At 74.3% G+C, this 50,375-nt stretch carries 43 protein-coding genes and 1 pseudogene; 18 read left to right on the top strand and 26 right to left on the bottom strand.

Features of this window, described 5'->3' with window-relative positions; translation table 11 throughout:
* The first annotated feature begins 50 nt into the window (after positions 1-50).
* Positions 51-440, top strand: coding sequence for an aldo/keto reductase (locus IE294_RS25095; protein WP_189889737.1), 390 nt, complete (start codon positions 51-53; stop codon positions 438-440).
* Positions 441-570: 130 nt separating this feature from the next.
* Positions 571-1,461, top strand: a complete 891-nt coding sequence (locus tag IE294_RS25090) for an aldo/keto reductase (protein ID WP_189889717.1) — start codon at positions 571-573, stop codon at positions 1,459-1,461.
* A gap of 41 nt (positions 1,462-1,502) precedes the next feature.
* Here the strand turns inward: IE294_RS25090 and IE294_RS25085 are convergent, their stop codons facing one another.
* Genes IE294_RS25085 through IE294_RS25070 form a run of 4 tightly spaced genes read right to left on the bottom strand, consistent with a single transcriptional unit; the run spans position 1,503 to position 4,408 of the window.
* The gene (locus IE294_RS25085; RefSeq protein ID WP_189889715.1) at positions 1,503-1,916 is read right to left on the bottom strand and encodes a hypothetical protein; all 414 of its coding nucleotides are present in this window, start codon (positions 1,914-1,916) and stop codon (positions 1,503-1,505) included.
* A 23-nt stretch (positions 1,917-1,939) separates the two neighbouring features.
* Positions 1,940-2,419 (bottom strand): protease inhibitor I42 family protein, encoded by a 480-nt coding sequence (locus IE294_RS25080; protein ID WP_189889713.1) that lies wholly within the window; start codon positions 2,417-2,419, stop codon positions 1,940-1,942.
* Positions 2,420-2,441: 22 nt separating this feature from the next.
* The gene (locus tag IE294_RS25075) at positions 2,442-4,025 is read right to left on the bottom strand and encodes a peptidoglycan-binding protein (protein WP_189889711.1); all 1,584 of its coding nucleotides are present in this window, start codon (positions 4,023-4,025) and stop codon (positions 2,442-2,444) included.
* Between the two features lie 11 nt (positions 4,026-4,036).
* Complete coding sequence (locus IE294_RS25070) at positions 4,037-4,408, bottom strand: hypothetical protein (protein ID WP_189889709.1); 372 nt, start codon at positions 4,406-4,408, stop codon at positions 4,037-4,039.
* Positions 4,409-4,593: 185 nt separating this feature from the next.
* Here IE294_RS25070 and IE294_RS25065 point away from each other — a divergent pair, with 185 nt between their 5' ends.
* The gene (locus tag IE294_RS25065) at positions 4,594-4,812 is read left to right on the top strand and encodes a hypothetical protein (RefSeq protein ID WP_189889735.1); all 219 of its coding nucleotides are present in this window, start codon (positions 4,594-4,596) and stop codon (positions 4,810-4,812) included.
* A gap of 48 nt (positions 4,813-4,860) precedes the next feature.
* Here IE294_RS25065 and IE294_RS25060 read toward each other — a convergent pair whose 3' ends face one another.
* From IE294_RS25060 to IE294_RS25045, 4 genes are all read right to left on the bottom strand, one after another.
* The gene (locus IE294_RS25060) at positions 4,861-5,055 is read right to left on the bottom strand and encodes a hypothetical protein (RefSeq protein ID WP_229917331.1); all 195 of its coding nucleotides are present in this window, start codon (positions 5,053-5,055) and stop codon (positions 4,861-4,863) included.
* 100 nt (positions 5,056-5,155) lie between these two features.
* Positions 5,156-5,773: a VOC family protein gene (locus tag IE294_RS25055; protein ID WP_189889707.1), complete on the bottom strand. Its 618-nt coding sequence runs from the start codon at positions 5,771-5,773 to the stop codon at positions 5,156-5,158.
* A gap of 25 nt (positions 5,774-5,798) precedes the next feature.
* Positions 5,799-6,551, bottom strand: a complete 753-nt coding sequence (locus IE294_RS25050) for an SDR family oxidoreductase (protein WP_229917330.1) — start codon at positions 6,549-6,551, stop codon at positions 5,799-5,801.
* Positions 6,552-6,562: 11 nt separating this feature from the next.
* On the bottom strand, positions 6,563-7,210 hold the full coding sequence (locus tag IE294_RS25045) for a cysteine hydrolase family protein (protein ID WP_189889705.1): 648 nt from the start codon (positions 7,208-7,210) through the stop codon (positions 6,563-6,565).
* A 268-nt stretch (positions 7,211-7,478) separates the two neighbouring features.
* Here IE294_RS25045 and IE294_RS25040 point away from each other — a divergent pair, with 268 nt between their 5' ends.
* On the top strand, positions 7,479-8,582 hold the full coding sequence (locus tag IE294_RS25040) for a winged helix DNA-binding domain-containing protein (RefSeq protein WP_189889703.1): 1,104 nt from the start codon (positions 7,479-7,481) through the stop codon (positions 8,580-8,582).
* Between the two features lie 15 nt (positions 8,583-8,597).
* Here IE294_RS25040 and IE294_RS25035 read toward each other — a convergent pair whose 3' ends face one another.
* Entirely contained in the window at positions 8,598-9,098 is a 501-nt protein-coding gene (locus IE294_RS25035) for an SRPBCC domain-containing protein (RefSeq protein WP_189889701.1), read from the bottom strand.
* 57 nt (positions 9,099-9,155) lie between these two features.
* Positions 9,156-9,965, bottom strand: a complete 810-nt coding sequence (locus tag IE294_RS25030; protein ID WP_189889699.1) for a LytR/AlgR family response regulator transcription factor — start codon at positions 9,963-9,965, stop codon at positions 9,156-9,158.
* 144 nt (positions 9,966-10,109) lie between these two features.
* Here IE294_RS25030 and IE294_RS25025 point away from each other — a divergent pair, with 144 nt between their 5' ends.
* The gene (locus IE294_RS25025; protein ID WP_189889697.1) at positions 10,110-11,153 is read left to right on the top strand and encodes a bifunctional class I SAM-dependent methyltransferase/NUDIX hydrolase; all 1,044 of its coding nucleotides are present in this window, start codon (positions 10,110-10,112) and stop codon (positions 11,151-11,153) included.
* 45 nt (positions 11,154-11,198) lie between these two features.
* Here IE294_RS25025 and IE294_RS25020 read toward each other — a convergent pair whose 3' ends face one another.
* The 5 genes from IE294_RS25020 to IE294_RS25000 form a co-directional block, all read right to left on the bottom strand.
* Complete coding sequence (locus IE294_RS25020; protein WP_189889694.1) at positions 11,199-13,622, bottom strand: glycoside hydrolase family 65 protein; 2,424 nt, start codon at positions 13,620-13,622, stop codon at positions 11,199-11,201.
* Positions 13,619-15,700: a xanthine dehydrogenase family protein molybdopterin-binding subunit gene (locus tag IE294_RS25015; RefSeq protein ID WP_189889692.1), complete on the bottom strand. Its 2,082-nt coding sequence runs from the start codon at positions 15,698-15,700 to the stop codon at positions 13,619-13,621. Before IE294_RS25015 ends, IE294_RS25020 begins: the two co-directional genes overlap by 4 nt.
* Positions 15,701-15,728: 28 nt before the next feature.
* A complete protein-coding gene (locus tag IE294_RS25010; RefSeq protein WP_189889690.1) occupies positions 15,729-16,724 on the bottom strand; it encodes an FAD binding domain-containing protein in 996 nt (331 codons plus the stop codon).
* On the bottom strand, positions 16,725-17,252 hold the full coding sequence (locus IE294_RS25005) for a 2Fe-2S iron-sulfur cluster-binding protein (protein WP_189889688.1): 528 nt from the start codon (positions 17,250-17,252) through the stop codon (positions 16,725-16,727).
* 95 nt (positions 17,253-17,347) lie between these two features.
* Positions 17,348-19,531, bottom strand: a complete 2,184-nt coding sequence (locus IE294_RS25000) for an RICIN domain-containing protein (protein ID WP_189889686.1) — start codon at positions 19,529-19,531, stop codon at positions 17,348-17,350.
* 248 nt (positions 19,532-19,779) lie between these two features.
* On the opposite strand from IE294_RS25000, the gene IE294_RS24995 reads away from it, so the two are divergent.
* The 3 genes from IE294_RS24995 to IE294_RS24985 all read left to right on the top strand — a co-directional run bounded on the left by IE294_RS24995 (position 19,780) and on the right by IE294_RS24985 (position 21,183).
* Positions 19,780-19,944 (top strand): hypothetical protein, encoded by a 165-nt coding sequence (locus IE294_RS24995; RefSeq protein WP_189889684.1) that lies wholly within the window; start codon positions 19,780-19,782, stop codon positions 19,942-19,944.
* A 51-nt stretch (positions 19,945-19,995) separates the two neighbouring features.
* Entirely contained in the window at positions 19,996-20,328 is a 333-nt protein-coding gene (locus tag IE294_RS24990; protein WP_189889682.1) for a hypothetical protein, read from the top strand.
* 228 nt (positions 20,329-20,556) lie between these two features.
* Positions 20,557-21,183 carry a hypothetical protein gene (locus IE294_RS24985; RefSeq protein ID WP_189889680.1) on the top strand — a complete coding sequence of 209 codons (627 nt, stop codon included), beginning with the start codon at positions 20,557-20,559 and terminating at the stop codon, positions 21,181-21,183.
* An 87-nt stretch (positions 21,184-21,270) separates the two neighbouring features.
* Here the strand turns inward: IE294_RS24985 and IE294_RS24980 are convergent, their stop codons facing one another.
* A complete protein-coding gene (locus IE294_RS24980; RefSeq protein ID WP_373315848.1) occupies positions 21,271-23,178 on the bottom strand; it encodes an ABC transporter ATP-binding protein in 1,908 nt (635 codons plus the stop codon).
* A 96-nt stretch (positions 23,179-23,274) separates the two neighbouring features.
* On the opposite strand from IE294_RS24980, the gene IE294_RS24975 reads away from it, so the two are divergent.
* Both IE294_RS24975 and IE294_RS24970 read left to right on the top strand, forming a co-directional pair.
* Entirely contained in the window at positions 23,275-24,240 is a 966-nt protein-coding gene (locus tag IE294_RS24975) for a lysylphosphatidylglycerol synthase transmembrane domain-containing protein (protein ID WP_189889676.1), read from the top strand.
* A gap of 45 nt (positions 24,241-24,285) precedes the next feature.
* Positions 24,286-25,050: a crotonase/enoyl-CoA hydratase family protein gene (locus IE294_RS24970; protein ID WP_189889674.1), complete on the top strand. Its 765-nt coding sequence runs from the start codon at positions 24,286-24,288 to the stop codon at positions 25,048-25,050.
* A gap of 27 nt (positions 25,051-25,077) precedes the next feature.
* Here IE294_RS24970 and IE294_RS24965 read toward each other — a convergent pair whose 3' ends face one another.
* The 3 genes from IE294_RS24965 to IE294_RS24955 are packed head-to-tail and all read right to left on the bottom strand — an operon-like array spanning position 25,078 to position 29,131.
* Positions 25,078-26,304, bottom strand: coding sequence for an NAD(P)/FAD-dependent oxidoreductase (locus IE294_RS24965; RefSeq protein WP_189889672.1), 1,227 nt, complete (start codon positions 26,302-26,304; stop codon positions 25,078-25,080).
* Positions 26,301-27,704: an FAD-dependent oxidoreductase gene (locus IE294_RS24960; protein ID WP_189889670.1), complete on the bottom strand. Its 1,404-nt coding sequence runs from the start codon at positions 27,702-27,704 to the stop codon at positions 26,301-26,303. The genes IE294_RS24965 and IE294_RS24960 overlap by 4 nt, the downstream gene beginning before the upstream one ends.
* Positions 27,701-29,131: an FGGY family carbohydrate kinase gene (locus tag IE294_RS24955; protein ID WP_189889669.1), complete on the bottom strand. Its 1,431-nt coding sequence runs from the start codon at positions 29,129-29,131 to the stop codon at positions 27,701-27,703. Before IE294_RS24955 ends, IE294_RS24960 begins: the two co-directional genes overlap by 4 nt.
* Positions 29,132-29,432: 301 nt before the next feature.
* Here IE294_RS24955 and IE294_RS24950 point away from each other — a divergent pair, with 301 nt between their 5' ends.
* The 6 genes from IE294_RS24950 (at position 29,433) to IE294_RS24925 (ending at position 37,104) form a co-directional block, all read left to right on the top strand.
* Entirely contained in the window at positions 29,433-30,419 is a 987-nt protein-coding gene (locus tag IE294_RS24950; protein ID WP_189889667.1) for a hypothetical protein, read from the top strand.
* A 128-nt stretch (positions 30,420-30,547) separates the two neighbouring features.
* Positions 30,548-32,086: an amino acid permease gene (locus IE294_RS24945; protein ID WP_189889665.1), complete on the top strand. Its 1,539-nt coding sequence runs from the start codon at positions 30,548-30,550 to the stop codon at positions 32,084-32,086.
* Positions 32,087-32,275: 189 nt separating this feature from the next.
* Positions 32,276-33,367 carry a mechanosensitive ion channel family protein gene (locus tag IE294_RS24940; RefSeq protein ID WP_189889663.1) on the top strand — a complete coding sequence of 364 codons (1,092 nt, stop codon included), beginning with the start codon at positions 32,276-32,278 and terminating at the stop codon, positions 33,365-33,367.
* Positions 33,368-33,449: 82 nt separating this feature from the next.
* Complete coding sequence (locus IE294_RS24935; protein ID WP_189889661.1) at positions 33,450-33,881, top strand: DUF4186 domain-containing protein; 432 nt, start codon at positions 33,450-33,452, stop codon at positions 33,879-33,881.
* Between the two features lie 37 nt (positions 33,882-33,918).
* Positions 33,919-36,138, top strand: a complete 2,220-nt coding sequence (locus tag IE294_RS24930; protein ID WP_189889659.1) for an NADP-dependent isocitrate dehydrogenase — start codon at positions 33,919-33,921, stop codon at positions 36,136-36,138.
* Positions 36,139-36,312: 174 nt separating this feature from the next.
* Positions 36,313-37,104: an N-formylglutamate amidohydrolase gene (locus IE294_RS24925; protein ID WP_189889657.1), complete on the top strand. Its 792-nt coding sequence runs from the start codon at positions 36,313-36,315 to the stop codon at positions 37,102-37,104.
* A gap of 757 nt (positions 37,105-37,861) precedes the next feature.
* Here IE294_RS24925 and IE294_RS24920 read toward each other — a convergent pair.
* Genes IE294_RS24920 through IE294_RS24910 form a run of 3 tightly spaced genes read right to left on the bottom strand, consistent with a single transcriptional unit; the run spans position 37,862 to position 40,394 of the window.
* Complete coding sequence (locus IE294_RS24920) at positions 37,862-38,329, bottom strand: hypothetical protein (RefSeq protein WP_189889655.1); 468 nt, start codon at positions 38,327-38,329, stop codon at positions 37,862-37,864.
* Complete coding sequence (locus IE294_RS24915) at positions 38,326-38,964, bottom strand: RNA polymerase sigma factor (protein ID WP_189889653.1); 639 nt, start codon at positions 38,962-38,964, stop codon at positions 38,326-38,328. Before IE294_RS24915 ends, IE294_RS24920 begins: the two co-directional genes overlap by 4 nt.
* Entirely contained in the window at positions 38,961-40,394 is a 1,434-nt protein-coding gene (locus tag IE294_RS24910; protein WP_189889651.1) for a S8 family peptidase, read from the bottom strand. Before IE294_RS24910 ends, IE294_RS24915 begins: the two co-directional genes overlap by 4 nt.
* Before the next feature lie 124 nt (positions 40,395-40,518).
* Between IE294_RS24910 and IE294_RS24905 the strand changes: the two are divergent.
* Positions 40,519-43,084: pseudogene (locus IE294_RS24905) on the top strand (CHAT domain-containing protein).
* 518 nt (positions 43,085-43,602) lie between these two features.
* Here IE294_RS24905 and IE294_RS24900 read toward each other — a convergent pair.
* Positions 43,603-45,327, bottom strand: coding sequence for a LuxR family transcriptional regulator AbsR2 (locus tag IE294_RS24900; RefSeq protein ID WP_189889649.1), 1,725 nt, complete (start codon positions 45,325-45,327; stop codon positions 43,603-43,605).
* Positions 45,328-45,421: 94 nt separating this feature from the next.
* Between IE294_RS24900 and absR1 the strand changes: the two genes are divergently transcribed.
* Positions 45,422-46,507: a beta-glucuronidase AbsR1 gene (gene absR1, locus IE294_RS24895; RefSeq protein ID WP_189889647.1), complete on the top strand. Its 1,086-nt coding sequence runs from the start codon at positions 45,422-45,424 to the stop codon at positions 46,505-46,507.
* A 59-nt stretch (positions 46,508-46,566) separates the two neighbouring features.
* On the opposite strand, the gene IE294_RS24890 is transcribed toward absR1, so the two are convergent.
* The 3 genes from IE294_RS24890 to IE294_RS24880 are packed head-to-tail and all read right to left on the bottom strand — an operon-like array spanning position 46,567 to position 50,299.
* Positions 46,567-47,673: an LLM class flavin-dependent oxidoreductase gene (locus tag IE294_RS24890; RefSeq protein ID WP_189889645.1), complete on the bottom strand. Its 1,107-nt coding sequence runs from the start codon at positions 47,671-47,673 to the stop codon at positions 46,567-46,569.
* Complete coding sequence (locus IE294_RS24885) at positions 47,670-49,070, bottom strand: NtaA/DmoA family FMN-dependent monooxygenase (RefSeq protein WP_189889643.1); 1,401 nt, start codon at positions 49,068-49,070, stop codon at positions 47,670-47,672. Before IE294_RS24885 ends, IE294_RS24890 begins: the two co-directional genes overlap by 4 nt.
* A gap of 26 nt (positions 49,071-49,096) precedes the next feature.
* Entirely contained in the window at positions 49,097-50,299 is a 1,203-nt protein-coding gene (locus tag IE294_RS24880) for an LLM class flavin-dependent oxidoreductase (protein WP_189889641.1), read from the bottom strand.
* Between the last annotated feature and the right edge of the window lie 76 nt (positions 50,300-50,375).

Raw genomic sequence — 50,375 nt, 5'->3', positions numbered from 1 at the left:
ACGCCGACACGCACCGAGCGGCGCATCATCAAGGTCCGCCTGCTGCGCCGGTGGGGACCGGCCGCGTCCTCACCGGCAAGTACAAGCCCGGACAGCCCGTCCCCGAGGGGAGCCGGTTCGCCTCCGCGGACATGGCGGTCTCGCAGGACCTCGTCTACAGCGACGCCGCCCTCGAAGCGGTCCAGCGCCTCGTGCCGATCGCCGAGGAGGCCGGGATGAGCATGCCCACCCTGGCGCTCGCCTGGATCCTGCGGCGCGGCGAAGTCGCCTCCGCGATCACCGGTGCCTCCCGCCCCGAGCAGGTCCACGCCAATGCCGCCGCCTCCGGGGTGCAGCTGTCCGACGACCTGCTGGCGGCCGTCGACCAGGCGCTCGGCGACGCCCCCGTCACCGAACCCACCCTCGCTCCCGCCGCCCGGACCGGCGTCAAGCACCGCTGACCGCACCCGCGGACAGCGCAGCCGACTGCCGTCACGACCCACCTGTCGGCCCGGCGTCCCGGCTATTCCCTGCGAGGGGGGTACTGGCTTCCTCTCCCTCGCAGGGCCGGGACTTCCTACGGTGGTCGCCATGACCAATCCTCCTCTCACCTTGAACAACGGCGTCGAGATGCCGGCCCTCGGCTTCGGCGTCTTCCAGTCACCCCCCGAGGAGACCGCCGAAGCGGTGGAGATCGCGTTGCGGACCGGCTACCGGCACATCGACACCGCTGCCGCGTACGGAAACGAACGCGAGGTCGGCGAGGCCATCCGCCGTTCGGGGCTGGACCGCTCGGAGGTGTTCATCGAGACCAAGGTCTGGGTGAGCGACTATGGGTACGAGCAGACCCTGCACGCCTTCGACAAGGCCGCCGGGAAGCTCGGCGTGGAGCAGATCGACCTGCTGATCCTCCACCAGCCGGCTCCGAAGGCGTTCGAGGCGACCATCGCTGCCTATCGGGCGCTGGAGAAGCTCCTCGCCGACGGGCGGGTCCGGTCCGTCGGAGTCAGCAACTTCATGCCCCGGCACCTGGCCATGCTGCTCGGTCGCACCGACGTCGTGCCCGCCGTGAACCAGGTCGAGCTGCACCCCTACTTCACCCAGCCCCAGGTGCAGCAGGCCGACGCCGAGTACGGCATCCTCACCCAGGCGTGGTCGCCGATCGGCGGCATCACGTTCTATCCGGGCTGGGGCGAACACCGCAGGAGCACGCTCTCGGATCCCGTACTGCGCGAGATCGCCGACTCGCACGGGAAGACGCCGGCGCAGGTCATGCTCCGCTGGCACCTGCAACAGGGGCGCTCGGCGATCCCGAAATCCACCAACCCCGCGCGCATCGCCGAGAACTTCGACGTGTTCGACTTCGCACTGTCGGCCGGGGAGATCACCCGCATCGACGCTCTGGACACCGGTGTACGCCACGGACCGGACCCGGACGAGCGGGACCCCCTCAGCCTCGGGATCACCATTCCCGAGGCATGAGCGCGGCACGGCCACCGCCGGACGCGGACGGGTCGCCCTGATCACGCACTCCGGTCCCGCGCCCGGGTCAGCCGCTTCACTTCGATGACGGTCGCGACGGCGTGCAGCCAGGTGGCCGCGGTGTCGTCGGCGGCGATCCCGCCCGCGAGTTCGGCGCCGGCCCGCAGCCACTCCCGTACGAGGACGGCCGCCTCCGGGTGGGGCAGGGGCTCGGGCAGCTCCGCGGCGCGGGCGAGTCCGCCGGCGCGCACGGTGTCGGCGAGGAAGGCGACCGAGCGCGGCTCGGTGCCGAGGCGGTCGAGGATGACGGCCGCAGCCGCGGCACCGTCGCCGAACAGGGCGGTGCGCCGGTTGCCGGGCTCGGCGGTGAGGCCGTACCGGAGCAGGACGGTGATGTCGAGCCGGGCCAGCTCGTCGTCCGTGCGGTCCGGCGGGTACGGGGCGTCGTCGTTCATCGGGGCCTCGGATGTCCCGTCCCTCAGCGGACGGTGACGGTGTAGGTGATGCGCTGGGGGGTCTGGGAGGGGGTGGCCGCCGCCGTGGTCGGGGTGGCGGAGGGGCCGGTTGTCTCGGGGGGCCGGGTGGAGGTGTTGCCCTGGCAGGTGGCGAACGTGCAGTGCAGCAGCGTGAACCGGGTGGTTCCCTTGCCCTTCGCCTCGAAGGTGAAGGTGAGCCGGCCGCCGGCGCCGTCCACCGGCTCGTCGCCGGAGTCGGACGCGTAGTCACGGCCGCGGCTGACCAGCACCGAGCTGTCGGGCGCGGGGTCGACCAGGTACCAGTACTCGCGGGTGGAGGCGTTCTGGTCGACGGTGAGCGTGAAGCGCTCACCCGGCCGGGCGGTGATGCTGGTGTCCTTCACCGGGTGACTGGTCGGACGGCCCGCGGTGCTCGTGGAGCCGCCGGCCGGTTCGCCGGTGCCCGAGCCGCAGCCCGTGGCGAGAGCGAGGAGCGCGGCCACCGCGATCGCGGCACCGCCCCTGCTACCGCGGGAGATAGACGCTGTACGCGTTGGGGAGATCACTGTTGGAAGCCTTGCCCATGTGGCCGTTGATGAAGTCGTCCTCGCTGACCCAGGTGGTCGAGCCCCAGGGGTTGTACACCTGAAGCATGTCACCCTCCTGGGCGATGATGGTCATCGCGTGGGCGCCCTCCTTGCCCGAGACGTCGACCGGCACCGGCCGCCCCTGCGCCACCGACTTCTCGACCTCGGTGAGGACCGCCCTGCGGTCGGCGGCGCTGTTCAGGTCCTGCCGCTCGTAGTCGGTGCCGGTGGCGCTGCCGACGGTGGTGTCGTTGATCCGTTCCTGCCCCTCGGGCCCCATGCCGCCCCAGTTCTCACCGCCGTCGCCTTCGGTGTGCAGCCGGTGCTGTTCGGCCACCAGGCGCTGTCTGAAGGCGTCGGGGTCGTCCTGCTGCCCGTCGGGGCCGCCGGTGAGGTCGAGCGCGTAGAGGGGGTCGACCATGGCGCGGGACGTGACGGTGGACGAGGCCACGCAGGTGCCCTCGGAGCCGTCGCCGCCCTGGATCCAGCGCTGGCCGTCGAACGTGACGTAGTCCTTGTTGTTGTTCGAGCCGTCCGGTGCCAGGCCCTCGTCGTCCCTGCTGTCCGCGGCGGTGACCACCGGAGTGAGGTGCCGGCGCAGCCAGGCCGGGTCCTTGCCGTGGATCTTGTTCTGGAACGTCTCGATCTCGGCGACGCCGTGCCCGGCGGCCAGGGCCTTCATCAGGTAGGCCCGTTCCTGCGGGCTGTCCGACTTCGCCAGCATCCGCTCCATGGCCGTCTCGTCGTCGAGGCTCAGCAGGTCCATGCGCGCCGACGCGCGCTCCAGGTCGCCGGCCGTGAGGATCTCGTTCAGTTCGGCGTCGGCGCCCGCGACGCCGGTGTCGGCGAGCATCAGCTTGTCGACGGCGGTGAGTTCGCTGGTCTCCATCTTCCCGGCCCGTGCCTCGGCGGCCCACTTGTTCAGGTCCCGGGCCGCGACGCGGGTGGCCTCCTGGGCGTCGGCCACGGCGGCGTGCATCAGGTCGACCGCGAAGGAGCCGAAGTGGGCGGCGTTCTTGCGGTCCCACTCCTCCTCGTCGTTCTCGTGCAGGTCGTCGAAGAAGCCGTCCTTGCCGCCGAGCGTCTTCTTCTGCTCCAGCAGCTGTCCGCGGCCCTGCTCGTCCTTGCGCTGCGCGGCGCCGATCGCGTCGGCCAGCGTCAGCAGCACCGTCGCGCAGCCCTGGAACGCCTCGCTCATCCGGTTCACGGACCGCCCGGCTGCTTTCACGACGTCGGAGGCGAGGACACTCGTGTCGCCGACCCACACCTCCGGAAGGCCCGTGCGGCCCACCCGGTCGACCTGGTCGAAGACGCTGCCGACGTGGTCGACCTGGCCTCGGTAGATGCTCGCCAGACCCTCCAGCACGGCCGGGTCGCCGCCCGGTTCGGGCACCGAGAGGGCGTCGTCGATCAGGTCGAGGAGCTCGTTCTTGCTCCCGGCGGCGAGCATCTTCTTGGACAGCCCCGCGAGCCACGTGAGGCGGAGGGAAGGGGAGTCGAGAGGAGAGGAGAAGAACGACACCGGCCCGTTCCTCAGTAGCTCGACAGGACCGAGGTGCGCCCGCCCTGCGCCGCTGTGTCGGTGAGGCCGCTCGTGCCGCCGACGGGGACGCCGTCCGCGTGCGTCTTCACCAGGCTGTCGGTGCCGTGGTAGGTCTTCTTGGCCAACTGCACCTTGCCGCCGAGCTCGTGCAGCGCCGACGCCAGTGTCTTGGCCTCCGCCTCCCAGGCCGTGACGAACGCGTTCAGCGCCGACGCGGCGTCCTGGCCGCCGACCTCGCCGTACGAGTAACTCGTGCGGGACTTCACGGCCGAGCTGACGCCGTCCATGTCCGAGCCGGCGTCGTCGAGTTGCTGGGCCTGCCCGGTCATGCCTGCCTTGACCTGGTAGCCGTCCGAGCCCACCGTCGCCTCCCCCGCACGCGTTCGATCGTGACCGCGCGCAGGCTAACACGCAGCCTTTATACGCAGATCACACGTCGTCCGGCACGCTTACCTCCTCCACATCACCCACCCCACGGCACGCCTGGGCGCTCGTCCCGGTCCAGGCGGTCGGGTGCAACCCACCGACGAAGGCGCTGGGGTGGTCGGTGTCGTACGTGGACGTGCCGCTCGACCGGTGGCGCGGGGAGGTGCTCTCCGTGACCGGCCTGCCGCCGCACGTCGAGCAGCACATCGTCACCATGTGCCGCCTGCACCGGCAGAACCGCTGCGGCCGGGCTTCCGGCGACGTCGGGCGTCTGACCGGCGCACCCGCCCGGACGATCGAGGAGTCCCTGGCGGCCCGCAAGGACTTCTGCCTGGGCTGACGGATGCCTCGGGCGGGCTCGCCGCCCACGGGAGCGCACCCCCGTGCCTCAGACAGGTCGCATCACCTGGGCCAGCCCCTCCGGAGTGTCGCGCACCTCCGGAGGCGGGCCCGGGTCGCACCCGTAGGTCACCCCGCCCACGGTGACCCGGCTCGTCGCCTCGAACAGCGGCAGGTACTCGGTCCCGCCGTCGGCCGGCCCGCCGACGAAGGTCACCAGCACACTGATCGGACTCGGGTCCATCGAAGCCGTCGCCTCCCCACGCTCCGTGTCACCGTGCATCCTGCCAGGCCGGGTGCGAGCCGTACGAACGCCAGGACGCCCGGTTCACCGGCGGCCGGGGTCAGGAGGGCGGTTCCGTGCCGGACCGTTCGCCGATCATGTGCCGCGCGTACCAGTCCGGCCAGTCCGGGTCCTCCGTGCCGATGCGGGCCTCGTGTTCCCCGTGCGCCGCCGCGGCCCGCCGCAGGGCGCCGGCCAGGTCGTCGGCCGAGGAGAACGAGGTGGTCGCGGGATCCAGCCGGCCCGGGAGGCGTGTGGTGACCTCCTGGAGGAACCAGCCGTTGCCGTCCGGGTCGCCGAAGGCCAGGTAGGAGCCGTAACTGCCGCGCTTCGGGTCGGGGCCGGGCACCCGGGCCCCGGTGCCGGCGTGGTGGAAGATCCCGCCGGCGTCGTGGAACACCTCGCTCGGGTCGGCGCCGCACCGCGTCAGCTCCTCGTGGGCGGCCTCGATGTCGTCGACGACCAGGTACAGGCCCTGGGCCGAGCCCGGGGGCCGGTCGGTGACCGATCGTCCGAAGATGACCGACGCCGGGGAACCCGGAGGGGTCACCTGCACCACCCGGAAGTCCTCCTCGGGGGCGAAGTCCCCGTCGAGCCTCCAGCCGAGGGCGGTGTAGAAGTCCTTGGCACGGTCGACGTCGGCCACCGGCACCACGACGATCTCCAGTTTCATGTCCATGGCTTGCGCTTCCCGTCTCGATGCGTCAGTGGGTCACGAGCTGCTGGCCGCCGTCGATGTCGTAGGTGGCGCCGGTGAGGGCGCCGTTGGTCATGATGTGCAGTGCGAGGGCGGCGACGTCCGCCGGCCCGACCACCCGGCCGATGGGCAGTGTCCTTCTCAACTCCTCGCGGCGAGCCTCCAGTCGGTCACCGAGGAGGGAGGCAGACAGCGGGGTGTCCACGAACCCGGCGGCGATCAGGTTGACCCGGACGGGGGCGACCTCCAGTGCCAGGTTGGCGGTCAGCGCGGGCAGCGCGGCGGTGACGGCGCCCGTCACGGCCATCCCGGGGGCGGGCCGGCGGCCACCGGTACCGCCGATGAACAACAGCGTCCCCCCGGCCCTGACCTTCTCCCGGCTCGCCCGTGCCACCGCGAGCAGCATCGCGATGCGCCCGCCGAAGTCCCGCCCCGCGTTGGTCAGGTCGAGTTCGGCGAGGGGGGTGTACGCCGGGCTGCCCGCCGTGACCAGCACATGGTCGACCTGCCCGGGCAGTTCGCCGAGGAATCGCTCCAGACGGCCGGTGTCCCGGGCGTCGAACGCGGCGGTGCTCCGCGGGTGCAGCTCGTCCGCCGCCCGCCGCAGACGTTCGGCGTCGCGCGCCACGAGCACCAGCTCGCCGTCGGCCGCACGTACCTGGCGCGCGGTCTCCAGGCCGATGCCCGCGCTGCCTCCCACCACCACGACCGTCCGCCCGGCCAGCCCTCCGCGCGTTCCGCCGGTTCCTTCTCCGGTCACTCCGGTCACGCTCACCGGCTGTCACCGCCGTTCACGATGTCGACGAACTCGTCCGTGGTGAGGACGGCGTGGGCGTACAGAGGCGCATTGATGTCGCACGTCGCCGTCATCTCCTCCCAGCTGAAGGCGGCGATGGCGTCACGGACGAGGGTCACGTGGTAACCCAGTTCCTGACCGAAGCGTGCGGTGGTGTCCACGCAGGTGTTGGCCCGCATGCCGATGAGCACAACGTTCCGGACGTGGTGCTGCTTGAGCAGGAAGTCCAGGTCCGTGTTGGCGAAACCGCTCGACGCCCAGTGCTGCCGCGTGACGAACTCGCCCTCGCCGGGCTGGAAGTCGGGGTGCCACTCGGCTCCCCAGCTGCCCGCGGCGAAGGTCTGCTGCCGCACGATGCGCTGCTGGGTCGGGGACAGGTGGTCCCACGTGACGTAGTCGTCCGGCGTCGTCTGGTGATGGGGCACGATGAAGACGCGGAAGCCCTGGCCGCGGGCCGTGGCGAGCATGGTGCGCATGTGGTCCAGCAGGCCGACGCCTTCCGCCACTTCCTTCCCGCGCGGCCACAGCTTGCCGCCCTCGGACAGGAAGTCGTTGTACGGGTCGATGATCAGGAGGGCGGTTCGGTCCGGGGAGTACAGCGCTTCGGAGGTCTCGGAAGTCATGAGGGTTCCCATCCGGCCGGCGCACGGGCAGGCCCCGGGCCGGCTGCCGCGGGCCCGGGCTCGGACACTTCAGTCTGTCACCCGTCCCGCCGGACGGCATCCGCGCCGACGGCGCAGGTGAGCCGGGCCGGGGGCGGCGCCGGCTGCGGAGGGCGGTCAGCGTCGGGGGAGCCGCCCGGGCACTCTGGGTCACCGGCGGCGGGCTCCCGCGGTGACGCCCTCGTGCCCTAGCTTGGCGCTGGGAGCTGCACCCGATCCGAGGAGCGACATGACCGACGTCCTGAGCCGTCGCGCGCTGAACCGGGCCACCCTCGCCCGGCAGTTGCTGTTGGAGCGGGCACGGACGTCCGTGGCCGACGCCGTTGAACGCCTGCTCGCCCTCCAGGCCCAGCAGCCGAGTTCACCGTTCCTCGCCCTGTGGAACCGGCTGGCCGGCTTCGGCGCCGACGACCTGCGCACGGCCCTGGACAAGCGGGAGGTCGTCCGGGCCACCTACGTCCGGGCCACCTTGCACCTGCTCAGCGCCCGCGACTACCTGGCCTTCCGCGCGCTGGTGGAGCCCTCCCTGGTGGCCGCGGCGGCCGGTGTCACCCAGCGGATCGCCGGCCCGGAGATCGACCAGGAGCGCCTGGTGGCCGTCGCCCGTGGCGTCCTCGACGCCGGGCCGCTGGACTTCGCGGCGATCCGGGAGCGGATGCGGCGCGAGTTCCCCGACGCCGATGACCGGGCGCTCGGGTACTGCGTGCGCATGAACCTGCCCCTGGTCATGGTGCCGACGGCGCACCGGTGGGCGTTCCCCGCCTCCAGCGAGGTGACCATGGCCGGGTCCTGGCTCGGCGCTGAGCCGGCCGCGAAGAGCTCGGCGGAGGACTTCGTCCGCCGTTACCTGGCCGCGTACGGCCCGGCCGGCCCCGCCGACCTGCGCGAGTTCGGCTGGCTGAAGGCGGCGGACGTGTTCGAGCGGCTCGCCCCGGAGCTGCGCGCGTTCACCACCGAGGACGGCCGGGTGGTGTACGACCTCCCCGACGCGCCGCGCCCCGACCCGGACACGCCGGCGCCGGTCCGCCTGCTGCCGGAGTTCGACAGTCTGGTCCTCGCCCACAAGGACCGCAGCCGCATCGTCCGCACCGAGTACCGGCCCCGGCTGATCACCAGGAACCTGCGGGTGCCGGCGTCCTTCCTGTGGGACGGGTTCGTCGCCGGCACCTGGGCCACGACCCGGCGCAGGACGGCGGTGACCCTGACCCTCACCCCGTTCGAGCGTCTGCCCGCGAAGGCCGTGCGGGAGCTGAGTGCCGAGGCCGAGCGGGTTCTGGAGTTCACCGACCCCGGCACCGCCAGGCGGGACGTGGTCGTGGCGCCGGCCGGATGATCCCGGCACCGGGTCTCAGGACCGTACGCGCAGGCCGTGGTGGCGGTCGGGGTTCACGACCGTGGACAGGCCGTTGAGCAGCAGGCGCGTGCCGCCGCGGAGGTGGGCGGCGTCCTGGCTGCCGTCCCCGGTCGGCACGAGCCAGGTGTACTGCTCGGTCCAGGTCAGGCGGGAGCCGGCGGGCTCGTCGGCGAGTTCGACGGTGACGAGGGAGACCCAGCGGCGGCTGCCGTCGACCTCGGCCTCGTAGACGTGGACGATCCGGGTGTCCGGCACGATGTCCAGGAACCGGGAGCGGTAGGCGAGGTGTTCCTCGGTGTCTCCGGAGACGAAGACGTTGCGGGCGGTCTCGCCGGCGCCGACCCGGAAGTCCAGTTCGTGGCGGGCGGTGGCGGAGCCGCCGGGGAGACGGAACCAGCGGCGCCGCAGGGACGGGTCGGCGAAGCCGCGGAAGACCTCGGACCGAGGCACCGTGAAGTCCATGTCCACGGAGAACGAGCCGTGTTGGGCACTCATCCGACGAACGTAACACGCGTGGCGGCCGGGACGGGCGACGGCACTTCCCCGCACCCTTCAGCGCATCCGGCCGGTCGCGCGGCCCGCCAGCAGGTCGCGGAGCTCGCGGGCGTTGCGGCGGCTGACGGCGAGGACCCGGTCGCCGATCCGGACGCTCACGTTGCCCCCGTCCAGGCGGAGTTCCTCGATCCGGCCGAGGGCGACGAGCCGGCTGCGGTGGATCCGGACGAAGCCGCGCGAGCGCCACTGCTCCTCCAGGGTGGACAGCGGTATCCGCACCAAGTGGCTGCCCTGGCCGGTGTGCAGCCGCGCGTAGTCGCCCTGCGCCTCGACGTGGGTGATGTCGGCGAGGGGCACGAACCGGGTCACCCCGCCCAGTTCCACGGGCACCTGGTCGCCGAGGGCGGGTGCCGCGGGCGCGGGCGGCACGGGGGCGGCCGGGCGGGGGCCCTGTCCGGCCCGGATCAGCTCGGCGACCCGTCGTACGGCCTCGGCGAAGCGCTCCTTGCGGAGCGGTTTGAGCAGGTAGTCGACCGCCTTGAGGTCGAAGGCGCGCACGGCGAAGTCCTCGTGGGCGGTGACGAAGACGACGAGTGGCGGAGCGGCGAACCCGCCCAGCAGCCGGGCGAGTTCGAGACCGCTGAGGCCGGGCATGTCGATGTCGAGGAAGACGACGTCGAAGCCCTCCGTGCCGCGCGGGCCCTCCGCCATGGCCCGGCTCAGCCGGCGCAGCGCCTCGGTGGCCTCCAGGGCGGGCACGGCGGTGCCGACCCGCGGGTCCTCCCCCAGCAGGTAGAGCAGTTCTTCGAGCGCGGGTTCCTCGTCGTCCACGGCCAGGACGCGCAGGGGCGCGTCGGTCACCCTCATGTGCGGCGGCTCCTCTCGTCCTCGACCGCCCTCCCATGGTGGTCCCGCCGGGGGGCGCCGTCGAGATCGGGGACGGCGGTGTGTCCCGGCCGTGACCAGGCCATGATCCCCTTGTCCGCGTATCGACCGTCATGAGGAGGCCCGGTGGCACAGCGGAAACCCGAGGAGTGGGACGCGCACTACGCGCGCGGCGGCCGGTTCCGGTCCCTGGGCTCCGCCGAGCGCCGGCTGCTCGCCGAGCACGTCCCGGCTCCGGCGGGCGGGCGCTGCCTGGACGTCGGCTGCGGGCTCGGTGAACTCGCCCGCCACCTGGCCGCGTCCGGGTACCTGGTGGACGCCGTGGACTGGTCCGCCGTCGCGCTCGCCGGGGCCCGGAGCGCCGGCGCGGACGGGGTGACGTACCGGCAGCTGGACATCGAACGCGACGGCCTGGACCAACTCCCCCGTGGCAGCTACGACTTGATCACCGTCCGGCTCGGCTGGGCGTTCGTCCGCGACCGCACGCGGGTGCTCGGCCGGCTGCGGGAGCGGCTGCGTCCCGGCGGCGCGCTCTGCGTGATCACCCCGGTGGCGGACGCCGTACCGGAGCGCGAGCGGGGCGTGGCGCTGGACGAGGAGGAGATCGGGCTGCTGTGTGCGGGCTGGGAGTCCGCCGGGCGGTACGACGCCGACGGCCTGGCCCTGCTCGTCCTGCGCGACCCCGCTCCCGCCGGGCTGGTCTGCGCCGGCAAGGGCCGGCCCGCTCCGCACGCCCTGACCGGAGCTGGTGTCGTCGTCACGGATGCGGCGGGGCGGGTGCTGCTGGGCTGGTCGGTGCGGGGCGTGTGGGAGCTGCCCGGCGGCAAGAACGAGCCGGGCGAGGACTTCGCCGCGGCGGCCGTGCGGGAGCTGGAGGAGGAGACGTCCCTGAAGGCCGATCCCGCCGGCGCGCGGGTGCGGGCGGTCCTGATGGACTCCGTGGACGGCATGCCCCGGGTGACGGCCGCCGTCCAGGTCGCGGCGTTCACCGGCGAGCCGGTCGTCACCGAGCCGCGGCTGGTCCGCCGCTGGGAGTGGCACGAGCCCACCGACCTGCCCGGTCTCGCCCGGCCGCTGTTCACGCCGAGCGCGCATGTCCTGGACACGGTGTGGCCGGGACTGCTGCCGGGTCTGCCGCCGGTGCACCGGTATCCGGTCGCGGACGGCTGAGTCCCCGCCCGGCGCGCGTCACCCCGGGCGGGTACCGGCCGGGCCTCAGTCCGGCAGCACCAGCCGGGCCGTCTCCCCCGGCCCCACCGGTATGACGCGGTCGCGCAGGCGGACGTCGATGGGTGAGCGGCCGGAGTCCGGTACGGCGATCTCCAGCAGGCCGCTGCGCAGGCGCAGCCGGACGCCCCAGTGGCCGCGGTAGCGGATGCCGAAGCCGTAGGAGGACAGCTCGGGCAGCGGGACCGGGTCGAGGCACAGGCCGCCGGCGCGGCTCTCCAGCCCGGTCAGTCCGCGCTGGACGAGGTCGAGCGTGCCGGCCATCGCGCCGAGGTGGATGCCCTCCCCGGTGGTGCCGCCCTGGAGGTCGGCGATGTCGCCGCGCAGCGCCTCCTGGACGAAGCTCCAGGCGTCGGAGCGGCGGGCGCGGGCCAGGATCCAGCCGTGGACCAGGCCGCTGAGGGTGGAGCCGTGACTGGTGCGGTGCAGGTAGTGGTCCACGGTCGCGAGCCAGATGTGCTCGTCCAGGTGGTAGCCCAACTGCTGGAACAGCGCGCGGAGTTCGAGCGGCGAGAAGAGGTAGCCGAGCATCAGCACGTCGGCCTGTTTGGACGCCTTGTACCGGTTGACGGTGTCGCCCTCCGCCTCCAGGATGCGGTCCAGGCGCCGGATGTCGTCGTACCGTCCGCGGTAGCCCGCCCAGTCCAGTTCGGCGAGGTCGCCGTAGCCGTCGAACTGGCTGATCACCCCGTCGTGGAAGGGGATGTGCAGGCGGCGGGAGACCTCCGTCCAGCGGTCGGGTTCGTCCTCGCCGAGACCGGTCAGCTCGGTGAGCTCCCGGCGGCGCGGCTCGGGCAGGCCGTGCAGCAGTTCCAGGGCGCGGATGAGCACCCAGGCGGCGGTGACGTTGGTGTACGCGTTGTCGTCCAGGCCGGGCCGGTCCGCGCCGGGGTAGGCGTCGTGGTACTCGTCGGGGCCGACCACGCCCCGGATGCGGTACCGGCCGAGGTGGTCGTCCCAGGTCGCCGACTGCCCCCAGAAGCGGGCGATCTGGAGGAGCACCTCGGCGCCCTCGCCGTGCAGGAACTCGATGTCGCCGGTCGCCTCGCAGTACTGCCAGACGTTGTAGGCCACGGCCGAGCCGACGTGGTGCTGGAGCCGGGAGTGGTCCGGCAGCCAGCGGCCGGAGCGCGGGTTGAGGTGCAGCTGCTGGGTCTCCTCGCGGCCGTCGCTGCCGCTCTGCCACGGGTAGAGCGCGCCGCCCCGGCCGAGGTCGCGGGCCGCGTGGCAGGCGGCGTCCAGGCGGCGGTGGCGGTAGCGGAGCAGGGCGCGGGAGACCTCCGGGAGGTGGAGGTTCAGGTAGGGCAGGACGAAGAGTTCGTCCCAGAAGACATGGCCCCGGTAGGCCTCGCCGTGCAGGCCGCGGGCGGGGACGCCGACGTCCAGGTCGGCGGTGTGCGGCGAGAGGGTCTGGAGCACGTGGAACAGGTGCAGGCGCAGGATGCTGCCCGCCTCGCCGGGCACGTCGAGCGCGGTGCGCCGCCACAGCTGCTCCCAGGTGGCGCGGTGGGTCTCGCGCAGTTCGTCGAAGCCGGGGGCGGCGCCGGCCCGGTCCACGGCCGCGCGCAGCGGGTCGCTGATGGCCGGGTCGCGGGAGGTGTGCAGGGCGACGGTCTTGTCGACGGTGGCCGTCCGGCCGGGCGGCAGGGACAACCGGAGCCGCTGGACGGCGCGGTGGGCCTCGTTGGCGTGGGTGACCGGCACCCCGGCGGTCAGCCGGGCGGCCAGTCCGCAGCCGATGTCGGAGACCCGGGTGCGGCAGCGCAGCCAGACCGTGCCGGGCGCGCTGGTGCCGGCCTCGATGTGACTGAGGTGCCGGCCGTCCAGGTCCCGGTAGCGGGCGACGCCGGAGTTGGTGACGCGCCCGTCGAGCGCGGCCTCGACGTCCAGCTCGACGGTGTGGCCCTCGGCGGTGAACTCGGTGCGCAGCGCGGCGAGGTGGGGGTCGGCCAGGTGGACCAGGCGCACCTGCCGGACCAGGAGGGTGGCGTCGGGTCCGATCGGGTAGCGGGTACGGCGTTCCAGCAGGCCGGGATCGAGGTGGAGCACCTGGTGGTGCTCGGTGACGGGCACGGTGTCCGGGGTGAGCCAGTCCCCGCCTGTGGGCCGGAAGCGCAGCGGCAGCCAGTTGGGCAGGTTGACCATGTCCTCGTTCTCGATCCGGCGCCCGGCGACCTCGGAGGTGAGCCGGTTGTAGCAGCCGGCCGCGTAGGTGCCCGGGTAGTGCACGTCGTCCGCGGTGCACTCGGGCAGCGCCCCGCGGGTGGCGAAGTAGCCGTTGCCGAGGGTGCACAGGGACTCCCGCAGGCGTTCCTCCGCGGGCCGGTAGCCGTCGTACTCCCAGACGTACTCCCAGACGTACTCCCAGGGGTACTCCCAGGGGTGCTCCCACGCCGGTCCCGTCACCGTCACCCCTCGGACAGCAGGCCGGCGAGGATCCGGTCGGGGGTGAGGGGGAGGGTGCGGAAGCGGATGCCGGTGGCGTGGTGGACGGCGTTGCCGAGGGCGGCGGCGGTGCCGACGATGCCGATCTCGCCGATGCCCTTGCTGCCCATGGGGTTGAGGTGGGTGTCGTGTTCGTCGATCCAGTCGGCCTCGATGGCGGGGACGTCGGCGTGGACGGGCACGTGGTAGGAGGCGAGGTCGGCCTCGGGGAAGTCGCCGAACGCCGGGTCCAGGGTGCTGTGTTCGGTGAGGGCCATGCCGAGGCCCATGACCATGCCGCCGGTGAACTGGGAGCGTGCGGTGCGGGCGTTCAGGATCCGCCCCGCGGCGAAGACGCCGAGCAGCCGGCGCACCCGGACCTCGCCGGTGACGGTGTCGACGGCGACCTCGGCGAAGTGCGCGCCGAACGCGTGCCGCGCGTAGGGGCTTTCGGCGTCGGCCGTCCCGGTGGTGTCGGCGCGGACCGTCGGCCCCTCCTCGGGATGGGCGGCGAGCCGGGTGCACGCCTCGTGCACGGCCCAGCCCCAGGAGGCGGTGCCCATGGAACCCCCGGCCAGCGGGGCCGGCGGCAGATCGCTGTGGCCGACCTCGGTGCGCACCCGCTCCAGGGGCACGCCGAGGGCGTCGGCGGCGATCTGGGCGAGGACGGTACGGGCGCCGGTGCCGATGTCGGCCGCGTTGACCCGGATGACGAAGGTGCCGTCGGGCCGGGCCTCGGCGGTGGCGGTGGACGGGGCGACCTGCACGGGGTAGGTGGCGGCGGCCACGCCGGTGCCGATCAGCAGCGGGCCCTCGCGGCGGACGCCGGGGCGCGGGTCGCGCCCGGCCCAGCCGAAGCGGCGGGCGCCCTCGCGCAGGCACTCCACGACGTGCCGGCTGCTGAAGGGCTTGCCGCTGCCCGGTTCCCGCTCCGGTTCGTTGCGCACGCGCAGCTCCACCGGGTCCACACCGAGCGCGTCGGCGAGTTCGTCCATGGCGGACTCCAGGGCGTACATGCCGGGTGACTCGCCGGGGGCCCGCATCCAGGACGGGGTGGGCACGTCCAGCGGCACCACGTGGTGGACGCTGCGCAGGTTGGGGGTGGCGTACATGACGCGGGAGACCACCCCGGCGTATTCGACGAACTCCTTCACGTGGGAGGTGTGGGTGGTGACGTCGTGCAGCAGGGCGGTGAGCCGGCCGTCCCGGTGCGCGCCGAGCCGCAGCCGCTGCACGGTCGGGGCGCGGTGGCCGACGACGGTGGGCAGGTACCGGCGGGGGTAGGCCACGGTGACGGGCCGGCCGGTGTGCCGGGCGGCGAGCGCGGCGAGGACGACGTCCGGGCGCGGGGTCCCCTTGGAGCCGAAGCCGCCGCCGACGTGCTCGGCGACGACGGTGATCCGCTCCTCGGGCAGCCGGAACAGCTGGGCGAGCACGGACCGCACGGTGGTACCGCCCTGGCTGGAGGTGTACGCGGTGAGCCGGTCGCCGTCCCAGTGGGCCGTGCTGGCGTGCGGCTCCATCGGGTGGTTGTGCAGCGGCGGCACCCGGTAGGTGACGTCGACGCGGACCTCGGCCGCGGCGTAGGCGGCCTCGGGATCGCCGTGCTCGACCCGGCCGGGCTGGCCGCCCGCTTCGTCCGGATCGTAGGCGCCCGGGTGGCCCTCGACGGGCCCGGTGTCGTGGGGCGCGGTGGCGTACGTGACCCGGACGGCGCGAGCGGCGGCGCGGGCGGTCTCCGGGGTCTCGGCGACGGCCAGGGCCACGCACCAGCCCCGGTGCGGCACGTCCGGGTTCTGGAGCACGGCGAGCGTGCCGTCCTCGGGCTCGGCGAGCCGGGGCGCGTCGAAGGGGGTGAGGACGGCGAGGACGCCGGGCAGGGCGAGGGCGGCCGAGGTGTCGACGGCGGTGACCCGGCCCCGGGCGACCGCGGCGGGCACGGGCCAGGCGTGGACGCGGCCGGGCAGGGTGTACTCGGCGGCGTAGCGGGCGGCGCCGGTGACCTTCTGGCGCCCTTCCCGGCGCTCGGCGGGGGCGCCCAGGGCGGTGCCGGTCGTGCCGGTCATGGGATCCTCCTGCTCCTCCGGTGAGGGCTCAGGCCACTGCCGGGGCCGGGGCGAGACGGTTCAGGACGTCCAGGGCGAGGTTGCGGGCGAGGGACACCTTGTAGGCGTTGTCCCGCAGCGGCTCGGCGTGCGCGAGTTCGAGGGCGACGGCCCCTTCGAAGGCGGCCGGGGTGGCGGGGGCGCCCAGCAGGGCCAGTTCGGTGTGCCGGGCCCGCCAGGGCCGGTGGGCGAGCCCGCCGAAGGCGACGCCCACCTGGTCGACGACGCCGTCCGCGACCCGCAGCAGGACGGCCACGGAGGCGAGCGCGAAGGCGTACGACGCCCGGTCCCGGGCCTTGCGGTAGGCGGACGGGGCACCGGCGGTGGCGGCCGGGAGCAGCACGCCGGTGATCAGTTCACCGGGGCGGATCCAGGTGTCCCGCTCGGGGTGCTCGCCGGGCAATCGGTGGAAGTCGGCCACCGGCAGGCGCCGGGTGCCGTCGGTGCCGTACAGCTCGACCTGGGCGTCGAGGGCGGCGAGGGCGACGGCCATGTCGGAGGGGTGGGTGGCGATGCACTGCGGGGAGTGGCCGAGGACGGCGTGGTCGCGGTGGACGCCGTCCCGGGCGCCGCAGCCGCTGCCCGGCTCGCGTTTGTTGCAGGGTTTGTCCAGGTCCTGGAAGTAGGGGCAGCGGGTGCGCTGGAGCAGGTTGCCGCCGGTGGTGGCGGCGTTGCGCAGCTGTGCGGAGGCGCCGGCGAGGAGCGCCTGGGACAGGGCCGGCCAGCGTGCCCGGACGCGCGGGTCGGCGGCGAGGTCGCTGTTGCGGACGGTGGCGCCGACGCGCAGGGAGCCGTCGGGCAGTTCCTGGATGCCGTCCAGCGGCAGCCGGCCGATGTCGATGAGGAGGGCGGGCCGCTCCACGCCGAGTTTCAGCAGGTCGACCAGGTTGGTGCCGCCGGCCAGGTAGCGGGCGCCGGGCTGGGCGGCGTGGGCCTCGACGGCCTCCTGGACGCTGCCGGGCCTGAGGTATCCGAAGCCGTTCACTCAGATCACGTCCTCGATCGCCTCGACGATGCGCGGATAGGCGCCGCAGCGGCACAGGTTGCCGCTCATCCGTTCGCGGATCTCGGGCCGGTCCAGCGGTACGGGTCCCTCGGTGGGGGCCGCCGGGTCGGTGACGTGGGAGGGGTGGCCGGCCGCGGCCTCGGCGAGCATGCCCACCGCCGAGCAGAGCTGGCCGGGGGTGCAGTAGCCGCACTGGAAGGCGTCGCGGTCCAGGAAGGCCCGCTGGAGCGGATGCGGCTCCTCGCGGTCGCCGCCGAGGCCCTCGACGGTGGTGATCTCGCTGCCGTCGAGGGTGACGGCGAGGAGCAGACAGCTGTTGAGGCGGCGCCCGTCGACCAGCACGGTGCAGGCACCGCACTGGCCGTGGTCGCAGCCCTTCTTGGAGCCGGTGAGGTCCAGGTCCTCACGCAGCAGGTCGAGCAGCACGCGTCGGTGGTCGACGCGCAGGGCGTGGGGTTTGCCGTTGACCCGGAGGGTGACTTCGGAGTGGTGGGATGCGCTGGTCATGGCGGGGGATGACCTTCCGGACGGACGGTGGAGCCGTGCACACCGCGTATCCAGGACACGCCGGGCTCACACGTCCGGAAGGTCATCCCCTTCGCTCACGGGTAGCGGACGAGGTTCGCGACGTTGGTCGTCGCGTTCGAGGGTCCTCCGGTGTTGTTGATGACGTGACTGATGGTGCCGGTGCCGCCGAGCGAGACGGTCACCATGCTGGTGAAGCGGACGTTCGGGTTGTTCGGCGCCTCGATGGCGCGGGCGGCCGTCACGCCCGGGTTGACGTTGAAGTAGCAGTAGCTGCCGAGGCCGTACGCCTGGTGGCTGGTGACCGAGTCGGCGACCTTGTAGGCGGCGTAGCCCTGCGTGGAGCCGTTCATCCAGGCGGCCTGGTTCGGCGGGTCGTACGGCATCTCGTTCTGGAAGAAGTAGGTACGGCCGCCGTTGCCGTTCCAGACGGTCTGGTACTTCTGGAAGTGCTCCACGAACAGCCCGTACATGGTGACGTCGTCGCCGTTGACGACCAGGCCGGTGTCGGCGGTGTTGCTGGTCCAGCCGACGCCGCTGCCGTGGTCGGCGCGCCAGATCCACATGTGGTCGCCGATGACGTTGTCGCTGTTGACGACGAGGCTGGTGGCGGCCTTGCCGACGCCGGCGCCGCCGACGCGGAAGTACACGTCGTGCAGGGAGGTCGGATCGGCCGCGTGGGAGGCGGTGGAGCCGGCCGGCCCGACCTCGACCAGGGTCTTCGAGCTGGTGGTGCCGGCGTCGAAGAGCAGGCCCGCGATCTTCACGCCGTCGACGTCGGCGACGGACATCGCGGTGACGCCGTTGTCCGGGACGAAGCTGGCGAGGCCGAGGCCGAGGACGACCGTGTCCGGGCGGGTCACCTTGAGCGTCTGGTCGAGGTGGTAGACACCGGGCGTGACCAGCAGGTTCTGGCCGGCCGCCAGGGCCGCGTTGATCTGTGCGGCGGTGGCGCCGGGTTTGACGACGTAGAACTGGCTCAGCGGCAGCGAGCTGCCGGCCGGGCTGCCGCCCGCCCAGCTCGTCGCGGTGGAGTCGGTGCGTACGGACGGCACGAACACCTGGTAGTTCCCGGAGCCGTCGACGTACAGGAACGGCTTCTCCCGGGTGACCGGGCTCTGCGCGACGGTGGTGTACGGCGGGTTGGGGAAGCTGGTGGCCGGGACGCCCTGGCTGCCGACGAACACCATGTTCCAGTTGGACCCGGTCCAGCTGCCGAGCTGGGAGTTGCGGGTCAGCCACTGCTGCTGCGACCCGGAGTTGACCTGTCCGTCGACCTTGCTGTCGGCGAGGTAGCCGCCGGAGGACCAGCCGCCGTCGTCCAGGGCGAGGTTGCCGCGCAGGTGCATCCGGCGGTAGGCCGCCGCCTGCGAGACCGCCCAGCGGTCGCCGCCGCCGGTGGGGTTGACGGAGAGGTTCTCGGCGCCGCGCCAGAAGTTCTGGGTGGCGTTGCCCTGGAACCAGTCGGCCTCGGCGTGCACCGCGCCGTTGACCGTCACCGCGTCCGGGGTCAGGCCGAGGCCGAGCACCTGGGTGTAGAAGCCGACGTTGACGTTGGCGTTGTAGGCACCGGGCTTGAACAGGACGGCGTAGCGCTGGGAGCCGAACTGGTTGGTCTCCTGCTGCTTGAAGATCGTGTCCAGCTTGCCCTGGATGGTCGAGGAGGACATCGACGGGTCGAAGACGACGACGTTGGGGCCGAGGTCGGGGTTGCTCGTCGACTGGGTCACGGGGACCACCTGGAAGCGCTGGGCGGCGGTGCCGTTGCAGGTGTACTGCACGAACTGCACGCTGTCGGCGAGCGAGGCGCCGGGGTCGTCCAGGCACTTGCCGCTGTTGCGGTTGACGAAGTGGAAGGCGCCGCCGCCGTCGTCCACGGGGAGCCACTGCTGGTTGGCGCCGCCGCCGTAACTCCACAGGTGGACGGCCGCGCCGTCGGCCGTGGAGACGTCGGCGACGTCGGCCACCTGGTTGGTGTCGTTGCGGTTGCCGATGCGGACGTAGCCGTCGCCGACGTCGGTGAAGCTCCACTGCTGGGCCGTGGTGCCGTTGCAGGCGTACTGCTGCACGGCGGTGCCGTTGGCGGTGGCGGCGGCCTTGGCGTCCAGACACCTGCCGCTCGCGGCGTTCACGACCGTGGCGAAGCCGGTGGGCAGGGCGGCGGCCCCGGCGGTGGCGGCGGGCGCGGGCGCCGCGGTGAGCAGGGTGGCGGCTAGGGACAGTGCGGCGAGCGAGCCTGCCGCCGGGAGGGGTCTGGCCATGTGGGCGGGTGGCCTTTCGGTGGGGGGACCGCAGACCCAACAGCCGGGGGACATTCGGCCGTTGGGACCTGCGGGGCTTTGTTTAAGGCGTGAAACTAAAGGTCCGGACCACTGACGTCAAGAGGCGGAACGGGAAACCCCACCGGTGCGGTCGGGCGCGCGGGGAGGAACCGGGGGCGTTGGAGGCCATGGGCTGGGCGGCGCCGGAGACCGGGGAGCGGTCAGCGCCGGACCCCGGGGAGCGGGCCATGTCGGACACCGAGGACCAGGCGGCGCCGGACGCCGGGGAGCGGGCGGCGCCGGACGCCGTGGGCCGGTCGGCGCCGGAAGCCAGGGAGTGGGCGACACCGGACGCCGGGGAGTGGGCGGCGCTGGATGCCGGGGAGCGGTCAGCGCAGGATGCCGTGGGCTGAGTGGCATCGGAGACCCGGGAGCGGGCGGCGCCGGACCCCGGGGAGCGGGCCATGTCGGACACCGAGGACCAGGCGGCGCCGGACGCCGGGGAGCGGGCGGCGACGGACGCCGAGGGCCGGGCGACACCGGACGCCGTGGGCTGGGTGGCGCTAAATGCCGTGGGCCGGGCGATGCCGGAGACCGGGGACCGGATGGCGCCGGGGACCGAGGGGGCGGCCGAACTGCTGGCCTGTCCCGGCCGGGCCGCCACCGCGTACGCGGACGAGGTCGCCGCGCTGCTCGACGACACCGGCACCCGGTCCACCCGGTGCGCGAGACCGTCGCCGAGGCCGCCGTATGGGCTCTGGCCCGGAGGAACGACCCCCGCTGCGTGCCCGGCCTGACCGGGCCCCTGGCCGGGCGACGGTCCTGTTCGCGGCGGTCTCCGCGTACTTCCCCGCCGCGGACTGGCCCACCGTGGTGCTGCCGGCGCTGGACGAGGTCCTGGTGGCTCTCGCGGACCACGCCGAGGCGCTGGCGCCGGTGCTCCGCGAGGGGCTGGACACCGCGACGGACTCCGCTGCCGCGCCGGCTCTGCCAGGTCGTCGCCGCGCGGGGTCCGGGAAGCGGCCGTGCCACGGCTGCTCGGCCTCTTGGCGGACGACCGGACCTGGACGGCTGCCGCGACGGCCTTGGCGTGCATCGGCCGGGCGGGCTCGCCGACGCGTGAATCGCCGGCGGCCCGGTCGGCCGGAGACGGCGCGGACGCCAACCTCGCGGCCTGCGTGTACTGGAAGGTCACCGGCGAACCCGGCCCGTGCCTGGAACGGCTCGGACCCATCGCCACGGCGGACCTCCCGCACCCCGCCCTGCACCGGCCGGCCGACCTCGGCGCGCACGCCGCCCGCTGGGCGGACCGGCTCCGGGCGCTGACCGCCGACCGCGAGCCCTTGGCCCACGTCGAGGCGGCCCACGCCCTGTGGGCCGCGACCGGCGACACCGCGCACACGGTCCCGGTGCCGGCCTCGGCCGTGCGGGGCCTGGCCGAGGGTGCCTACCTGCCGGTCATGCCCCCGCGATACGGCAACCCGGCCCGCATCCGCCCCGCCGCACGGCCGGCCGCCGACCTGCTGCGCGCGGTGCCCGACCGCGACGAGCGGCGGCGTGGCTCCGGCGGCCGGCGGGGGTTCGTCCAGGACGAGGGGATCCGGAACGCCGTGGACGCGCTGCTCACCGAGGGGTGCGCGGATCACCGGTGACCCGCACCGGCGCGGGGACGCAAGCTGGTGTTGACCGTCGCGTCCCCCACCACCGTCACCCCCGCCCCCGCGGCGACTGGCACGCTCTCACCCCGCCGCCGTCACCCCCGCCGCCGCCGTCCCCGGTGTCGTCGGCTCGCCGCGGCCCGCGAACTGTGTGCGGTACAGCTCGGCGTACCGGCCCCGCGCCGCCAGCAGTTCCTCGTGTGTGCCGCGCTCCACGATCCGGCCGGACTCCACGACCAGGATCTGGTCGGCGGCGCGGACCGTCGACAGGCGGTGGGCGATGACCACGGCGGTGCGGCCCTCCAGGGCCTCGGTGAGCGCCTCCTGGACGGCCGCCTCGGAGGTGTTGTCCAGGTGGGCGGTGGCCTCGTCCAGGATGACCACGCGCTGGCGGGCGAGCAGCAGCCGGGCGATGGTCATGCGCTGGCGTTCGCCGCCGGAGAGCCGGTAGCCGCGCTCGCCGACGACCGTGTCCAGGCCGTCGGGCAGGGACCGGACGACGTCGGCGAGGCGGGCGCGGCCGAGGGCGTCCCACAGCTCGTCGTCACCCGCGTCCGGGCGGGCCAGCAGCAGGTTGGCGCGGACGGTGTCGTGGAAGAGGTGACCGTCCTGGGTGACCATGCCGAGGGTGGCCCGCAGGGAGGCGAAGGTGAGGTCGCGGACGTCGACCCCGCCGATGCGGACCGCGCCCGCGTCGACGTCGTACAGGCGCGGCAGGAGCTGGGCGATGGTCGACTTGCCGGCGCCGGAGGAGCCGACGAGGGCGACGGTCCGGCCGGGTTCGGCGCGGAAGGAGATGCCCCGCAGCACCTCGGTGCCGCCGCGGGTGTCGAGCGCGGCGACCTCCTCCAGGGATGCGAGGGAGACCTGGTCGGCGGACGGGTAGGAGAAGCGGACGTCGTCGAACTCGACGGCGACCGGGCCGTCGGGGACCTCACGGGCGTCCGGCCGCTCGGCGATGAGCGGCTTGAGGTCGAGCACCTCGAAGACCCGCTCGAAGCTGACGATCGCGCTCATCACCTCGACCCGGGCCCCGGCGAGCGCGGTCAGCGGGGCGTACAGCCGGGTCAGCAGCAGGGCGAGGGAGACGACCGCTCCGGGCTCCAGGGTGCCGCGCAGCGCGAACCAGCCGCCGAGGCCGTAGACGAGGGCCAGGGCGAGGGCGGAGACCAGGGTGAGGGAGGTGATGAAGACGGACTGGGCCGTCGCCGTGCGGACGCCGATGTCCCGGACCTGGGCGGCCCGCGCCGAGAACTCCGCCGACTCCTCCTCCGGGCGCCCGAACAGCTTGACCAGGGTGGCGCCGGGGGCGGAGAACCGCTCGGTCATCCGGGTGCCCATGGCCGCGTTCAGCGCCGCGGCCTCGCGCTGCATGCGGGCCATCCGGCTGCCCATGCGGCGGGCGGGCAGCACGAACACCGGCAGCAGGACCAGCGCGAGCAGGGTGATCTGCCAGGACAGGGTGAGCATCACGGCGAGCGTCAGCACCAGGGTGACCAGGTTGCTGACGACGCCGGAGAGGGTGTTGGCGAAGGCCCGCTGGGCGCCGATCACGTCGTTGTTGAGACGGCTGACCAGCGCGCCCGTACGCGTACGTGTGAAGAACGCGACGGGCATGCGCTGCACATGATCGAACACAGCCGTTCTGAGGTCGAGGATGAGTCCCTCCCCGAGCGTCGACGACAGTCGGCGGCCGAGGATGCCGAGCCCCGCCTCCGCGAGCGCCACGAGCGCGATGAGCAGGGACAGCCGGACCACCGTGCCGGAGTCGTGCCCCGCCACGATCGCGTCGACGACGCGGCCGGCGAGCACGGGTGTCGCGACGGCGAGCAGGGCGGTCACCACCCCGAGCAGCACGAACCGGGCGATGCCGGCGCGGTGCGGGCGGGCGAAGGCGGCGATGCGGCGCAGGGTGGCGCGGGCGAACGGGCGACGCTCGGACTGCGCGTTCATCACGCTGTGCAGCTGCGTCCAGGCGGTGGTCTCCATGCTCATGGAAGAGACCGTAGAACCTCAAGGTTCGTTGAGGTCAATGTCCGCGACGGTTCACCCGGTGTTGGGACGCCCGGGAGAGCCTGTGCCGATGTGACTGCCGTCCCCCTCCCCCGCCGGCGCCCGCCCCGTCGCCTCCCCGTGCGCCAGGTGCTCTGCCTGGTGCCGCTCGTGCTCGTCGCCGTGGCCGCCGTACGGCACCGCTCGGTTCTCGCCGAGGGCTTCGGCCACCTGCGCACCGCCTCCTGGCCGTGGCTGCTCGCGGCGGCCACGGCGACCTGTCTGACCTGGGTCGCCGCCGCCGTCACCCGGCAGGGGGCGGTGCTCCAGCCGCTGCCCAAGGGGCGGCTGCTGGCCACCCAGTTCGCGGCGGGCGCGGCCAACCACCTGCTGCCGACCGGGCTCGGCGCGGGCGCCGTGAACCTGCGCTTCATGACCGTGTGCGGGGTGCCGCCGGCGCGTTCCTCGGCCGCGCTCGCCCTGTATCTGCTGGCGGAGTGCGTGGGCCGGCTCGGGCTGCTGGGCGCGCTGCTGATCGCGTTCCCGCACGCGCTGCGGCTCGGCCCCCTGCTGCCGGACGGCTCGGCGCCGCCGCTGCTGCTGGGCGCGGTGGGCCTGGTGGTCGTGGCGGGGGCCGTGACGGCGCTCGTACGGCCGCTGCGCACGCGCGTGTCCGCGTTCGCGCGGGACGCCCTGGACGAGGCCCGGTCGGTGCACACCCGGCCGGCCCGCGCCCTCGCGCTGTGGGGCGGCTCGCTGGCCTTCCCCGCGCTCCAGGCGACCGGACTCGCGGCCGTCGGGCAGGCGCTGCGGCTGCCGGTGCCGCCCGCGCACATGGTGCTGGCCTACCTCGCCGCGACGGTCGCGGTGGCCCTGGTGCCCACGCCCGGCGGGCTGGGGTCCGTGGAGGCGGCGCTGATCGTGGCCCTGGTCGCGGTGGGCGGCCCGGCCGCGGTGGCCACGGCGGTGGTGCTGGCCTACCGGATCATCACCGTGTGGCTGCCGCTGGTGCCGGGGGCGCTGACGCTGGGCGCACTGGTGCGGCTGAAGGTCATCTGAGGCACAGTGGCCCTCCGAGCCGCCCCCGCAGAAGGAGCACCCGCCGTGCCGGTCCGCACAGAACGCGAGGAGTACGTCACCACGGTCGTCCTGTCCCGGCCGGAGGCCCGCAACGCGGTGGACGGTCCGACGGCCGCCGAACTGGCCGCCGCCTTCCGGGCGTTCGAGGAGGACGACAGCGCCCGGGTGGCGGTGCTGTGGGGCGAGGGCGGCACCTTCTGCGCGGGCGCGGACCTGAAGGCGATCGGCACGGAGCGCGGCAACCGGGTGGCCGAGGACGGCGACGGGCCGATGGGGCCGACGCGGATGCTGCTGTCCAAGCCGGTGATCGCGGCGGTGGCCGGGCACGCGGTCGCGGGCGGCCTGGAGCTCGCCCTGTGGTGCGATATGCGGGTCGCCGAGGAGGACGCGGTGTTCGGGGTGTTCTGCCGCCGCTGGGGCGTGCCCCTGATCGACGGCGGCACGGTACGGCTGCCCCGGCTGATCGGCACCGGCCGGGCCCTGGACATGATCCTCACCGGCCGCCCCGTCCCGGCCCGCGAGGCGTACGAGATGGGCCTGGCGAACCGGCTGGTCCCCACCGGACACGCGCGTGCCGAGGCGGAGGCGCTGGCGGCACGGATCGCCCGCTTCCCGCAGGCCTGCCTGCGCGGTGACCGGGCGTCGGTCCTGGACCAGGAGGGGCAGGACGAACGGACGGCGCTGCGCGGCGAACTGCGGTGGGGCATGGGGGTGCTGGCCGAGGGCGCGGAGGGTGCCGCCCGGTTCGCGTCGGGTGCCGGACGGCACGGGTCGTTCACGGACTGGTGAACCGCCGCTCCTTCGGCGGCCCCGCGCTCAGCGGGTGCTCACCCGCACCTCCCCGCCCTCGGGGTCGACGCGGCCGTGCCAGCGGGGGTCGAGGGTCAGGGTGCGGTCGGGCAGGGCGGTGCGCGGGCGTTCGTGGTGCAGGAGGCGGCCGTCCTGGCGCACGTACAGGACGGGGCGGTGCAGCGGGGCGCCGGTGCGCAGGACGTGGGGAACGGGCGGGGCGGCCGGGGTGACGCGGTTCGGGGCGATCCAGCGCAGCGGCGGCTCGACGGTCACGGGTACGCCGGGGGCCGGCCAGGGCGCACCCGCCAGGAAGTCCAGCACCGCGCCGGCCGCCCGGGCGCCCTCGCGGGCCGCCGTGCCGGCGGGCTCCACGGCGTGCAGGACGTTGCCGGCGGCGAAGACACCGGGGCGCGAGGTGTGCAGGGAGCCGGCGACGGCGGGGCCGCGGGTGCCGGGGTCGAGAGTGAGGCCGCCGCGCCGGGCCAGTTCGTGGTCGGGGACGAAATCGCCGGTGAAGACGACGGTGTCACACGGGAGTACGGTCGTACGGCCGTCCCGGTGGCGGACGCGGACGCCGGACAGGCGTCCGCGGCCCAGGAGTTCGGTGACGGTGGTGCCGGTCAGCAGCGGGACGCCGTGGCGCAGCCGGGCCGCCCCGGCGCGGGCACGGCCGGTCTGGGCGCGCGGGTGTTCCGTGACGAGGGCGACGACCTCGGCGCCGCCCGCGCGGACGGTGTCCGCCGCCGCGTAGGAGACGTCCGCCGCGCCGACGACGACCGCGCGGGTGCCGATGTGCTGCCCGAACAGATGGACCGCCTGCTGGAGTTCGCCGGTGGTGAAGACGCCGGCGGGGCGGGTGCCGGGCACCAGCCTGGCGGGGCGCGGGCGCTCGCGGGCGCCGGTGGCGAGGACGACGGCCCGTGCCGTGACGGTCTCCGGTCCGCCGGGGCCGACGGCGGTGAGCCGGGGTCCGGTCGGCGCCCAGTCCAGTGCCGTCACGCCGGTCCGGACGGTGGCGCCCGCGCGCTCGGCGGCCTCCGTGAGCAGCCGGGCGTACCCGGGGCCGGTCAGCGGGCGCGTCCAGGTGCCGAAGCCGCCGTGCGCGCAGTGCCGGGGCACTCCACCGGGCCGTGCCTCCCGCTCCAGCACCTCCACGTGCCCGGCCCCGGCGGCGGCCAGCCGCGCGGCGGCGGCGAGCCCGGCGGGACCGGCGCCGACGACGAGGACGTCCACGTGACGCGGGGCCGTCATGGTCTCGTCCCCCGCTCGAACAGCTCCCGTACCGCCGCCCCGCAGTAGAACCCCTGGCAGCGGCCGGCCCGGGCGCGGGTGCGGCGGCGCAGGCCCTCCAGACCGCGGGGCGGGACCGTACTGGCGAGGGCGTCGCGGATCTCCCCGCGGGAGACGCGCTCGCAGTGGCAGACGAGGGTGCCGTACTCGGGGTCGGCGGCGATGAGGTCGGGCCGCTGGTAGGGGCGGGGGAAGGCCTCGCCGAGGTTGGGCATGGTCACCGGCTCCGGTTCCCGGACCGGGCCGAGGTCGAGGCCGCCGTCGGCCAGCAGCCCGGTGACGTGGGCGGCGATGGCCAGGGACGCGGTCAGGCCGGTGGAGCGGATGCCGCCGACGGTGACGTACGCCTGTCCGGGGTGCGCGGTGATGCGGTAGTCCTCGTGCCCGGTGGCCGCGCGCAGCCCGGCGTAGACGGCGGTGACCTCCTCCTCCACCAGGGCGGGCAGCACACGGCGGCCCTTGTCCCGCAGCGCGGCCAGCCCGTCGGCGGTGGATCCGGTGGCCCGTTTGTCGCGCAGGTCCTCGGCGGTGGGGCCGAGCAGGACGTTGCCGTGAACGGTGGGCGCGACCAGGACGCCCTTGCCGAGCGCGGTCGGCACGGGGAGGAGGATGTGCCGGACGAGGGGGCGGGCGAGCTTGTCGTAGACCAGGAGCTGGCCGCGGCGCGGGGTGACGGTGAAGTCCTCGTGGCCGAGCGCGCGGTCCAGGGTGTCGGCGTGCAGTCCGGCCGCGTTCACCAGGTGGCGGGCGCGCAGGGTGCCCCGGCTGGTGGTCAGCAGGTGGCCGTCCGACCGACTCACCTCGCGCACGGCGGTGTCGAGGTGCAGATCGGCGCCGGCGCGGACCGCCTGGGTGGCGTAGGCCAGGGTCGTCGTCCAGGGGCAGATGATGCTCTCGCCGGGGACGTGCAGGGCGCCGAGCGCGCCGGGGCCGAGGCGGGGTTCGCGGGCGTACAGCTCCCCGGGGCCCAGCAGGGCGGTGTCGTGGCAGGCGTTGCGCTCGGCCTTCTCGGCCAGCCGGGGCAGCGCGGCGAGCTGTTCCTCGTCCCAGGCGACCAGCAGCGCGCCGACCCGCTCGACGGGGATGCCGGTCTCGGCGGCGTAGGCACCGAGACGGGCGTACCCCTCGCGGACCAGGCGGGCCTCCAGGGTGCCGGGGGTCGCGTCGAAACCGGTGTGCAGGATCGCGGTGTTGGCCTTGGAGGTGCCCTGGCCGACGTCGTCCTGGGCCTCGATGAGGGCGATGCGCAGCCGGGGCCGGCGGGCGAGTTCGCGGGCGATGGCGCAGCCGACGACACCGGCGCCGACGATCGCCACGTCGTACGGCGTCGTGGGCAGCGGCCCGGCCGCGGTGACGGTCACGCGCCGAGGAGGGCCGCGACGGCGGCGCGGAAGCCGGCGCGGCGTTCGGCGGCCTGGTCGGCCGGGATGCGGGGCTCGTACACGGCGGCGGGTTTCCCGTCGGGCAGCGCGTCCGCGACGCGGAGGCCGGGGTCCGCGCCGAGGCGGGCGAGGGCGGCGGCGCCGAGCGCGGTGGCGTCGGCCAGCGCGGACACTTCGACGGGGCGTTGCAGCAGGTCGGCCTGGGTCTGCATGAGGAGCGCGGAGCGGGTGAGGCCGCCGTCGACGCGGAGCGTGGTCAGGGGGGCGCCCAGGTCGCGGGCGGCGGCCTCGGCGAGTTCGGCGACCTGGGCGGCGATGCCCTCGCACAGGGCGCGCACCAGGTGGCCGGCGGTGGTGTCGAGGCCGAGGCCGGTGAGGGAGCCGCGCAGGTCGCCGCGCCACCAGGGGGCGGCGAGTCCGGCGAGGGCCGGGACGAAGGTGACCCCGCCGCTGTCGGGGACGGTGCCGCCGACCGGGTCGAGGTCGGCGGCGCAGGAGAGGACGCCGAGGTCGGTGAGCCAGCGGACGGCGGAGGCGGCGGTGTAGACCTGGCCGTCCAGGCAGTAGCCGGTGTGTCCGGCGAGCCGCCAGGCCACGCAGCTCACCAGGCCGGAGTCCCCGCGCCGGGGGCGGTCGCCGGTGGGGGCGAGCAGGAACGCGCCGGTGCCGTAGGTGCACTTGGCGGCGCCGGGCCCGGTGACGCGCTGGGCGAGCAGGGCGGCCTGCTGGTCGACGATCAGTGCGGTGAGCGGGATCTCCGGGCCGAACGCGCGTGTGGTGCCGACCGGTTGCGCGGTGTCGGTGACCTCGGGGAGGCGTTCGCCGGCCAGGCCGTAGAGGTCGAGGGCGCGCGGGGACCACTCGGCGCGGTCCAGGTCGAGCAGCTGGGTACGGCCGGCGGTGGCGGCGTCGGTGACGAAGGCGCCGGTGAGGCGGTGGACCAGCCAGGCGTCGGAGGTGGTGACGACGCCGTCGCGGGTGAGGTGGCGGCGGATCCAGGCCATCTTCGGTGCGGCGAAGTAGGGATCGAGGGGCAGGCCGGTCAGCTCCCTCAACTCCTCTGCGTGCGCGCTGAGTCCGGCGCAGACGGTTTCGGCCCGGCGGTCCTGCCACACCAGGGCGTCGGTCAGCGGGCGGCCGGTGTCCGGGTCCCAGGCGAGGACGGTCTCGCCCTGGTTGGCGAGGCCGAACGCGACGACGTCCTCACCGGCCTCGGCGAGCGCGCGCCGGCCTGCCTCCACCACCGAGTCGTACAGCCGCGCCGGGTCCACCTCGACCAGGCCGCCGGGCAGATGGCGGGGGCGCACCTCCGCGAAACCGGTGCCGAGGACACCGCGTTCGGGGCAGACCACGAGCGCCTTGGTGCCGGACGTGCCCTGGTCGACGGCGAGCACCGGCCCGGTCATCGCACGCCCTCCGCGTGAGCGCGTCCAGCACCCCGCGTCCGCGTCCGACCCGCGCCTCCCGCTCCGGCCCTGAAGATCACCGCGCCAGCCTGCCGCCGCCGCGGCCCCGGAGTCAAGGTCTTACGCTCGTCGGTCAACTCGCCCTGTAATTTGTTGACTTGGCAACAATGGTACGGCGGAACCCGCGCCTCTATAGTGACCGCCGACCACACGAGACATCTTCATCACCGCCCAGGGGAGGGCTGTTGCAACGTCACCCCGCCACCTCGCCCGTGCGCCCGTGGCCGGGGGCCGGCGGCTGATGGCCAGAGACGGAGCCCGCCCCTCCTACGACCCCGCCGGTCCCGACCACGCGCTGCGCGCCGCACTCCAGGACCTGCGCACCGGCCGCTGGATGGCCATGCGGACCCTGCTCGCGGAGACCACGCCGCGGTGGCAGTGGACCCAGCGCACCCAGGTGCTGGCGGCTGCCGCGGCCGGCAGCGACGTGGTGCGGGCCTGGCTCACCGAGGAGCCGGACAGCGCGCACGCGGTGGTGATGCACGCCCGTGTCGGCGTCGAGCGCGCGCTGCGGGCCCGGCGGGAACGGCACCGCCGTACCCATGAACTGTGGATCGAGGCGTGGGACGCCGCCCAGACGGCGACCGTGGCCGCCCCGCAGGACCCGGTGCCCTGGGTGTGTCTGCTGGCGCTGGCCCAGCTCGACCCGGAGCAGCGCTGGGAGGAGCACCGGGCCGCCGCGCCGGAGCCGATGCTGCCGCCGGGCCCCTGGGGGCTGCTGGCCGAGGCCGGCCGGCGCGACCCGTTCAATCGCGAGGCCCACCACCGGATGCTCCAGTTCCTGTACGCGCGCGGCGGCTCGGGACGGCTCGCGGAGGCCGCCGGGTACGCGCAGTGGGCCGCCGGCCAGGCCCCGCCCGGCTCGGCGCTGCACCTGCTGCCGCTGTACGTCCGGGTCGAGCGCTACCGCCGGGACAGCGGGCACGACGCGGCGCTGGACCTGCACTGGGTGGTGGAGGAGGCGGACCGGGAGGCGCGGCGCGCGCTGCACTCCTGGTTCGAGCGGACGGGGCCCGCCGAGCGCGCGCTGCCGGACCTCAACCATCTGGCCCACGCGCTGTGGGGTTCCCTGCAATTCACCGACGCGGCGAGGGTGTTCGAGGCGATCGGCCCCTACTTCACCCCGCCGCCCTGGATGTACCGCACGCCGGACCGGGACCGGGCCGTGGAGGTCTTCGTACAGGCCCGGGACCGCTGCCGGGCCGCCGCGGAGGGCTCCCGCCCCTGAACACCGCGCCCGCACCCCGCCCCTGAACAGCCGTCTCGTCCGCACCGCCAGGAACAGCCCCGCACCGCCCCCTGAACGACCCCGTTGCACGTGCCCGTCCGACAACCGTTGATCCAGGAGGTCCCCGCGTGTCCCCCACCCCCGGTCCCTCGCCCACCCCCTCGCCCGGTCTGCCGCAGCAGGACGAGGAGCAGCGGCTGCGGGAACTCGGCTACCGCCCGGTGCTGGCCCGCCGCATGGGCGGCTTCGGCAACTTCGCGATCAGCTTCTCGGTGATCTCGATCCTGTCCGGCTGCATGACCCTGTACGGCTTCGGCCTGAACACCGGCGGCCCCGCCGTGATGCTGTGGGGCTGGGCCGGCGTCGGCCTGTTCGTGCTGTGCGTCGGGCTCGCGCTCGCCGAGGTCACCAGTGCCTACCCGACCTCCGGCGCCCTGTACTACATGGCCGACCGGCTCGGCGGCCGGCGCTGGGGCTGGTACACCGGCTGGCTGAACCTGCTCGGCCTGCTCGGCGCGATCGCCGGCATCGACTACGGCGCCGCCCTGTTCACCGGCGCGTTCGCCAACCTCCAGTGGGGCTTCACGCCCACGCCCGGCCGGACCATGCTGATCTTCTGCGCGATCCTGCTGCTGCACGCGGTGCTGAACCTGTTCGGCGTGCGCCTGGTCAGCCTGCTCAACTCGGTCAGCGTGTGGTGGCACCTGGCGGGCGTGGCGCTGATCGTCGGCGCACTGGTGATCGTCCCCGACCACCACCAGTCGGCGTCCTTCGTGTTCACGAAGTTCGTCAACGAGACCGGCTGGGACAACCCGCTGTACGTCGCGGCGATCGGTCTGCTCCTCGCCCAGTACACCTTCTCCGGCTACGACGCCTCCGCCCACCTGTCGGAGGAGACCTCGCACGCCTCGGTGGCCGCCTCCCGCGGCATCGTCCGCGCCATCTGGGCGTCCTGGCTGGCCGGTTTCGTGCTGCTCGCCGGTCTCACCTTCGCCATCCAGGACTACGACGCCACGCGCACCACCGACACCGGCGTACCGCCCGCCCAGATCATGCTGGACGGCCTCGGCACCGACGGCGCGAGCGTCCTGCTCCTCGTCGTCATCATCGCGCAGCTGTTCTGCGGCAACGCCGAGGTCGCCGCGGCCAGCCGGATGGTGTTCGCGTTCAGCCGGGACGGCGCGCTGCCCGGCTCGCACCTGTGGCGCAAGGTCAGCGGACGCACCCAGACGCCGGTCGCCGCCGTCTGGCTGTCCGTCGTCGTCGCCTGTGTCCTCGCCCTGCCGTCGCTGTACTCGGCGACGGCGTACAACGCGGTGACCGCCATCAACGTCATCGGCATCACCCCGGCCTACGCCATCCCCGTCTTCCTGCGGCTGCGCGCGGGCGACCGCTTCCAGCCGGGGCCGTGGCAACTGGGCCGCTGGAGCAAGCCGGTCGGCTGGACCGCGGTCGGGTGGGTGGCGTGCGTGACGGTCCTGTTCTGCCTGCCGCAGGCGTCGCCGGTCACGGTCGACACGATGAACTACGCCTCCGTAGCCCTCGCGGTGGTCCTCGTCCTGGCCAGCGTCTGGTGGTACGTCGCCCGCCGGTCGTACGGCACCCCCACCACCGCCGCGTACGGCAGCGACCGCGACCAGGCGGACCTCGCGGAGGGCATCGTCTGAGCCGGCTGCCCGAAGAGCGCCGGTCCCGGTACGAACCGGTGTGCCGGATGCGGCAGGATGAACGAACGCGCCGGTCACCGGAGTTCCTCCGGCCGGCGCGGTCGCACATCCCGGACATCGAGCAGGTGACAACGTGACGAGACTTCACAAACGGCTCTCCGCAGCGGCCACACGCCCCGGAGGTGACCGGTGAACCGCGCGCTGACCCTGGACGACCTCGTCCTCGCCGGCATCGCCCTGGCGGCGGGCCTGGTGCTCGCCTTCATGTCGCGCACCCTGCTGCGCTGGCTCGCGAAGCACGCCAAGCGGACCCGCTGGAGCGGCGACGACGTCATCGTGGACGCGCTGCGCTCGGTCGTGCCCTGGGCGGCGATCGCGGGCGGCGCGGCGACGGCGGCGGCCGTCCTGCCGCTCACCCGGACCGTCCAGCACCACGTGAACCAGGCGCTTGAGGTCTGGCTGATCGTCGTGGTGACGTTCTCCGCGGCCCGGGTGATCGCCGGCCTGGTCCGTTCCGTGACCCAGTCCCGCTCCGGGGTCGCGGGCTCGGCGACCATCTTCGTCAACATCACCCGCGTCCTGGTCCTGGCGATCGGCTTCCTGGTCGTCCTCCAGACCCTGGGCATCTCCATAGCGCCCCTGCTCACCGCCCTGGGCGTCGGCGGTCTGGCGGTCGCCCTGGCGCTCCAGGACACGCTCGCCAACCTCTTCGCGGGCGTCCACATCCTCGCCTCCAAGACCGTCCAGCCCGGCGACTACATCCGGTTGAGCAGCGGCGAGGAGGGCTATGTGGTGGACATCAACTGGCGCCAGACGACGGTCCGCCAGCTCTCCAACAACCTGGTGGTCATCCCCAACGGCCAGCTCGCCAAGGCCAACATGACCAACTTCACGCGGCCCGAGCAGGAGCTGACCGTGCTGGTGCAGGCCGGGGTGAGCTACGACTCCGACCTGGAGCACGTCGAGCGGGTGACCGCCGAGGTGGTCACGGAGGTCATGACGGACGTCTCGGGCGCCGTACCGGAGCACGAGCCCGCCATCCGCTTCCACACCTTCGGCGACTCCCGGATCGGGTTCACGGTGATCCTCGGCGTCGGCGAGTTCAGCGACCAGTACCGGATCAAGCACGAGTTCATCAAGCGCCTGCACCGCCGCTACCGCGAGGAGGGCATCCACATCCCGGCCCCCACCCGTACGGTCTCGCTCCAGCAGGGCTCGGCGGTGATCCCGCAGCAGCGGAGCGCGGAGGGCGCGGTACCGGAAGCGCAGGCCACGGAGTAGCGCGGAGGGCGCCGTGCCGGAAGCGCAGCCCACGGAGCAGCCCGGCCGTGCGGTCCCGGCCGGCCCGTATGCTCGAAGCAGCATGACCACGCCGGCCCCGGACCCCCGCACACTCGACCGGCGGCTGGACGCGCTCGCGCGCCAGCCGTTCCGGGCGAAGTTCCACCTGCACGGCCGGGACCGGGCGACCGCCGCCCTGAAGGGACCGGCGACCCTGCGGTGGCACGCGTACGACCTGATCGCGAAGCGGCTGGCCCCGGCCGCGCCGTACAAGGACGGCCGGCAGACGCCGTACCGCGGCCACCCGGTGTTCGTGGCCCAGCACGCGACCGCCACCTGCTGCCGGGGCTGTCTGGAGCGCTGGCACGGCATCCCCGAGGGACGCGCGCTGACCCGTGCCGAGCACGCGTACGTGGTGGAGGTGATCAGCCGCTGGATCGCGCGCGAGATGGCGGACGGCGCGTTTTCCGGCCAGGACCCCTGTCGAGCCGACCCCGGGCACGAGATATCTTGATGTCGAGCAATGTTGCAGACGTGGAGCGGAGCACCCGGTGACTGACTCGACCATCATCTACACCTACACAGACGAGGCCCCGGCCCTGGCGACGCATTCGTTCCTGCCGGTGATCCAGGCGTACGCCTCGCAGGCCGGTGTGCCCGTGGAGACGCGTGACATCTCGCTGGCCGGGCGCATCATCGCCGTCTTCCCGGAGTACCTGAACGAGGACCAGCGCATCCCCGACGCGCTGACCGAGCTGGGCGAGCTGGCCAAGACCCCCGCGGCCAACATCATCAAGCTGCCGAACATCTCGGCGTCCATCCCGCAGCTGAAGGCCGCCGTCGCCGAGCTCCAGGGCAAGGGCTACGCGCTGCCGGACTACCCGGACGACCCCAAGACCGACGAGGAGCGCGAGATCCGCGCCCGCTACGACAAGGTCAAGGGCTCCGCCGTCAACCCGGTGCTGCGTGAGGGCAACTCCGACCGCCGTGCCCCGGCCTCGGTGAAGAACTACGCCAAGACCCACCCGCACCGCATGGGCGCCTGGACCGGCGAGTCCAAGACCAACGTGGCGACCATGGGCGAGAACGACTTCCGCTCCACCGAGAAGTCCGTCGTCGTCTCCGAGGACGGCGCCCTGAAGATCGAGCTGGTCGGCGCGGACGGCACCACCACCGTCCTGAAGGAGTCCGTGCCGGTCCTCGCGGGCGAGGTCGTCGACGCGTCCGTCATGCGCGTCGCCGAGCTGAACTCGTTCCTGGCCGCGCAGGTCGCCCGCGCCCAGCAGGAGGACGTCCTGTTCTCCGTGCACCTGAAGGCCACGATGATGAAGGTCTCCGACCCGATCATCTTCGGTCACGTGGTGCGCGCCTTCTTCCCCAAGACGTTCGCGCGGTACGGCGAGACCCTCAAGGCGGCCGGTCTCACCCCGAACGACGGCCTCGGCGGCATCCTGAAGGGCCTGGAGAACCTGCCCGAGGGCGCCGAGATCAAGGCCTCCTTCGAGGCCGAGATCGCCGAGGGCCCCGCCCTGGCCATGGTCGACTCGGACAAGGGCATCACCAACCTCCACGTGCCCTCCGACGTCATCATCGACGCCTCCATGCCGGCCATGATCCGCACCTCCGGCCACATGTGGGGCCCGGACGGCCAGGAGCACGACGCCCTCGCCGTCATCCCGGACTCCTCCTACGCCGGTGTCTACCAGGCCGTCATCGAGGACTGCCGGGCCAACGGCGCCTACGACCCGTCGACCATGGGCTCGGTCCCGAACGTCGGCCTGATGGCGCAGAAGGCCGAGGAGTACGGCTCCCACGACAAGACCTTCGAGATCCCGGCCGCCGGCACGGTCCGGCTGACCGACCAGGCCGGCAACGTGCTGATCGAGCAGCCGGTCGCGCAGGGCGACATCTTCCGCGCCTGCCAGACCAAGGACGACCCGATCCGCGACTGGGTGAAGCTGGCCGTCACCCGCGCCCGTGCCACCGGCGACCCGGCCGTGTTCTGGCTGGACAAGACGCGCGCCCACGACGCGCAGCTGATCGCCAAGGTCAAGCAGTACCTGCCGGAGCACGACACCGAGGGCCTGGACATCCGCATCCTGTCCCCGGTCGAGGCCACCAAGCTGTCGGTGGAGCGCATCCGCCGCGGCGAGAACACCATCTCGGTGACCGGCAACGTGCTGCGTGACTACCTGACCGACCTCTTCCCCATCCTGGAGCTGGGCACCAGCGCCAAGATGCTGTCGGTCGTGCCGCTGATGGCGGGCGGCGGCCTGTTCGAGACGGGCGCCGGCGGCTCCGCGCCGAAGCACGTCCAGCAGCTCGTCAAGGAGAACTACCTGCGCTGGGACTCCCTCGGCGAGTTCTTCGCCCTGGTGCCGTCCTTCGAGCAGTACGCGGCGGCCACCGGCAACACCCGCGCCAAGGTCCTCGCCGACACCCTGGACCGCGCCACGGCGACCTTCCTCAACGAGGACAAGTCCCCGACCCGGCGCGTCGGCGGCATCGACAACCGCGGCAGCCACTTCTACCTGTCCCTGTACTGGGCGCAGGAGCTGGCCGGGCAGACCGAGGACGCCGACCTCTCGAAGGCGTTCGCGCCGCTCGCCGAGACCCTCGCCGCGAACGAGCGGAAGATCGTCGAGGAGCTGAACGCGGTCCAGGGCTCCCCGGCCGACATCGGCGGCTACTACCAGGTCGACAAGGCCAAGGCGGACGCGGTCATGCGGCCGTCGGCCACCTGGAACGAGGCGCTGGCGTCCCTCGGCTAGTGCCCTGGTGCCTGCGGCGGCCGAGCTGGTGCCGCGGCACCCGAGCCGTCGAGGTGACGTGCCCTCCGCCCCGGCCGGGGGTCCCGGCCGGGGCGGAGGCGTGCGGGGCGGAGCCGTTGTCAGTGCCGTATGGCACCTTGATCGTGCACGCCCCCAACACCCCAGGAGCAGCCGGTGTCCCAGACCGTCCCCTCGTTCGACCTCCTCCCCGGTGCCGCCGCCTCGCCGGTGCTGCTGCACGTGCCGCATTCCTCACGGGCGATACCGGGGCACGTACGCGCCGGCATCGTGCTGGACGACGCCGGGCTGGAGCGGGAGCTGGACCACATCACGGACGCGCACACCGCCCGGATCGCCGAGGAGGCCGCCGCGCTCGCCGGGCTGCGGCCCTGGCGGTTCGTGAACCGGCTGTCGCGGCTGGTGGTGGACCCCGAGCGGTTCCCGGACGAGCGGGAGGAAATGCTCGCCGTGGGCATGGGCGCCGTGTACACGCGGACCACCCACAAGGGCGAGCTGCGGTCCGCGGACACCGACCCGGAGCCGCTGGTCGCCCGCTATTTCCGCCCGTATGCCGCGGCCATGGCGGAGGCGGTGGCCGGCCGGCTGGCCGCGACCGGGCGCGCGGTGATCATCGACGTGCACTCGTATCCGGCCCGGCCGCTCCCCTACGAGCTGCACGGCAGCGGGCCGCGCCCGCCGGTGTGCCTGGGCACGGACGCCTTCCACACCCCGCCGGAGCTGACCGAGGCCGCCCGCAAGGCGTTCGCCGGCTGCGGCGAGACGGGCCTGGACAGCCCGTTCGCCGGGACGTACGTACCGCTGGAGTTCTACGGCACGGACGCCCGGGTCGGTGCGCTGATGGTGGAGATCCGGCGGGACACGTACATGACGGAACCGGGCGGCCCGGCCGGCCCCGGCCTGCACCGCCTCGCCACGGCACTGGCGGCACTCGTCGACACGGTGTAGCCCACCGGCCGCAGCGGCGCCGGCACCAGGGCGACACGCAAGGCGGAGGACGGCCTCCTGGGGCCAGGCGGACACGGTCTCCGACCGCCGGGTGAGCGCCGTCCGACCACTGCCACGGCCCCCGGCCGGACACACGGCTCCCCCACCCGGCACGCCTCGCCCCAGGGCCCCTGGCCCACCTCGCCCAGCCCCCGGCAACCCGCACCCAACCCGGGTCGGGCACACGGCTCGCCCGCCCGGCACACCTCCCCCAGCCAGTACACGGCTCGGCCCGGGGCCTGCCCCGCCCAGCCCCGGTCAGGTCCCGGCACCCGGCCCGGCCCCGGCAACCCGCACCCAACCCGGGTCGGGCACACGGCTCTCCCGCCCGACACACCTCCCCCAGGGCCCGGCACCCGGCCCACCTCGCCCAGCCCCCAGCCGGCACACGGCTCGCCTCGGGGGCCCGCTCCGCCCAGCCCCCGACCCGGCACACGACTCGGGCCCCGGTACGCCTCCCCTCAGCCCCGGCCAGGGCCCGGCACCGGCAAACCTCCTGCCAGCCCCCGACCCGGCACACGACTCGGCCCCCGGCACGCCTCCCCTCAGCCCCGGCCAGGGCCCGGCACCGGCAAACCTTCACCCAGCCCCGGCCCGGCGCCCGGCTCGGCCCCGGCAATCCCCCCAGCCCAGGTCCCACCGGGGGGCACGGCCCGGGGCCCAGGCGCGTCGGTGTCGGCGTCCGGCCGGGCCCGTCGCCCCGTCCGATCCGGTCCGCTCAGGCTCGTAGCCACTCCGTGACGATCACCTCGGCGCCGGTCCGCAGGCGCAGGGCGAACGGGCCGGACGGCGGGGCGTCGCTGGTGAACCGGCCGAGGGTGTCGGCGACGACCGGATGGGGCGTCTGCGGGCCGCCGAGCACCTCGATCCGCGCCGACTGCGGCGGCAGCAGCTGGCCCATCAGCCCCTCCTCGGTGACCTCCACGTCGACGGTCACCTCGCCCGCGCGGAACGTCAGCATGCGCGGCGCGTCCGTGACCCCTCTGACCGGCAGTGCGTCCACCAGCGAGTCGAAGGTCAGCTCGGCGAGCCGGGCGTCCAGGTCGTGCAGCGCGAACGCGTCCAGCGCCGCCTGGACCAGCTCGGCCGGCACCGGGTCCAGGACGGCTGCGGCCTGGCGCAGCTCCTCCTCCAGCAGCCCGTCCGCGAACTCCTCCGGCCCCTCGGGCCTCTCGTCGCCGTTCACACCACACCCCGCGCGTCCATCCGGGCCCGCAGCCGGCGCAGACAGCGCTGGCGGAGCGGGCCGATGCTGCCGACCGCGATACCGAGGGCGGCCGAGATCTCCCCGTAGCTGGGCGGCGGCGAGGCCATCAGCACGCGCAGCAACTGCCGGCAGCGCTCGCCCAGTCCGTCCAGCTCCTGCCACAGGCGGCGGACCCGCTCGGCCCGGTCCGCCGCCTCCTCCGAATCGATGAACGTCTCTTCCGGCGTCCGGTCCTCGCTGGCCCGGTCCAGCACCCGTGGATCGTCGGTCAGGGTCAGCCGCGCCAGGCCCTTGAGCACCTTCAGGCACTCGTGCCGGGCCGTACTGGCCAGCCAGGCACCGGCCTTGTCGGGTTCCCGGATGCGGCCCAGGTGCTGGGCGAAGCGGAACCAGGTGGTCTGGAAGACCTCGTGCCCGTCGGCGTCCGACAGCCGGTGTGCCCGCACGACCGACCACACCAGCGGACTCATCCCTTCCACCAGCGCCTTCCAGGCCGCGGCGTCCCCGTCGACGGCGGACTGGACCAACGCGCCGACCTCTGTTCGGTCCACGGCTCCACCCCTTGTGTACGGCCTGTCATCGTACGCCGTGGAGCGGAGGGTTCCGGCCCTCATGCGGGCAGCGCCGGGATCACGGCGGGGACGGGGCGCCAGGTGGGCGGGCGGAGCGCCGCGACACGCGCCCCGCGCACCTCGGCCCGCCCCGCGTCCGCCGCCAGCAGCCCGGCGCCGGCCGCGCGCGGGTCGCGTTCCCGGTACGCCGTCATCCGGGCGGCGACGAGTCCCGCGGCCACCGGGGTGGCGAAGGAGGTGCCGCTCCACTGCGCCAGACCGTCGAACATCACCTGGTCCGGCTTGGCGCCGGTGCTCTCCCGTCCCTCGCTCAGCACACCGGTGTGGCGCGGGAACTGGCAGGTGCAGGCGTAGTCGGCGTCGCCGAACCGGCAGGCGTCGTAGGTGGAGTGCTGGTAGACGTACGGCACGGGTGCGGTGAACCCGGTGAGGGCGCTGGTGAGGCGTTCGCCGGGGGCGTGGACGCGCACCCACGGCCCGTGGTTGGTGAAGCAGGCCCCCAACGCGCCGTCCGCGCGCAGGGCGCCGACCGACAGCACGCAGTCGGCGAACTCGGGCAGGCCGGCGTAGGCGGCGGGCCAGAACGGGATGTCGCTGCCGTTGTTGCCGGCGGCGGCCACCAGCAGGGTCCGCTGCTCGCGCAGTTCCGCCATGAACGCGTCCAGGCCGATCAGGCCGTCGGTGTCCGCGCTGGGCGTACCCGCGGAGAGGCTGATGACGTCCGGCCAGCCGCCCCGGTCGACCGCGTCGAAGAGCAGGGCGCCGAACTCCGACTCCAGGACGGCACCGGCGTCGTTGAGCGTGCCGCGCACGGTGATGTCGGTGTTGGGGGCGACGGCCGCGAGGATCCCGGCGATGAACGTGCCGTGGCCGACGTACTGGCGCAGCACTCCGTCGGCGTCGGTCTCGGTCAGCTGGGCGTCGCCCGTGGTGTGGGCGAGCAGCGGGTAGGAGCGGTGGTCGTGCATCAGCCCGGTGTCGATCACGAGGACGCCGACCGCGGTCGCCGGGTCGTAACTACCCTCGGCGGGGGCGGGGTTCGGGGTCTCGGTGCGCGGGACGGGCACCGGCTCGTCGCCGGGGCAGGCGTTGACGTTCCCCGCGATGTGCACCACGTGGTTGCGGCCGGCCAGCCGGCGCCCCTGGCGGTCCTCGGCCGCCCGCACGGCGCGCAGGGCGTGCGGCACGCTGTCCTCGCCCTCGGCCGGGTCACCGACCCGGATGCGGGTGACGCCGGTGCGGCCGGCCCGCGGGCCCACGCGGCGCACGTGGTCCGGGACGAGTCCCTGGGTCTCGGTGAAGTGCGTGCGCACGGCGTCCTCGACGAACCGGGCCTCCTCGCCGTCCCGGACGAGGACGACGCCCTTCTCGTAGAAGTACCCGGCGGAGTCGTCCGGCCCCATGGTGAGGGGGACGTCCGGCAGGGAGCGCTGGATGTGGTGGAACTGCTCGTGGAATCGGTGTGGTGCCATGTGGTGTCCTCCCCCTCAAGACGGTGGTCGACAGTGAGAGCCTCGGGGCCACCGTCTGATACAACAGGCCACTACCATGCGAGACGTGACAGCGGGAAGCGAGCCGGTTCTCGAACTGCTGCCCATGGTGTTCGCCGATCCGGGCGAGGCCCGGGCACGTGCCGAACACGTCCTGCGCGCCGCGCCGTCACCCGTCCACGCGAGCGTCGCCCACCAGGTGCTCGGCATCTGGCAGCGGGACTTCGGCGATCTGCGGATCGCGCTGAGGCATCTGCGGCGGGCCCGGGACCTGGCCGCGCGTGCCGAGTCGGCCGACCGGGAGGCCGATGTGCTCGCGACCCTCGGGGTCGCACTGGTGCACGCGGGGCGCACGCGGCAGGGGCTCGCGTCCTTCGAGCGGGGGGTCGCGCGGGGCAGTGGGCACACCCGGGCCCGGGTGCTGTACCGGCGGGCGTACGTGTGGTGGGTGCTGGGGTACCACCGCGAGGCCCTGGAGGACGTACGGCGGGCCCTTCCCGTCCTTAGGGCAGGTCGCCGACGACATCTGGACCGCGCGGGCGCTGACCCTGCGGGCCACCGTGCATCTGGCGCTCGGCGCGGTGGAGCGGGCCGTGGCCGACTTCACGGCGGCGGAGCGGCTGTGGGACACCACCGGCCAGGAGCACGACAAGGCGGACGCGGTGGAGAGCCGGGGCCTGGCCGCGTTCCGTTCCGGCGACATCCCGGCGGCGCTGCGGCTGCTGGACGAGGCCGAGGAGCGCTACGCCAAGCTGGACACCCCCACCTACAACCTGTCCATCCGGCGCTGCGAGGTGCTGATGGCGGCGGGGCTCGCCCCGGAGGCGCTGGCCGAGGCTGACGCGGCGATCGCGCTGCTGGACCGGATCGGCGGGCAGTCCACCCGCAAGGCCGAGCTGCTGCTGGCCGCCGCGCGGGCCGCCCGTTCGGCCGGGGAGGCGCACACCGCCATAGCCCGCGCGGCCGTGGCCGTACGGCTGTTCGCGGCGCAGCGCCGGACCTGGTGGGAGACGCACGCCCGGCTGGTGCTGATCGAGGCGCGGGTGGCGGCCGGGCGCCGGTCGGGGCGGATGGTCGCGGACGCGGCGGCGGTCGCCGAGCGGCTGGCTTCCTTCGGCTCCCCGGCCGCGCCCGAGGCCTCCCTGCTCGCGGGCCGGATCGCGCTGGCGCTGGGCTGGACGGCGGACGCGGAACGGCACTTGGCGGTCGCCGCCCGCAGCCGGCACGGCGGCCCGCCGCCGGCCCGGATGACGGGCTGGGCGGCACAGGCGCTGCGGGCGCGGGCGGCCGGTTCCCGGCGCGGTGTGCTGGAGGCGTGCCGGCGCGGCCTGGACGTGCTGGACGATCACCGGATGACGCTGGGCGCCTCGGAGCTGCGCGCCCACGCGACCGCGCAGGGCGCCGAACTGGCCGCGCTGGCGCAGGAGGTGAGCCTCGCCGAGGGCTCTCCGCGGCGGCTGCTCGGGTGGAGCGAGCGGTGGCGGGCGACCGTGCTGTCCGCGCCGCCGACCCGGCCGCCCGACGATCCGGCGCTGCTGAGCGGGCTCACCGCCTACCGGGAGATCGCGGCCCGTGCGGAGGCCGCCCGGATGGAGGGCCGCCCGGTGCCGGCCCTGGAGCGCGAACAGCGGCGCCTGGAACGGGAGATCCGCTCCCGCACCCGGCACATGGGCGGGGCCGCCGCCGACGCGGGCGACCGTCTCGACGTGGGCCGGCTACTGGACCGGCTCGGTGACGTCCGGCTGGTCGAACTGGCGGTGGTCGACGGCCGGGTGCACGTCCTGCTGTGCGGGCAGGGAAAGGTGCGGCGGTTCGCCGGCGGCTCGCTGGCGGAGGCGGTGGCCGAGGCCGAGCATGTGCAGGCCGGGCTGCGGCGGCTCGCGCACCCGGGTGCCGAGGCCCGGCTCCCTGTCGTGGAGGCCGCCGGCCGGCGGCTGGAGGAACTCCTGCTGGCCGGGGCGGTACGGCACCTCGGTCCGGGCCCGGTGGTGATCGTGCCGCCGGGCGCGCTGCACCGGGTGCCGTGGGCGCTGCTGCCCGCGCTGCGGGAGCGGGTGCTCAGCGTGTCGCCGTCGGCGAACAGCTGGCTGCGCGCCCGGGAGACGACTCCGCCGCCGGACGGACGGCCCGTGCTGGTGCGCGGCCCCGGCCTCGCGACGGGCGGCGCGGAGGTGCCCGAACTGGCGGACCGGTACGGCACGGCGACGGTCCTGGAGGGCGACGACGCCCAGGTGCCCCGGGTGCTGGCGGAACTCGACGGCGCGGGCCTCGCCCATCTCGCGGCGCACGGCACGTTCCGCGCCGACAGCCCCCTGTTCTCCGCCCTCCGCATGGCCGACGGCCCGCTGATCGTCCACGACTTCGAGCGCCTGGCGCGCAGCCCGTACCGGATCATCCTGTCGAGCTGCGACACCGCCCGCCTCGCCTCGGTCGGGGCCGACGAACTCCTCGGCCTGGTCACGGCGTTGCTGCCGCTGGGCACGGCCGGGGTGGTGGCGAGCAGCGCCCCGGTCAACGACGCGGCGGTCGTCCCGCTGATGCTGGCCCTGCACAAGGGTCTGGGCGCGGGCCTCTCCCTGGCCGAGGCGCTGAGGGACGCCCGTACGGCCCTGCCGGGCGACGCGGTGCACCAGGCGACGGGCTGGGCGTTCGCGGCGTTCGGGGCGGCGTGAGCGAGGGTGCGCCCTCCCGGCGGCCGCGCCGCGTGGCGGAGGGCCAGGCGGGCCCAGGGCACCGCCGGGGCCACCGCGAACAGCAGGCCCGGCGCCGCCCAGCCCGGCGAGCCCGTGGGCGACCGCGGTCCCCGTGACCAGCCGTGACCAGGGCCGGACCGGACATCGTCCCCGCCGACATGCCAAGACCCGCACCACCGCGCCGGCGGTCAGCGCCGCCAGCGCCCACACCGGGGACAGGCCCGCCGACAGGGCCGTACACCGCGCGGGAGGCCGCCGGCGGCGGGTCCGACCAGCCCACCGCCCGTACGGTGGAGGGCACTTGTGAGGCCCTGCGGGCCACCGCACCCGGAGCAGCGCGGCGCGTCGGTCGCTCCACGATCCACAGCGGCAGCCCGGCCCCGGACAGCGAGTGCCGCACGACCAGCACCGCGTGACGGACCCGGCCCGGCCGACGGCGCCGCCGTACCCGCCCACACCGACCGCGGCCCCGGGACGGCCCGGAGGACCGGTCGGCCCTAGGCCGTCTGCCTCTCCGGTACGTCCGCCAGCCAGGGCAACGCCCCCCGGTCCCCCGTGCCGAGCCTGGTGTACGCGCTGTACAGGTGGTTGCCGACCGTCCGCACGGACAGGGTCAGCCGCTCGGCGATCTCCCGGTTGCTCAGCCCCGCCGCGGCCAGCGTGACGATCTGCCGCTGCCGGGCGGTGAGTTCGCCGAGGACCAGCCCGGCCAGCGCGGGTGTGCGCGCCCCCTGGCAGCGGCGGGCCAGCGCCACGGCCCGGGTACGGGACAGCCGGGCGGCCCGGGGATCACGGTGGACCCGTACCGCCTGCGCGTGCGCCTCCGCCGCGTACAGCAGGAACCCCCGCTCGGCCAGCGCCTGCGCCGCCCGGTCCAGCGCGGCCCCGTCGCCGCGCGCCAGCGCGTCCGCGTGCCGGGCGAACACGCTGCCGGCCGGCAGCCGCCCGACCGCCCGCCCGGGCTCGCCGAGGCGTACGGCGGCGTAGAGCGCGTGGACGCCGTCCGGCTCGGTCACCTCATCCGGCGTCCCTTCGGCCAGCGCGAGTTCCCTCAGGCACCCGCCGTCCGACGGGGTCTCCCGCAGCCCCTCCCGGGCCCACGCCGCCGCCTCCCGCAGCTCGCCCCGCAGGCGCGCGAACCGGGCGCGGACCTCGGCGTACCCGGCCGGCAGCGGGCCGCCCTCCGCGACCAGCCACTCCCCCGCCGGCGTCGGCACCGGCCGTACGTCGAGCCGGTCCATCCGGCGGACCAGGGTGCGCTGTTCGGCGTCGAGCGCGGGGCCGTGCGCGAAGGGCGCGCGGGCCAGCCGACGGGCCCGCAGCCGGCCGGCCGTGGCGCGCAGGGCGGCGCCGTGCAGGGGGTGGGCGAGGGTGACGGCGCCCTGGTCGTCGACGTCGATCAGGCCGTCCGCCTCCAGGCGTTCGAGGACGTCCAGGTCCAGCTCGTCCACGGGCAGCGGCAGGGGCTCGGCGAACGCGAGGCGTTCCAGGGCGTCGCGTTCGCCGGGGCCGGACCGCTCCAGGGCGGGGGCCAGCCGCTCACGGACGGCCGGGGTGACCGGCAGCGGGCCGCGCCAGGCCCGTTCCCCGGTGTCCGGGACGGGCGTCAGCCGGCCGGACCCGGTGAGCGCGGTCACCAGGTCGCGCAGCAGCCGCAGATCCCCCCGGCACGCCTGGTGCAGCCGGCGCACGGTGAGCGGTTCCAGGCCGGCGCCGGCGAGCAGTTGGGCGGTGTCCTCGGGGGACAGCGGGTCGAGGGCCAGCCGGGGCAGCAGTTCCCCGGTCCACAGCCGGGACACCGCGCCGGGCGCGGGCGGGCCGTCCGCCGCGGCCACGACCAGGCGGGTGCGGCCCTGCACGGCGAGCTGGTGGACCAGGGCGGCGGAGGTCTCGTCCAGCAGCTGGGCGTCGTCCACGACCAGGAGCCGTACCCCGGACAGCGCGCGGACCGCGCGGTGCAGCGAGACGGTGTCGGGGAGCAGGTGCGCGAAGGCCGCGAGGGGCAGGTCCCGGGCCTCGGGCGTGCCGGTCACCCGGGCGTGGTCCGTGCCCCGGACCGCCTCCGTGATCAGCCGGGTCTTGCCGCGGCCCGCCGGGCCGGTCACCACGATGCCGGGCCGGCCGGCGGTCAGGGCGCCGCGCACCAGCTCCAGTTCGCCGGCCCGGCCGGTGAACGGCCAGGGCAGCTCCAGGGTCTTCGCGTCCTGTTCGTAAGTCCTCACATCATGCTGAGCGCGCGTACTCAGGTTTGATACAGGGCGACTTGAGTAGCCCCCGACTCAGGCGTGCGGCCGGTGCGGCGGGCAGGCTGGCCGCATGACCCGACGCCTCTGCTCGCTTCCGCGGCAGTCGGCCCCGTCGTTCGCACCGGGGTTGACCGCCGAGCGGCTGGGCGCGCTGCTCGCCGGGCGGCGGATGTGGGTCAACGGCACGGTCCTGCACTACTGCTTCCTGGACGCCCGCACGGATGCCTCGGTCGTACCGGTGCCCGGGACGGGGGAGCTGCGCCGGGTGCCGTGGGCGGGCGGCGAGGAGCAGCGGGACGTGGTCCGCGGGTGCTTCGCCGAGTGGCAGGACCTCGGCATCGGCGTCGCGTTCGCCGAGGTCGGCGACCGGCACGAGGCGGAGCTGCGGATCGGGTTCCAGGCCGGTGCGGGGTCCTGGTCGGCGGTCGGCCGGGAGGCGCTGTCGGTGGGCCGGGGGGAGCGCACCATGAACCTCGGCTGGGACGTGACCGCGCCCGGGGAGCGCGGGACCGTCCTGCACCAGATCGGGCACGCGCTCGGCATGGTGCACGAGCACCAGAGTCCGTTCGCCGGGCTGCACTGGGACGACGAGGCCGTCTACGCCGAACTGGCGGGCCCGCCGAACTTCTGGAGCCGGGAGACGACGTACACGAACGTGCTGCGCCCGCTGGACGCCTGTGAGGCGGGCGGCTCGGTGTGGGATCCGCAGTCGGTGATGACGCTGCCGTTCGGGCCGGGGCTGGTGCTGGAGCCGGAGCAGTACCGCGGGGGGCTGCGTCCGCCCGGCGCTCCCTCCCCGGCCGACAAGGAGTTCGTGCTCCGCTGGTACCCGCCCGCCGCTCCGGGCGGGCCGGCCGGACTGGTGCCGTTCCGGTCCGCGCCGCTCGGGCTGGGGCCGGGCGAGCAGGCCGACTTCACCGTCGAGCCGCCGGAGACCCGCGAGTACACCGTGGGCACCTTCGGGGACGCCGACACCGTGCTGGTGGTCTTCGAGCAGCGCGACGGGGAACCGCGCTTCCTCGCGGGTCACGACGACGGCGGCGCGCCGGACAACGCCGCCGTCCGGGTCCGGTTCGTCAAGGGCCGCCGCTATGTCGTCCGGGTCCGCCTGTACTCCACGTGGGGGTCGGGGGAGACGGCCGTCATGTGCTGGTGACGGCACACGGACGACACAGAGCCACTGTCCGGCACCGGGGGAACGGGCGTGGACGTCACCTACGGGGGAGGTGACGTCCACGCCCACGCCGGTGTCCGTGCCGTGCCGGCGGGCAGGACCGGTGCCCAGGCGAACGGCGGGTCCGGGATCTCCCGGCGCAGCGTCGGCGCGACGGCCGACTGGAACAGTTCCAGCGAGGCGCGGTGCCGGGCGGCGGGCAGGCCGCCGGCGTCCGCGGTCACGTGCAGCACGGTGTGCCCCAGCCGCTCGTGGTAGCGGTGCACCTTGTCGATGACCTGCTCGGGGCTGCCGATCAGCGCCGAGCCGCGCGCCACGAAGTCCTCCAGGGTCTCGAAGACCACGGGCAGGCCCGCCGACCGCTGGAAGGCCAGGTTGCTCTCGAAGACCGGGCGGTACGCCGTCAGCGCCTCCTGCGAGGTGCGGGCGACGCACAGTCCGGCCGAGCCGGCGCCCACCGCGAGGGCCGCCGGGTCGTGGCCGTAGTGCTCCCAGCGTTCCCGGTAGTGACGGACCAGTTCGGCGTACGGCTCCACGGGATGGGTGACGTTCGCCGAGAACAGCGGGTCGCCGTAGCGGGCGGCGAGGTCCACGGACTCCTTGCTGGTGGCGCTGCCGTGCCAGACGCGGACCGGCCGCTGGTACGGCCGCGGCCACGCCTCGGCGTCCTTCAGCGGTGGCCGGAACCGGGTGTCGGCGGTCACCCGGTCCTGCCGCCACAGCCGCCGGAACACCTCGTAGCTCTCGGCGTTGCGGTCCCACTGGTCCTCGGGGGTGACGTGGAACAGCTCGCGCTGCGCGGTGCCGTTGCCCTTGCCGATGATCAGGTCGAGGCGCCCCTCGGAGAGGTGGTCCAGGGTGGCGTAGTCCTCGTAGGCCCGGACCGGGTCGAGCAGGCTGAGCGTGGTGACGGCGGTGAAGAGCCGGATGCGGCGGGTGAGCGCGGCGACATGGCTGAGCACGACGGTCGGCGCGGAGGAGAGGAACGGCCGTTCGTGCCGCTCCCCCACGCCGAATCCGTCGAAGCCCAGCTCCTCCGCCAGCACCGCGTTGTCCAGCACCTCGCGGAACCGCTCGTGCGCCGGCCCCAGGACTCCGGTGACCGGGTCCGGCCGGTGCGCGATCAGGGTGATGGCGAGGAACTTCACGACGCGGCCCGCGCGGGCGAGGCACTGGTGCGGCTGCCGGCCTCGGCGTCGGCATCGGGGTGGGCGAGGCCGAGGTGGTCGCGCAGGGTCGTGCCCTCGTAGTCGGCGCGGAAGACGCCCTGTTCCTGGAGCAGCGGGACCACCTTGTCGGCGAACGGGTCGAGCCCGCCGGGGGTGATGTGCGGGACGAGGATGAAGCCGTCGGAGGCGTCGGCCTGCACGAAGTCGTTGATGGTCCGCGCGACGGTCCGAGGGGAGCCGATGAACGTCTGCCGGTTGCCGGTGTTGATGACCAGGTCGCGGATGGACCACCTGTTGGCCTCGGCGAGCTGCCGCCACTCGCGGGCGACGGCCACCGGGTCCCGGTACATCCGTACCTGGGCGCGGCCCCGGGAGATGTGGTCCTCGCTCACCACCGGGTCCACCTCGGGCAGCGGGCCCTCCGGGTCGTACGCCGACAGGTCCCGGTTCCACACGAACTCCAGGTGCTTGATGGCGGTGGCTCCGCTGACCTGCTGCCGGCGCACCTCCCGGGCGAGTTCGGCGGCCTCCTGGTCGGTGTCGCCGAGGACGAAGGTCGCGGCGGGCAGGATGAGGAGCTGGTCGGGGCGGCGGCCGTACGCGGCGAGGCGGGACTTGACGTCGGTGTAGAAGGCCTGGCCCTCCTTCAGCGTGGAGTACCGGCTGAAGATCGCGTCCGCGCCGGCGGCGGCGAACTCGCGGCCCTCGTCGGAGTCGCCCGCCTGGAAGACGACCGGGCGGCCCTGCGGGGAGCGCGGGACGTTGAACCGGCCGTGGATGTCGAAGTGCTGTCCCTGGTGCACGAAGGCACCGGCCTTGGCGTCCCGGAGGAAGGTCCCGGTGACCTGGTCGGCGATGATCTCGTCACCGCGCCAGGAGTCGAACAGTTCGTGCGCGGTGGCGAGGAACTCCTTGGCGCGGGAGTAGCGCTCCTCCTGCGGGAGGAAGCCGCCGCGCCGGAAGTTCTCGCCGGTGAAGGCGTCCCAGGAGGTGACCACGTTCCACGCGGACCGGCCGCCGGAGAGGTGGTCCAGGCTCGCGAACTGGCGGGCCACCTCGTACGGCTCGTTGAACGTGGAGTTGATGGTGCCGGTCAGGCCGAGCCGGTCGGTGACGGCGGCCAGCGCGGCCAGCACGGTGAAGGTGTCGGGGCGGCCGACCACGTCCAGGTCGTAGATCCGGCCGCCCTGCTCGCGCAGCCGGAGTCCCTCGGCGAGGAACAGGAAGTCGAACTTGGCGCGTTCGGCGGTCCGCGCGAAGTGGACGAAGGAGCTGAACTCGATGTGGCTGCCGGCGGCCGGGTCGCTCCACACGGTCGTGTTGTTGACGCCGGGGAAGTGCGCGGCCAGGTGGATCTGCTTCAGCGGCTTGCTCATGGCGGTACGGTCGTCCTCTCCGGCGTTCAGGCTGCTGCGTAGCGGTTGGCGGGGCGGGCGAGGCCGAGGAGGCCGCGCAGGGTGCCGGCCTCGTAGGCGTCCCGGAAGCGGCGGCGGCGCCGCAGCTCGGGTACCAGGTCCTGGGTGATCCGGGGCAGGTCGTGACCGGCGACCGCGGGCCGCAGCCGGAACCCGGTCAGCCCGCCCGCCGCCAGCTCCTCCAGCAGATCGGCGAGTTCGGCGGCCGTGCCGGTGAAGATCCGGGCGTCGCTGGTGTACGGCTCGCCCGCGAGGGTGTCGAGGCGGTCGCGGCGGGCCTCGGCCCCGGCCCGGCTGTCGTCCAGGAAGACGTCGAGGTCCCCGAAGACGTGCAGCGTCTCGCTCGCCCGGCCCGCCGCCTGCTGCTCGGCGCGGATCTCGGTGACGATCTCCCGGGCCTGGTCCGCGTCGTGCGGGGTGACGTAGCCGACGTCGGCCTGACGGGCCACGAGCCGGTACGGGACGGTCTGGTGGGCGAGGGCGGTGACCAGGGGCTGGCCCTGCGGCGGGCGGGGCGTGATGGACGGCCCCTTGACGCTGAACCAGCGGCCCTCGAAGTCGATGTAGTGCAGCTTGTCCCGGTCGATGAAGCGGCCGGTCGCCGCGTCGCGGATCTCCGCGTCGTCCTCCCAGCTGTCCCAGAGCCTGCGGACCACTTCCACGTAGTCGGCGGCCTCGTCGAACAGGTCGGTGATCGTCGCCTGCGCGTCCGGGGCGTCGAAGCCGTCGATCCGGGGGATGGTGCGCCGGCCGAAGTGCGCGGCCTCGTCCGGGCGGAAGTCGGTCCGCACGCGCAGGCCCGCGCGTCCGGTGCTGACGTAGTCGAGGGTGGCGATCGCCTTGGAGATGTGGAACGGCTCGGTGTGCGTGGCGACCACGGTCGGGACCATGCCTATGTGCCGGGTGACCGGGGCGACGCGGGAGGCGATGAGGACCGCGTCGAGCCGACCGCGGACCTGGTCGGTGCGCTCGTCGGATGTGAGGATCCGGGAGGACTGCGGGCCGAGGCCGTCCTCGATGGTGACGAAGTCGAGCAGGCCGCGTTCGGCCTCGGTGATCAGGTCGGTCCAGTAGCCGGCGGTGAACAGGTCGTGGGGGCGGGCGACCGGCTCGCGCCAGGACGCCGGGTGCCATCCGGTGCCGTCCAGGGCGACGGCGAGGTGCAGGGGTGCGGCAGGAGCTGAGGACACGTCGGTGCCTTCCTTGATGTCCGTACGAGAACGCAGGGCTCGCGTGGCCGGCGGCGGCCGGGCGGGCGGCGTCGGC

The organism is Streptomyces canarius, from assembly GCF_014650735.1.
GTDB classification, from domain to species: Bacteria; Actinomycetota; Actinomycetes; order Streptomycetales; family Streptomycetaceae; genus Streptomyces; species Streptomyces olivaceoviridis.
This window is presented reverse-complemented; position numbering and strand designations above follow the sequence as displayed.

What these genes read in the sequence shown, in the direction of transcription:
- IE294_RS25090 (WP_189889717.1), top strand. Translation starts at nt 571, where the DNA reads ATGACCAATCCTCCTCTCACCTTGAACAACGGCGTCGAGATGCCGGCC.
- IE294_RS25085 (WP_189889715.1), bottom strand. Translation starts at nt 1,916, where the DNA reads ATGAACGACGACGCCCCGTACCCGCCGGACCGCACGGACGACGAGCTG.
- IE294_RS25060 (WP_229917331.1), bottom strand. Translation starts at nt 5,055, where the DNA reads ATGGACCCGAGTCCGATCAGTGTGCTGGTGACCTTCGTCGGCGGGCCG.
- IE294_RS25055 (WP_189889707.1), bottom strand. Translation starts at nt 5,773, where the DNA reads ATGGACATGAAACTGGAGATCGTCGTGGTGCCGGTGGCCGACGTCGAC.
- IE294_RS25045 (WP_189889705.1), bottom strand. Translation starts at nt 7,210, where the DNA reads ATGACTTCCGAGACCTCCGAAGCGCTGTACTCCCCGGACCGAACCGCC.
- IE294_RS25040 (WP_189889703.1), top strand. Translation starts at nt 7,479, where the DNA reads ATGACCGACGTCCTGAGCCGTCGCGCGCTGAACCGGGCCACCCTCGCC.
- IE294_RS25035 (WP_189889701.1), bottom strand. Translation starts at nt 9,098, where the DNA reads ATGAGTGCCCAACACGGCTCGTTCTCCGTGGACATGGACTTCACGGTG.
- IE294_RS25030 (WP_189889699.1), bottom strand. Translation starts at nt 9,965, where the DNA reads ATGAGGGTGACCGACGCGCCCCTGCGCGTCCTGGCCGTGGACGACGAG.
- IE294_RS25015 (WP_189889692.1), bottom strand. Translation starts at nt 15,700, where the DNA reads ATGACCGGCACGACCGGCACCGCCCTGGGCGCCCCCGCCGAGCGCCGG.
- IE294_RS25005 (WP_189889688.1), bottom strand. Translation starts at nt 17,252, where the DNA reads ATGACCAGCGCATCCCACCACTCCGAAGTCACCCTCCGGGTCAACGGC.
- IE294_RS25000 (WP_189889686.1), bottom strand. Translation starts at nt 19,531, where the DNA reads ATGGCCAGACCCCTCCCGGCGGCAGGCTCGCTCGCCGCACTGTCCCTA.
- IE294_RS24995 (WP_189889684.1), top strand. Translation starts at nt 19,780, where the DNA reads ATGTCGGACACCGAGGACCAGGCGGCGCCGGACGCCGGGGAGCGGGCG.
- IE294_RS24990 (WP_189889682.1), top strand. Translation starts at nt 19,996, where the DNA reads ATGTCGGACACCGAGGACCAGGCGGCGCCGGACGCCGGGGAGCGGGCG.
- IE294_RS24980 (WP_373315848.1), bottom strand. Translation starts at nt 23,178, where the DNA reads ATGGAGACCACCGCCTGGACGCAGCTGCACAGCGTGATGAACGCGCAG.
- IE294_RS24965 (WP_189889672.1), bottom strand. Translation starts at nt 26,304, where the DNA reads ATGACGGCCCCGCGTCACGTGGACGTCCTCGTCGTCGGCGCCGGTCCC.
- IE294_RS24955 (WP_189889669.1), bottom strand. Translation starts at nt 29,131, where the DNA reads ATGACCGGGCCGGTGCTCGCCGTCGACCAGGGCACGTCCGGCACCAAG.
- IE294_RS24950 (WP_189889667.1), top strand. Translation starts at nt 29,433, where the DNA reads ATGGCCAGAGACGGAGCCCGCCCCTCCTACGACCCCGCCGGTCCCGAC.
- IE294_RS24935 (WP_189889661.1), top strand. Translation starts at nt 33,450, where the DNA reads ATGACCACGCCGGCCCCGGACCCCCGCACACTCGACCGGCGGCTGGAC.
- IE294_RS24915 (WP_189889653.1), bottom strand. Translation starts at nt 38,964, where the DNA reads ATGAGGGCCGGAACCCTCCGCTCCACGGCGTACGATGACAGGCCGTAC.
- IE294_RS24910 (WP_189889651.1), bottom strand. Translation starts at nt 40,394, where the DNA reads ATGGCACCACACCGATTCCACGAGCAGTTCCACCACATCCAGCGCTCC.
- absR1 (WP_189889647.1), top strand. Translation starts at nt 45,422, where the DNA reads ATGACCCGACGCCTCTGCTCGCTTCCGCGGCAGTCGGCCCCGTCGTTC.
- IE294_RS24885 (WP_189889643.1), bottom strand. Translation starts at nt 49,070, where the DNA reads ATGAGCAAGCCGCTGAAGCAGATCCACCTGGCCGCGCACTTCCCCGGC.